Here is a 57671-nt window from a genome sequence, read left to right as displayed (position 1 = left end):
GTACCGGGCGGGACGGCGTGGTGAAGGTGGGCAGCCGCTGCTTCAGCCGCACCGGGCGGTGGAAGTCGAGGATCGGCCAGTCCCGGGCCAGGGCCTCCCGGCGCAGCGTCCGGTCCGGGTTGACGGCGTGCGGGTGCCCCACCGTCTCGAGCATGGGCAGGTCGGTGGCGGAGTCGCTGTACGCGTAGCAGCGGCCGAGGTCGTATCCCTCGGACTCCGCGAGCTCCCGGATCGCCTGGGCCTTGGTGGGGCCGTACGCGTAGTACTCGACCTCGCCGGTGAAGCGGCCGTCCTCGCCGACCACCATCCGGGTGGCCACCACCCGGTCCGCGCCCAGCATCTCCCCGATCGGCTCCACCATCACCGAGCCGGACGTGGAGACGATCACCACGTCACGCCCGGCCATGTGGTGCTCCTCGATCAGGGAGGCGGCCTCGTCGTAGATGATCGGGTCGATGAGGTCGTGCAGGGTCTCGGCGATGATGTCCCGGACCTGCTGGACGTCCCATCCACGGCACATGGCGGAGAGGTACCTCCGCATGCGTTCCATCTGCTCGTGGTCGGCGCCGCCGGCGAGGAAGACGAACTGGGTGTACGCCGTGCGCAGAGCGGCACGGCGGTTGATCAGTCCACCTTGGTAGAAGGACCTGCCGAAGGTGAGCGTGCTCGACTTCGCAATGACCGTCTTGTCCAGGTCGAAGAAGGCCGCTGTGCGGGGCAAGGAGTGGTTTTCCACAAGGGCGAGCATAGGGGGCAGCCATTCGGCGTAAGGTGTGGCGCGTGGGTTTGCCTGAGAAGCCTCTCGGGTACACCATGGAAGTCACGGATCGTTCGCGACCGTGCTAACCCGGTCCGGCTCCTCCCCCCCGAGTCGGATCGTGGATGACGACCCCCGCTCTCCCCCCCGGCGGGGGTCGTCGCATGTCCGGACGGGTTTTTCGCCCTCCGGACGAGGCGGCCGGGCTCCCCTTCGCGGGGTGCCCGGCCGCCTTTTGCCTGTCCGCTCGGCGTTACGGTGAGTAACCGAAGCAGTGCTCTGGGGATTCTCCCGCACGCGCTTGCGGGATGACGAGGGGGCAGCTCCCGACGCGTTCGCTCGTGGGGGTGATGGCGATATTCACAATCGCCGGGTTGTCCCCCGATTTAAGGCAAGATCCACTTCTTTTTCAGGACTGCCGCACGGTGATTCCGACGCGTCCGGATCACGGCCCGCTGCCCACGCATCGCCGCCCGGTGCCGGTCGCGTCGCTCACTTCCGACACCGCACGGCCCGGTGGGACACGACCTTCCGGGCGGGCAGGAGGCAGCAGTCATGACCGGTTCCACCCCCGGGGCACCGGCCCCCGGCGCCCGCCGCGGGGCGGGCGCACCGCTCATCCTCACCGAGGACCCCTTGCTCCTCGACGATCTCCTGCGGCTGTGCGCCGCGGCCGGGGCGACCCCGGAGGTGCATCCCGGGCCACCCGGCAGACGGTCCGTCTGGGAAGCGGCACCGCTCGTCCTGATCGGCGACGACGCGGCACGGCGGGTGCGCGGGGCACCCCGTAGACCCGGAGTGGTCCTGGTCGGACGGGACCAGGACGATCCTCAGGTGTGGCGGCGTGCCGTCGAGATCGGGGCGGACCACGTGCTGGTCCTGCCCGACGGCGAGCAGTGGCTCACCGACCGGATCGCCGACGTGGTGGAGGGCGTCGGCCGGCCCGCGCTGACGGTCGGCGTCATCGGCGGGCGAGGCGGTGCCGGGGCCTCCACACTGGCCTGCGCGCTCGCCGTCACCTCGGCCCGCGGCGGGGTACGCACCCTGCTGGTCGACGCCGATCCGCTGGGCGGCGGGCTGGACGTGCTGCTCGGCGGTGAGGCGGCCGAGGGCCTGCGCTGGCCCGCCTTCGCCTCCTCCCGGGGTCGGTTGGGCGGTGGGGCACTGGAGGAGTCCTTGCCCAGCCTGCACTCCCTGAGAGTGTTGAGCTGGGACCGCGGTGACTGCGTGACCGTCCCCCCGGACGCCGTCCGGGCGGTGCTGGCGGCGGCCCGCAGGGGCGGTGGGGCGGTCGTCGTGGACCTGCCGCGACGGGTCGACGAGGGAGTGGCCGAGATCCTCGCCCAGCTCGATCTGGGCGTCCTGGTGGTGCCCGCCGAGATCCGGGCGGTGGCCGCGGCCGGACGGGTGGCGTCGATGGCCGGCATGGTGCTGAGGGACCTCCGGGTCGCCGTCCGCGGCCCTCACGCTCCCGGCCTCGACGCGCCGGAGGTGGCCCGCCTGCTCGGACTGCCGCTGCTCGGGGAGGTGCCGGTCGATCCGGCGCTGCGACCACCCGCGGCGGGGGCGCTGCCTCCCGGCGCGGCCCCCCGCGCCCCGCTGTCCCGGTTCTGCCGGCAGTTCTGGGCCCGCGCGGCGGCATCGGCGGACGGCCGATGAGCGCCGGGCGGACGGACGCCGGGCCGGTGGGCACCGTCCAGGACGAGGCCGCCCCGCCCGCGGTGGAGCTCCTCGACGGGGTGCGCCGCTGGCTGGCCGAGAGCGGCGCCGAGCCCACCCCGGCGCGGGTGGCCCAAGCCCTGCGGGAGCGGGGCGGACGGGTTCTCGGAGACGCCGAGGTGCTGGGAGCGGCGGTACGGCTGCGGTCCGAACTGGTGGGCAGTGGCCCGCTGGAACCACTGCTCAAGGATCCTGAGGTGACGGACGTTCTGGTCTCCGCGCCGGACCGGGTGTGGGTCGACCGGGGATCGGGGCTGGAGCTGACCGGTGTGGTCTTCCCGGACGCCGCCGCGGTACGGCGCCTGGCCCAACGCCTGGCCTCCGTCACGGGACGCCGCCTCGACGACGCCCGCCCCTGGGTGGACGCGCGGCTGCCGGACGGCACACGACTGCACGCCGTCCTCCCGCCGGTCGCGGTCGGCTGCGCCTGCCTCTCGTTGCGGGTCGTCCGGCCCAGGGCCTTCACCCTCGACGAACTGACCCGGGCCGGCATGCTTCCGCCCAGCGGTGAGGGCGTGCTGCGGGCCCTGGTCGACGCCCGGCTGTCCTTCCTCGTCAGCGGAGGCACCGGTACGGGCAAGACCACGCTTCTCAGCGCCCTGCTGGGCCTGACCGGGCCGGCCGAACGCATCGTGCTGGCCGAGGACTCGGCGGAGCTCCGGCCGGACCACCCCCATGTCGTGCGGCTGGAGAGCAGACCGGCCAACCAGGAGGGTGCCGGCCTGGTCACGCTCGAGGACCTGGTGCGCCAGGCCCTGCGCATGCGCCCCGACCGGCTGGTGGTGGGGGAGGTGCGCGGGGCGGAGGTGGTGCACCTGCTGGCCGCGCTGAACACCGGCCACAGCGGCTGCGGCACGGTCCACGCCAACGCCGCCGCGGACGTTCCGGCCCGACTGGAGGCTTTGGGGACGGCGGCCGGGCTGGACCGGGCCGCGCTGCACAGCCAGTTGGCCGCCGCGCTGTCGGTGGTGATCCACCTTGTGCGCGAGCGCGGTGGGCGCCGGCGCGTCGCCGAGGTGCGGGTGCTCGAACGTGACGCCGACGGGCTGGTGCGGACGGTTCCCGCCCTGCGCTGGAGCGAGCAGGCCTTCGTCCCCGAACGCGGATGGGCGCGGCTCGTCGAGCTGCTGGACGGCGGCGAGCCTGGCGGTGCCGAGGCCGCCCGCCCGACGGCCCGGAGCACGGCGGGGGTGACGTGGTGAGCCCTGTTCCCGGCACGGCCCTCGCGGAGGGCGGGTGGGCCGTCGCCGCGGCCCTCTGTGCGGCGGGAGCCTGGTGGGTGTCGCGACCCCGGTCGGTGGCTCGGCGGGCCCGAGCGGTGGTCGGCAGGGGTGGCGGTGGCGCGGGGCACGGTTCTGCCGGTGGGGCGGCGTGGCTCAGGGAGGCGGTGCGCGGCGAGGGGGCTCGCAGGCTCCTGGCCGGGGAGAGGCGACCTGGAGCCGAGTGGTGGGTCCTGGCCGCCGGGGGAGCCGTGGCAGTGCTCGGAGTGTCACCTCTGCCCCTGGCAGCGGGCCTGGCCGCCGTGCCCCTGGTACGGCGGGCCCGGCGGGCCGCCGGCAGGCGGCGGGAACGGGACCTGCGGGCGGAGGCGGTGATCGCCCTGTGCGGCGCGCTGGCCGGCGAGGTACGGGCGGGACGGCAACCCGGTGAGGCGCTTCCCGTGGCGGTCCGCGCGGACGGGACCGGGGTGCTCGCCGGGGCGCTCGCCCCGGCGGTCGCGGCGGCGCGGTTCGGCGGAGACGTCGCGGGGGCGCTCGGCGGAGCCTCCCGCTCACCCGGGGCGGAAGGGCTGCGCGGACTGGCGGCCTGCTGGCAGGTGGCGGTGGACCGGGGCGCGGGCCTGGCCGACGGGCTGGAACGGCTCGACGCGGCGCTCCGCGCGGAACGGGACCGGCGCGCCGACCTGCGGTCCCAACTGGCCGGTGCCCGGGCCACCACCGTGATGCTCGCCGGGCTCCCGGCACTGGGGCTGCTTCTGGGGACGGCGCTGGGGGCCGACCCGCTGCGGGTCCTGCTGCACACGGGGCCCGGGCTGGCGTGCCTGGCGGTGGGTGGGCTGCTGGAGGCAGCGGGCGTCCGGTGGGCGCTGTGGATCGTGCGCGGCGCGGAGGAGGGGGCATGACCTGGCCGGGCGCCGTGACGGTGCTGGGAGCGACGGCGGGGCTGTGCTGGGCGGCGGGGCACGGACTGGAGTACCGCCGTGCCCGGAGGACGCGTCGACGGGCGTCGTCACTGCTGCAGCGACCCGCGTCCGCGCCGGGGGTGGTGCCGGGGCCGGTCCGGTCCTGGCCGGGGGCCGGGGAGACAGCGCGGCGCCGGGCCGCGGTCCTGGGCGCGGTCGCGGTGGGCTGGCTGCTCGTCGGAGGACTACCGGGCCTGGCGGTGGGCGTGGTGACCGGGCTCTGCCTGCGGCAGCGGCTCGGACGGTGGGCGGCCCGCGAGGCCGGCGCGGACCGGACGGCCCACCGGGCTGCGGCACAGCTTCCGCTCGCCGCCGACCTGCTGGCCGCCTGTGTGGAGGCCGGCGCCGACCCCGTGGTCGCCGCACGGGCGGTGGGCGAGGCCCTCGGAGGGCCGCTGGGCCGCCGCCTGGAGCAGGGCGCGGCGGAGGTCCGGCTCGGAGGCGAACCGGCGGCCGCCTGGCAGCGACTGGCCGCGGTACCGGGCGCGGCGCCGCTCGCCCGGCTCATCGAACGGGCGGGAGAGTCCGGTCTGCCGGCGGCCGCTCCTGCCGGGCGGCTGGCCGCCGAGGCCAGGGCGGCAGGTGACCGCGCCGCCACGGGGCGGGCCCGGAAGGCGGGGGTGCTGATCACCGGGCCGGTCGGCCTGTGCTTCCTGCCCGCCTTCATCACCGTCGGGGTGCTCCCGGTGGTGATCGGCCTGGCCGACGGCGCCCTCGGCGCAGGCCCGTGAACGACTCCGCCGCGACGGTGCGGCGGTCAGTGAGGAACCGACCAACAGAACGACACCTGGAGGACGAAATGCGGAACATGACACGACGGGCGCGCCGGCTGCGGAACCGGCTCCTGTACCTGGTCTGCCGGGTAGAGGCGGGCCGCGGGGACGCGGGCATGGTCACCTCGGAGTACGCGATGGGCATCGTCGCGGCGGTGGCCTTCGCAGCGGTGCTCTACAAGGTGGTGACCAGCGGCCAGGTCAACACGGAACTGCAGCAGCTGGTGAAGAAGGCGCTCGATGGAGGGCCCTGAGGCGGCGCGGCGGCCGGTGCGGGACCGGCAGAGCGGGATGGTGACCGCGGAGACCGCGGTGACCCTGCCGGTGCTGGTCCTCTTCGGGATGGCGCTGGTGTGGGCCCTGCTGGCGACCGCCGCGCAGATCCAGTGTGTGGACGCGGCCCGGGCGGGCGCCCGGGCCGCGGCCCGTCAGGACCCCGAGGAGGCGGTGTTGGCCGTGGTCCGGCGCGCGGCTCCGGACGGCGCGCGGGTGACGGTCGCCCGGAGCGGTGGCCTGGTGCGGGTGGGCGTGGTGGCCCGCCCGCCGGGCGCCGGGGCCCTGCCGTTCGAGGTGCGGCACGAGGCGGTCGCCCTCGCCGAGGAGACCGTCGGAGCGGGGCCATGATGTGCCGCGACGACCGGGGGTCGGCCACGGTCTGGGCGGGCGGGGCGATCTGCGCGCTCTGCGTGGTCTTCGCGGCGGTCCTCGCCATGAGCGAGGTGGTGCTGGTGCGGCACCGGGCCGCCGCGGGGGCCGACCTGGCGGCACTCGCCGCGGCGGGGCACTGGCCGGACGGGCCGGCGGCCGCGTGCCTCCAGGCCGACCGGGTGGCCGAGGCCCAGCGGGTTCGGCTGGTCCGGTGCGGGATCACCGGCGAGGTGGCCGACGTGGTCGTGGCCGCCGGTCACGGCCCCTTCGCAGCCACCTCCCGCGCCAGAGCGGGCCCACCGGCCCCGTCACCTCCTCCACCGCCCCGGGGGACGCCGCCCCGGCTTCCGCGGGTCCCTTGGGGCACGTCGGCCCCCTCGGGCACGTCGGCCCCCTCGCATCTGCCGGCCCCCGCGGGTCTGCGGCGCTCCTCGGATCCGCCAGTTCCTTCGGATCCGGCTGTCCCGGCCCTCCCGGCTCCGCAGGCCCCGCGATCGTGGGGCCTGCGGGCCCTGGGCTCGGCAAGCCGCCTGTCGGCTCCCGCGCTGCCGTGAGGGTGCCGTTAACGCAGGGCCACCCTGCGCCGCCCGACCGCCCGACCGCCCGACCGCCCGACCGCCCGACCGCCCGGCCGCCCGCCCGACTGCCCGACTGCCCGACCGCCCGCAGCAGTGGGCGGGTGCGCGGCTGGGCGACTGCGTGCGGGCTCACGCGGGGCGGGTGCCCGCCGACAGCCCTCGGTACGGATCCTCAGCCGGGCAAAGGGCGCGGGCCGGGGCGAGCACGGGCCCGGCCGCCGCCGCGGCGAGACAAGGCGAGGGGGCGCACGGCACAGCCCCGGCGCCGCTACCTCGCCTCGCCGCCGGGCGACCCTCCCGGCGCTTTCGCCGGAGCCCCCCGCAGCAGCTCGGTCAGCAGCCGTACCGCCCCCCGCTTGTGCAGCGGCTCGTTGCCGTTGCCGCACTTCGGGGACTGGATGCACGACGGACACCCCGCCTCGCACTCGCAGGACGCGATCGCCTCCCGGGTCGCCCGCAGCCACTCCCGCGCGGTGTGGAACGCCCGCTCCGCGAACCCCGCGCCACCCGGATGACCGTCGTACACGAAGACCGTGGGAAGCAGCGTGTCCGGATGCAGAGGAACGGAGACCCCGCCGATGTCCCAGCGGTCGCAGGTGGCGAAGAGCGGCAGCATGCCGATGGAGGCGTGCTCGGCGGCGTGCAGGGCGCCGCCCAGGATCTCCGGGGAGATGCGTGCGGCATCGAGCTGGTCCTCCGTGACGGTCCACCAGACGGCACGGGTGCGCAGCGTCCGCGGAGGCAGATCCAGCTTGGTCTCGCCCAGCACCTCTCCGGTGATCAGCCGTCGTCGCAGATAGGACACCACCTGGTTGGTCACCTCGACCGACCCGAAGCAGAGCCTCCCCTCGCCCCAGGGGATCTCCGTGTCGGTGGACAGGACGGCGATGGCGGTGGTGTCCCGGGCGACGGTCGTGTACGGCGGGTCGGCGCGCTCGACGAGGGCGACGGACGTCTCCAGGTCGAGTTCCCGGACCAGGTAGGTGAGCCCTTGGTGCAGGTGCACCGCGCCCTCGTGGACCGATGTGTGGGCCGCCCCGGCGTCGACGGTGCCGAGCAGCCGCCCCGTGCCGGCCTCGACGACCTGCACGGGCCGGCCGCCCTCACCGCGGATGTCCGCCAGGTCGGCCGCCCGCTCCCTGCGGGTCCAGTGCCAGGCCCGGGCGCGGCGGCGCAGCAGTCGCGCGGCCTCCAGTTGCGGCATGAGGTCCGCGGTCGCCGGGCCGAAGAGCTCGAGGTCCTCGTCGGTCAGCGGGAGCTCCGCGGCGGCGGCGCACAGGTGGGGTGCCAGCACGTACGGGTTGTCCGGGTCCAGCACGGTCGACTCCACCGGACGGTCGAACAGCGCCTCCGGGTGATGCACCAGGAAGGTGTCCAGGGGGTCGTCACGAGCCACCAGTACCGCGAGGGCGCCCTGCCCGGTGCGCCCGGCACGCCCCGCCTGCTGCCAGAGGGAGGCGCGGGTGCCGGGGTAGCCGCAGATCAGGACGGCGTCGAGGCCGGAGACGTCGACCCCGAGCTCCAGGGCGGTGGTCGCGGCGAGCCCCAGCAGCTCCCCGGAGTGGAGCGCGCGTTCCAGCGCGCGCCGTTCCTCGGGCAGATAGCCACCCCGGTACGCCGCGACACGCCCGGCCAGTGAACGATCTTTTTCGGCCAGTCGCTCCTGGGTGATGACCGAGATCAGCTCCGCCCCGCGCCTCGATCGGACGAACGCCACGGTCCGCACGCCCTGCTGGGTGAGCGAGGTGAGGAGATCGGCCGTCTCCGCGGTGGCCGTGCGGCGTACCGGCGCGCCCTTCTCGCCCTGGAGTTCGGTCAGCGGAGGCTCCCAGAGCGCGAACAGCAGCTCGCCGCGGGGGGAGGCGTCGTCGGCCACCTCGATCACCGGCAGGCCGGTGAGCCGCCGTGCGGCCTGGGCTGGCTCCGCGGCCGTGGCGGAGGCCAGCAGGAACACGGGGGAGGAGCCGTACCGGGCGCAGAGCCGGCGCAGGCGGCGCAGCACCTGGGCGACGTGCGACCCGAAGACGCCCCGGTAGGTGTGGCACTCGTCGATCACCACGTACCGCAGCGCCCGCAGGAAGGAGGACCAGCGGGGATGGGACGGCAGGATCCCGCGGTGCAGCATGTCCGGATTGGTCAGCACGTAGTTCGCGTACTGCCGGACCCACTCCCGCTCCTCGACCGGTGTGTCGCCGTCGTACACGGCCGGGCGCACCTTGGTCCCGAGCGGTTCGGCCAGTTCCCGCACGGCGCGGTGCTGGTCGGCGGCGAGTGCCTTGGTGGGCGCCAGGTAGAGGGCGGTCGCGCCGCGGCCGTTGGGCGCCTCGGCGCCGTCCAGCAGGGCGGAGAGGGCGGGCACCAGGTACGCCAGCGACTTGCCGGAAGCGGTACCGGTGGCGACCACGACCGACTCGCCGTCCAGGGCGTGCTCGGCGACCCGTGCCTGGTGGGCCCATGGGTGCTCGATGCCGTGTTCGCGGACCGCTGAAAGAACTTCTTCCCGGATCTCGTGCGGCCAGACGGCATGCCGACCCGCACGAGGGGGCAGGTGCTCCGTATGAGTGATGCGCGCAGCGCGATCCGGACCCCCGGCGAGCCGGTCCAGAATCGTGCCCGGCGAGGGGCGGGAAGCAGTGTCCGTCCGGGTTCGACCGGATCGGTGATTCTCAGCCATCGGCACCGAGTGTGTCACCGGCTGGAAGGACAATGGACCCAAGGCGTCGTGCGCGCCTGCCGGTAAGTGATTGAATGCCATCGCGGCTGGCGAACAGTCCCGGGGATTCCGCCAGGTGTCCCGAGGGGCGACCGCTCGATAGCAAGGTGCTGGAGGATCCGTGGACCTGTCCCTGTCGACCCGTACCGTCGGCGATCGCACGGTCGTCGAGGTCGGTGGTGAAATCGACGTATATACCGCGCCCAAGCTGCGCGAGCAGCTGGTCGAGCTGGTGAACGACGGGAGCTTCCACCTCGTCGTCGACATGGAGGGCGTGGACTTCCTCGACTCCACCGGGCTCGGCGTACTGGTCGGCGGCCTGAAGCGGGTGCGCGCCCATGAGGGCTCGCTCCGCCTGGTGTGCAACCAGGAGCGCATTCTGAAGATTTTCCGGATCACCGGCCTGACCAAGGTCTTCCCGATCCACACGTCGGTCGAGGAAGCGGTAGCGGCCACCGACTGACACGTGCCGCCCCGGGTCCAGGCCCGGGGCGGACGACCATCGGGAGGGCGGGTCGGTGTTCCGGCATGCCCTCCGGGAGCAGGACCGTAGTTCGGAGGGGGATGCATGGCCACCGTTGAACTCCTCATCAGCCCGCTGCCGGCGCATGTCCGGACGGCCCGGCTGGTGGCGGCCGCGGTGGCGCGCCGAGCCGGTGTGGACGAGGCGGTTCTCGACGAGGTCCGCCTGGCCGTCGGCGAGGCGTGCTCCCGTGCCGTGGGTCTGCACCGCGGCAGCGGGCTCGGCACGCCGGTGCGGATCGCGCTGACCGACGAGGAGAAGCTGTTCTCCATCGAGGTGGCCGACGACGCTCCCCGTACGACCTCCGTGGACGCCGTCTCCGGCCTGTCGCCGGCGGTGCTCGACGCGGCGGAGACCGAGGAGGACCAGATGGGCCTCGCCGTGATCTCCGGCCTGGTCGACGACCTCGAGGTCAGTGCCGGTTCCGAAGGCGGTCTGATCAGGATGACCTGGCCCACCGCTCGCGCCTGATCACTCTCTTCGCTTCCGCTTTTCCCCGGGCGGCCACTCCGGTCCCGTCCGATTCATCCCTGATGTGCGCCTCCGTCGCGTTCGTGTGACGCTGCTCTGAAGAGCGGAGGAGGACGCATGGCGGGGCTTTCCCTCGTTTCCGCGGCCGACGGGCACGTCGGCCAGGTCGAGCTCGCCGCGGTGCTGACCGACGGCAACCGGGTGATCGTCGCGGTGATCGCCGTGGTGGCCCTGCTGGCTCTGGCGGTGGCCGGGGTGCTGGTGCGCCAGGTGCTCGTGGCCGGTGAGGGAACCGAGAGCATGAGGCGGATCGCCGCGGCCGTGCAGGAGGGCGCCAAGGCGTATCTGACCCGGCAGTTGCGCACCCTCGCGGTCTTCGCCGTCGCCGTCTTCCTCCTGCTCCTCCTGCTGCCCGCGGACGACTGGGGGCAGCGCATCGGCCGGTCGGTGTTCTTCCTGATCGGCGCGGCCTTCTCGGCGGCCACCGGGTACATCGGCATGTGGCTGGCCGTGCGCACCAACGTGCGGGTGGCGGCCGCCGCCCGGGACGCCGTGGACGAGAAGAGCACGGCCGCGGCGACCCGCGCGGCCATGCGCATCGCCTTCCGCACGGGGGGTGTGGTGGGCATGTTCACCGTGGGGCTGGGGCTGCTGGGCGCCGCGTGCGTGGTGCTGGTGTACGCGGCAGACGCCCCGAAGGTGCTGGAGGGCTTCGGTCTCGGCGCCGCGCTGATCGCCATGTTCATGCGCGTCGGCGGCGGCATCTTCACCAAGGCCGCCGACGTCGGCGCCGACCTGGTCGGCAAGGTGGAGCAGGGCATCCCCGAGGACGATCCGCGGAACGCGGCGACCATCGCCGACAACGTCGGGGACAACGTGGGTGACTGCGCGGGCATGGCGGCCGACCTCTTCGAGTCGTACGCGGTGACCCTGGTGGCCGCGCTGATCCTCGGCAAGGCGGCGTTCGGCGACGCCGGACTCGCCTTTCCGCTGATGGTCCCGGCGATCGGGGTGCTGACCGCGATGATCGGCATCTTCACGGTGGCCCCGCGCCGCACCGACCGTAGTGGCATGAGCGCCATCAACCGGGGCTTCTTCGTCTCGGCGGTGGTCTCGCTGGTCCTCGTCGCGATCGCCGTCTTCGTCTACCTGCCCTCCTCCTACGCCGAACTGGACGGGGTGACCGACCAGGCCGTCAGCGGCAGGTCCGGCGATCCGCGGGTGCTGGCCCTGGTGGCCGTGGCCATCGGCATCGTGCTGGCCGCGCTGATCCAGCAGCTCACCGGCTACTTCACGGAGACCGGCCGCCGGCCCGTGCGCGACATCGGCCGTACCTCCCTGACCGGACCGGCCACCGTGATCCTGGCCGGGGTGGCGATCGGCCTGGAGTCCGCCGTCTACACCGCCCTGCTGATCGCGCTCGGCGTGTACGGGGCCTTCCTGCTGGGCGGCGCCTCGGTGATGCTCGCCCTGTTCGCGGTCGCCCTCGCCGGCACCGGCCTGCTCACCACGGTCGGCGTGATCGTCGCCATGGACACCTTCGGTCCGGTCTCCGACAACGCGCAGGGCATCGCGGAGATGTCCGGTGACGTGGAGGGCCCCGGTGCCCAGGTGCTGACCGATCTCGACGCGGTGGGCAACACCACCAAGGCGATCACCAAGGGCATCGCCATCGCCACCGCGGTGCTGGCCGCGGCGGCTCTCTTCGGGTCCTACCGCGACGCCGTGGTCACCGGCGCGCGCGAGGTGGGCGAGAAGCTCTCAGGACCCGACGCCCCCCTCACGCTGATCACGGACATCACCCAGCCCAACAACCTGGTCGGACTGATCGTGGGCGCCGCGGTCGTCTTCCTCTTCTCCGGCCTCGCGGTCAACGCGGTCTCCCGGTCGGCCGGGGCGGTGGTCCACGAGGTGCGGCGGCAGTTCCGGGAGCGGCCCGGGATCATGGACCGGACCGAGAAGCCGGAGTACGGACGGGTCGTCGACATCTGCACCCGGGACGCCCTGCGCGAACTCGCCACGCCAGGCCTGCTGGCCGTGACCGCCCCGGTCGCCGTCGGGTTCACTCTCGGGGTCGGTGCGCTCGCGGCGTTCCTGGCCGGGGCGATCGGCGCGGGCACCCTGATGGCGGTGTTCCTGGCCAATTCCGGCGGCGCCTGGGACAACGCCAAGAAGCTGGTGGAGGACGGCAACTTCGGAGGTAAGGGAAGCCAGGCCCACGAGGCCACCGTCATCGGCGACACGGTGGGGGACCCTTTCAAGGACACCGCCGGCCCGGCCATCAACCCGCTGCTCAAGGTGATGAACCTGGTGGCTCTGCTGATCGCGCCGGCGGTGATCCAGCTCGGTTACGGCTCCGGCGCCAACACCGGGCTGCGGGCGGCGATCGCCGTGTCGGCGCTGGCGGTGGTCGTGGCCGCGGTGTGGGTGTCCCGGCGGCGCGGCATCGCGATGGGCGACACGCAGGACGCCGTTGCGGGTCCCGTGCCCTGACGGCCTGTCGTTCTCCCTTCCAACGAGCACTTGTGCCCGTCCTGTGCAGGAGCTTGCCCGAATGTGGTCGTGAATCTTCTCTCGCTGATGCAAAAGGAGTCAATATGCCATAAATCGGATGGTCGCACTCCGTCTGGCCCGGGCTCGGCGTGTATGTTCCGGGGCCGAGAGCGACGGAAGGGACCGACCCGGTGAAGAAGAAGCTCGCGACCGTCCTGGTCGGCGGTGCGGCACTGATGCTGACGCTGTCCGGTTGCGGTGACGACAACAGCGAAGAACTCGACGCCTGGGCCAAGAAGGTCTGTGACGGTGTGCAGCCTCAGGCCAAGAAGATCCAGGCGGCCAACGCCTCCATCCAGGAGGAGAGTTCCGACAAGGCGCCGCCGAAGGACGTCAAGGAGACCGACTCCAAGGCCTTCCAGGACATGTCCGACGCCTACCGGCAGATCGGCCGCGTGATCGACCGGGCCGGGCCGCCCGCTGTGGAGAACGGTGAGAAGAAGCAGAAGGACGCGGTGAAGGAGCTCAACTCCATCGCCGACTCCTACGCCGGCCTGAAGAACCAGGTCGACAAGCTGAAGACGGACGACCAGGCGGAGTTCGCCGACGGACTCAAGGAGATCGGCACCGAACTCCAGAAGCTCAGCGGCAGCGGAAGCGACGCGCTGAAGCGCCTGGAGGAGGGCGAGGTCGGCGAGGCCATGCGCGGCCAGGCGAGCTGCAAGGCCGACGGAGGCACCGGGGCGAGCCCGGACGCCTGACGCTCGGCCCTGGGGAGCTCGCTCCCGGACGGCCCTGTGCCACGGGGAGTTCTGCGTCCGCCAGGTCAGGAGCGGGGGCGCGGAGCAGGAGTTCACCCAGGAGGCTGACGTCCCGTCGAGCGTGCGTGGGCTTGTCCACAGACCGGGCCCGGTGGCGGCCGCCGCCGTCCACAGGCGGCGTGCCGGTTCGGCACAAGCGGTGACAATGGGACGGTGAGCAACGTCAGCCAGTCACCCCAGCCCGACACGCATTCCTCGGACACCCGGCGACCGGGCACCGGGCCTTCGGACGCCAGGTCCTCGGACGCCAGGCCTTCGGCTCTGTCCGGCCTGCCGGCCGCCGACCGTCCGGACTCCGCGGCACGCCTGCGCGAAGCCCTGCTAGCGGCGGACTTCACCGCCGACGGACTGCTCGACCTGCTCGGCGCCCCGGCCTACGCGGCGCTGGCGCGGGCCGAGACCGTCCCGGCGCTGCGCGCCACGCGCGGCGAGACGGCACTGGAGATACTGGTCCGCCTGTTCCTCCTCCAGCAGCCGGTGACCCGTGAGCGGGTGGCCGGGGTGCTGCCGCTGGAGGACGCCCTGGACGCCGGATGGCTGCGAGCGACCGCTGGGGACGAGATCGCCGCCACCGTCGACATCCGGCCCTACGGAGGGTCGGACGGCGAGGACTGGTTCATCGTCTCGGACCTGGGGTGCGCGGTCGGCGGCGCCGGTGGCATCGGCAGCAAGGACGAGGGCGTGGTGCTCGGTGTCGGCGGCGCCTCGACCACCCTGGCCGGCATCACGGTCCGAACCCCGGTGGCCTCCGCCCTGGACCTCGGCACGGGCTCGGGAATCCAGGCACTGCACGCGACGGGGCACGCCACCCGGGTGACCGCCACCGACCTGAACCCCCGCGCCCTCCACGTGACCGCGCTGACCCTGGCGCTGTCCGGTGCCCCCGCGGCCGACCTGCGGGAAGGCTCGCTGTTCGAGCCGCTTCCGGAGAACGACACGTACGACCTGATCGTCTCGAACCCGCCCTTCGTGATCTCCCCGGGAGCCAGGCTCACCTACCGGGACGGCGGGATGCGCGGCGACGACCTGTGCCGCACGCTGGTCCAGCAGTCCGGGGCCCGGCTGAACGAGGGCGGCTTCGCCCAGTTCCTCGCCAACTGGGAGCACGTGGACGGCGAGGACTGGCAGGCCCGGCTGTCCTCCTGGGTGCCGTGGGGCTGCGACGCCTGGATCGTCCAGCGCGAGGTCCAGGACATCACCCAGTACGCCGAGCTCTGGCTGCGCGACGCCGGGGACCACCAGGGCGACCCGGCCGAGTACCAGTCCCGGTACGACGCCTGGCTGGACGAGTTCGAGGCGCGGGACGTCAGGTCGGTCGGATTCGGCTGGATCACGCTCCGTCGGAGCGCGGCGGCCGAGAGCGAGCCCTCGATCACCATCGAGGAATGGCCGCACCCCGTCGAGCAGCCGCTCGGCGACACGGTCCGCGCCCACTTCGAGCGGGTGGACTACCTCCGTGCCACCGACGACGCCGGCCTGCTCGGGGCCCACTTCAGGCTGGCCGGTGAGGTGGTCCAGGAACAGGTCGGCCTGCCCGGCGCCGAGGACCCGGAGCACGTCGTGCTGCGGCAGAACAGGGGCATGCGCCGGGCCACCAGGGTGGACACCGTCGGGGCCGGGTTCGCGGGAGTGTGTGACGGATCGCTCAGTGCGGGCCGGATCCTGGACGCCATCGCCCAGCTCATGGGTGAGGACCCGGTGATGCTGCGCGACCGCACCCCGGCGCAGATCAGGCTGCTGATCGAGCAGGGCTTCCTGGAACCGGCCTGAGGTGCCGAGCCGCCTGGACGGGTCGAGCCGGCCTGAGGCGCCGAGCCGCCTGAGCGGGCCCGATCCGTTCACAGGAGTCCGACCCGTCCGAGCGGGCCGAGCCCCTGAGCGGGCCTGGTCCGGCGACCTGCCGGGCCTGATCCGGAGTCCTGCCGGGCCTGGGCGGGGCGCGCCGATTGAAAGCGTGGCCGCACGGGGACGCCGGATGGCGACGTCGTCCCAGGCCGGAAGGCCGGACGGGCCCGCGCGCCCGGCGGTTCCCGGGTCGGCTCGGGAGTCCGGGCGGCAGGAATGGCGGTAGTCGGGTTACCGTTCGAGTGGCCGTTGCGGGCTTTTCCCGTTTGACACGGGGGCGGCATGTACCGTCACACTCCGCAGCGTCACCAGACCCGAACCCTGGGTGTCGGAGCACTCAGGGGAAGACCCCGCGTCGACCGGAGAGAAGAGCAGAAGTTGTCCCCGACCAGCGAGACCGCACAGGGCGGCCGCCGACTCGTCATCGTCGAGTCGCCTGCCAAGGCGAAGACGATCAAGGGCTACCTCGGCCCTGGCTACATCGTCGAGGCGAGCGTCGGGCACATCCGCGACCTTCCCAACGGCGCCGCGGAGGTGCCCGAGAAGTACACCGGTGAGGTACGGCGTCTCGGCGTGGACGTCGAACACGACTTCCAGCCCGTGTACGTCGTGAACGCCGACAAGAAGGCGCAGGTCAAGAAGCTGAAGGACCTCCTGCGGGAGTCCGACGAGCTCTTCCTCGCGACCGATGAGGACCGCGAGGGCGAGGCCATCGCCTGGCACCTGCAGGAGGTGCTCAAGCCCAAGGTTCCCGTCAAGCGGATGGTCTTCCACGAGATCACCAAGGACGCGATCCAGCAGGCCGTGCGCAACCCGCGCGAGCTGAACAAGAAGCTGGTCGACGCCCAGGAGACCCGGCGCATCCTGGACCGTCTCTACGGCTACGAGGTCTCCCCCGTGCTGTGGAAGAAGGTCATGCCGCGCCTGTCGGCCGGGCGTGTCCAGTCCGTGGCGACGCGTCTGGTGGTCGAGCGGGAGCGCGAGCGCATCGCGTTCCGTTCCGCCGAGTACTGGGACCTCACCGGCACCTTCACGTCCGCCACCGGCGCCGCCGGATCCGGCGACCCGTCCGACCCGTCCTCCCTGACGGCCCGTCTCGCCTCGGTCGACGGCGTCCGGGTCGCGCAGGGCCGTGACTTCGACTCCCTGGGCCAGGCCCGGACGGCCAACGTCCTCCACCTCGACGAGACCGGCGCCCGCGCCCTGGCCGCCGCGCTGGAGAGCACGCGGTTCGAGGTCCGCTCGGTCGAGTCCAAGCCCTACCGCCGCTCCCCGTACGCGCCCTTCCGGACGACGACGCTGCAGCAGGAGGCCAGCCGCAAGCTGGGCTTCGGCGCCAAGGCGACGATGCAGATCGCGCAGAAGCTGTACGAGAACGGCTTCATCACCTACATGCGTACGGACTCCACGACCCTGTCGGAGACCGCGGTCGCCGCGGCCCGGGCCCAGGTGACGCAGCTGTACGGCGCCCAGTACCTGCCGGACAAGCCCCGGACGTACGCCGGCAAGGTCAAGAACGCGCAGGAGGCGCACGAGGCGATCCGCCCCTCCGGCGACCGTTTCCGCACCCCCGCCGAGACTGGCCTCACGGGCGACCAGTTCCGGCTCTACGAGCTGATCTGGAAGCGCACGGTCGCCTCCCAGATGAAGGACGCGACCGGCAACTCGGTCACCGTCCGGATCGGCGGCACCGCTTCGGACGGCCGGGACGCCGAGTTCAGCGCCTCCGGCAAGACGATCACCTTCCACGGCTTCATGAAGGCCTACGTGGAGGGCGCCGACGACCCGAACGCCGAGCTCGACGACCGTGAGCGCCGGCTGCCGCAGGTCTCCGAGGGCGACCCGCTGACCGCCGAGGAGATCACCGCCGACGGCCACTCCACCAAGCCGCCCGCCCGCTACACCGAGGCGTCGCTGGTCAAGGAGCTGGAAGAGCGTGAGATCGGCCGTCCGTCGACCTACGCGTCGATCATCGGCACCATCCTCGACCGCGGCTACGTCTTCAAGAAGGGCACGGCCCTGGTGCCGTCCTTCCTCTCCTTCGCCGTGGTCAACCTGCTGGAGAAGCACTTCGGCCGCCTGGTCGACTACGACTTCACCGCCCGCATGGAGGACGACCTCGACCGCATCGCCCGCGGCGAGGCGGAGTCGGTGCCGTGGCTCCGGCGCTTCTACTTCGGCGAGGCCGGCGGCGGGACGGCCGGGAGCGGCGCCGCCGACGCCGGAAACGGCGACGGCGACCACCTCGGCGGTCTGAAGGAACTGGTCACCGATCTCGGCGCCATCGACGCCCGTGAGGTGTCCTCGTTCCCGGTCGGCAACGACATCGTGCTCCGGGTCGGCCGCTACGGGCCCTACGTGGAGCGCGGGGAGAAGGACGCCGAGAACCACCAGCGTGCCGACGTCCCCGAGGACCTGGCGCCGGACGAGCTGAGCGTCGAGCTCGCCGAGGAACTGCTCGCCCAGCCGAGCGGTGACCGCGAGCTGGGCCAGGACCCGGAGACCGGCCGCCCCATCGTCGCCAAGGCCGGCCGCTACGGCCCCTACGTCACCGAGGTGCTGCCCGAGGGCACGCCGAAGACCGGCAAGAACGCGGTCAAGCCGCGGACGGCCTCGCTGTTCAAGTCGATGTCCTTGGACACCGTCACGCTCGAGGACGCCCTCCGGCTGATGTCGCTGCCCCGCGTGGTCGGCACGGACGCCGAGGGTGTGGAGATCACCGCGCAGAACGGCCGCTACGGTCCGTACCTGAAGAAGGGCACGGACTCGCGGTCGCTCCAGTCGGAGGACCAGCTCTTCACCATCACCCTGGACGAGGCGCTGGCCGTCTACGCCCAGCCCAAGCAGCGCGGGCGGGCCGCGGCCAAGCCCCCGCTGAAGGAACTCGGCGAGGACCCGGTCAGCGGCAAGCCCGCAGTGATCAAGGACGGCCGCTTCGGTCCCTACGTCACCGACGGCGAGACCAACGCCACCCTGCGCTCCGGCGACAGCGTCGAGACGATCACCCCCGAGCGCGGCTTCGAGCTCCTCGCCGAGAAGCGGGCCAAGGGCCCCGCCAAGAAGACGGCGAAGAAGACCGCCAACAAGACCACGGCGAAGAAGACGGCCACCAAGACGGCCGCCAAGTCGACGACCGCGAAGAAGACGGCGGCCAAGAAGACCACCACTTCGGCGGCCAAGAAGACGGCGGCGAAGAAGACCACGGCCAGGAAGACCACCGCTTCCGCCGCGGCCAGGAAGACGGCGGCCGAACCGCCCGCCGAGGACTGACCGGCGCGGTACCGGGAATCGAGGGAACTGGGCGGAGGGCGCAGGACCGTTCGCCCGACACCGTGATCGAACCCGGAACCGACCGACCATGCCGGCCCGGGGCCCGGCCCGAACGTGTGCGCAGCTCCGCACGCGTGCGGAGGCCGGGCCCGAGGCGTCGGCGCGTCCCGATAGGCTGAACGCATGACGCGAGCCGAGCAGACAACGGCCCACTCCCCGGTCCCCGACGACGCCCTGGTCGCAGATTCCCGCGAGCGGGCCGTGCGGTCCCTCCTGGGCCGGCCGCAGCTGAAGCGGTTGTGGAGCGCCCACCTCGTCTCCGGGACCGGTGATCTGCTGGCCCTGCTGGTTCTGGTGATGCTGGCTCTCCAGGCCGCGGTCGCCGAGAGCGCCTTCGGCGGCGGCTCCCGCGGAGCCGCCCTCACCGTCGCCTGCGTGCTGGGCGCCCGGGTGCTCTCGACCCTGCTCTTCGGCGCCGTCCTGCTGGGGCCGCTCACCTCGCTCACCGCGGCCGAGGGCCCGCTGGACCGCCGCTGGACCATGGTCGGTGCCGACGGCTTCCGCCTGGTGCTGCTGATCCTGGCGCCGCTGTGGATCGTGTGGACCCCGGGCACCGCCGTCGCCATGCTGCTGGTCACGGCCTTCCTGGCCGGTGTGGCCGAGCGGCTGTGGACGATCTGCCGCGCCTCCGCCGCGCCCGCGCTGCTGCCGCCCCCGCCGCCGGAGGGCGCCAGCATCCGGCCGCTCCCGGACCACTCCGACGCCCTGCGCCGGCTCTCGCTGCGCACCGCCGTCGCGGCGGTCCCGCTGGCCGCCGCGGTCCTGGTCACCACCACCCTGATCAGCAACCTGCTCGGCGCCGGCATCGACTGGTTCACGGAGCACCAGGTCGGCCTCGCCGCGTTCGTCGCAGCCGGGCTGTTCGCCGCGTCGATCTCCGTGCTGGTGCAGCTCCAGCTGCCCACGACCCGTACCCCGCGTGCCCGCTCGCCGCTGGAGGGCCTGCGTCGCCCGCGCACCGGCTCCGGCCCCGACAAGGGCCGCACCGGCGCCATCCCGCTGCTGGTCGTCGCCTGCTCCTCGGTCGCCGCCGCGATCGCCGCCTCCGTCGCCGTCGCCGTGCTGCACGCGATAGACCTCGGCGGCGGCCCGGTCGCGTACGGGCTGCTGGTGCTCGCCCTGACGGGCGGCACGGTGGCCGGAGTGCGCCTCGCCCCCAAGGTGCTGCCCGCGCTCTCCCGCCGCCGTCTGCTGGCCCTCGCCCTCACCTTCACCGGCGTGGCCCTGCTCGCCACCGGCCTGGTGCCCGACATGGCGACCATGCTGCTGACCGCCGCGCTGGCGGGCGCCGGCGCGGGCGTCGCCGCCAACACCGGGCACACCCTCCTCGACCAGGAGGTCGAGGAGTACCGCCGTCCGCGGCTCACCGACCACCTGCACGCCGTGGTCCGCGCCGTGATCGGGCTGGCCGCGGTCGCCGCCCCGCTGCTGGCCGCGGCCATCGGCCCGCACCGCCTGGAGAGCGGCAAGTTCGTCTTCGCGCACGGCTGCGCCGCCTTCGTCCTGATGCTGGTCGGCGCGCTGCTGCTGCCGGTGGCCGCGCTGGTGCTGGCCAAGACCGACGACCGTTCCGGGGTGCCGCTGCGGCACGACCTCCGGGACGCCTTCCACGGTGACGAGCCCGCCGCTTCTCCCGCGTCGAACGGTTTCTTCATCGCGATCGAGGGCGGCGACGGCGCGGGCAAGTCCACGCAGGCCGAGGCGCTCGCCGAGTGGATCCGCGCCAAGGGCCACGAGGTGGTGCTGACCCGCGAGCCCGGCGCGACCCCGGTCGGCAAGCGGCTGCGGTCCATCCTGCTGGACGTCTCCAGCGCCGGCCTCTCGCACCGCGCCGAGGCCCTGCTGTACGCCGCCGACCGAGCCGAGCACGTCGACACGGTGGTCCGTCCCGCGCTGGAGCGCGGCGCCGTCGTGATCTCCGACCGGTACATCGACTCCTCCGTCGCCTACCAGGGCGCCGGCCGCGACCTGTCGCCCACCGAGGTCGCCCGCATCTCCCGCTGGGCCACCAACGGGCTGGTCCCGCACCTGACCGTGCTGCTGGACGTCTCCCCGGAGGCCGCCCGCGAGCGGTTCACCGAGGCCCCCGACCGCCTGGAGTCCGAGCCCGCCGAGTTCCACGCCCGGGTCCGGTCCGGCTTCCTCACGCTCGCCGCGAGCGACCCGGGCCGCTACCTGGTCGTCGACGCCGGCCAGGAGCCCGAGGGCGTCACCACGGTGATCCGTCACCGCCTCGACCAGGTGCTCCCGCTCTCCGAGGCCGAGATCCAGGCCCGTGAGGAGGCGCGTCGCAAGGCCGAGGAGGAGGCGCGCCGCAAGGCGGAGGAGGAAGCCGCACGCAAGGCCGAGGAGGAGCGGCTGGAGCGCGAGCGCCAGGAGGAGCTGGCCCGGCTGCGCGCCGAGGAGGAGGAGCGTCAGCGGCGCGAGCTCGAGGAGGCGCAGCGGCGCGAGGCCGAGCGGCAGGCCGAGGAGGCCCGCCGCCGCGAGGCCGAGGCGCGCCGCAAGGCCGAGGAGGAGCGGACCAGGCTGCTCGCCGAGGAGGAGGCCCGCAAGGCCGAGGAGGCCCGCCGCCGCGAGGAGGAGGTCGAGCGCCGCAACCGCGAGGCCGAGCAGGCCCGGGAGCGTGCCGAGGCCGAGGCGCGGAGGCTGGAGAAGCAGCGGCAGGCCGAGGAGGCGCTGCTGCGCGCCGAGGAGGCCCGCCGCCTGGCCGAGGCCGCCGCGACGGCGGCCGAGGCCGCGAAGACCTCGCAGACGGTGCGCCTCACCAAGTCCCCCGAGCCGGACCAGGACTCCCGTCCGCGACCGGACGCCGGGCCGGGCGCCCGGGCGCAGGACCGCGTGGACCTGTCCAAGCCGGCGGAGGACGAGGCGCTGACCGTGCCCACCCCGGTGGTCTCCCCGCAGGAGGAGACGGCGGTGATCCCGCGCGTCGCCGAGAACGACGCGACGATGGAGATTCCGCAGGTGTCCCAGCCCGCCGACGAGACGGCCGTGCTGCCGCGGATCGACGAGTCGGACGCCACCCGGGAGCTTCCGCAGGTGGGTGCCGAGGGCGATCCCCGCGAGCGGCAGCGGTCGGACTGGGCGGAGAAGACGCCGATGGACGACCTCCCCAGCCTGGCGGACGAACTGCTCGGCCCCTACGACGACGGTGACGACGGCAAGGGCCGCCGCGGCCGGCGCCGCTGACGGAACGCCGTTTCGGCTCGGCTCCAGGGGGCGGCAATCCGGGAGCCGAGCCGCGCCCGGGTTGCCGCCCCCTCCGTCCCACAGCGCCTCTCTGTTCCACAGCGCCTCTCTGTTCCACAGCGCTGCCCGGACGCCCGCCTCGGGCGCGTGACCCGCTCCGCGGAGACCGGAGTCCGGAGACGAAGTCCCGAGCGCGGAGTCCGGTGTCCGAGCCGACCCGCACAATGGAGGGCAGCGGTACGACATGACGAAAGGCGGTTCCCATGGCCGTGTGGGACGACCTGGTGGGCCAGGAGCGGGTGATCGCCGAGCTCGAGGCGGCGGCCCGTGACGCCGACGCCCTCGTCACCGCCGCCGAGGAGGGCGCCCCGCCGCCCGCCTCCTCCCGGATGACCCACGCCTGGCTGTTCACCGGACCTCCCGGCGCCGGGCGCGAGTACGCGGCCCGCGCCTTCGCCGCCGCCCTCCAGTGCGTCAGCCCGGACCGCGCCCTCGGAGGCGTCCCGGGCTGCGGGTTCTGCGACGGCTGTCATACGGCGCTGATCGGGACCCACGCCGACGTCTCCACGGTGATGGCGACGGGCGCCGAGATCCTGGTCCGCGACATGCGCGACACCGTCCGCAAGTCGTTCACCGCGCCGGCCGGCGGCCGCTGGCAGGTGATCATGGTCGAGGACGCCGAGCGGCTGAACGAGAAGTCGGCCAACGCCGTGCTCAAGGCGGTGGAGGAGCCCGCCCCGCGCACGGTCTGGCTGCTCTGCGCGCCCTCGGTCGAGGACGTGCTGCCCACCATCCGCTCCCGCTGCCGCCTGCTGACCCTGCGCACTCCGCCGGTCGAGGCCGTCGCCGACCTGCTGATCCGCAGGGACGGCATCGAGCCCGACGCGGCCCACGCGGCCGCCCGGGCGACCCAAGGGCACGTGGAGCGGGCGCGCAGGCTCGCCACCGACCCGGCGGCCCGCGAGCGCCGGGCCACCGTGCTCAAGCTGCCGCTGCGGGTCGGCGACGTGGGCGGGGCCCTGCGCGCGGCGCAGGAGCTGGTGGACGCGGCGGCGGCGGACGCCAAGGAGCTCTCCGAGGAGCTCGACGCCAAGGAGACCGAGGAGCTGAAGGCGGCGCTGGGCGCGGCCCAGGGCGGCCGGCTCCCGCGGGGCACGGCCGGCGTGATGAAGGACCTGGAGGACAATCAGAAGCGCCGCCGCACCCGCACCCAGCGGGACAGCCTCGACCTGGCGCTCACCGACCTCACCAACTTCTACCGCGACGTCCTCGCGCTCCAGCTCGGCACCCGGATCGCGCTCGCCAACGCGGACGCCGAGGACGCCCTGCAGCGGCTGGCCCGCGGCGGCACCCCCGAGTCGACCCTGCGCCGCATCGAGGCGATCGCCGCCTGCGGCGAGGCCCTGGACCGGAACGTGCCCCCGCTGCTCGCGGTCGAGGCCATGACGATGGCACTGCGCGAGGGTTAGCCCGTCCGGGGCACATCTGTGGCAGTGGGCGTGAGGGCCGCTGCGGACAGTTACGGTGGCCGGGTGGAGATCAGCCGCAGCCCCCGTTCCGCCTCCCGCCCGAGGCGGGCCGCTCGCCTCGTCGGTGCCGCCGTCTCGGCCTGTGCGCTCCTGCTGACGGCCTGTGCCGCAGGGCAGGGCGCGACGGGGGACCAGGGCTCCCGGCCGGCACTGGCCCCGCTGCCCGGCTCGGTGGACCCGGCGCTGGCGCGCTTTTACGAGCAGAAGCCGTCCTGGCGGGCGTGCGGCGCCCCCGGTTTCCAGTGCGCGACCGTCCGGGCGCCGCTGGACTACGCGCGGCCCGACGCGGGAGAGGTGCGCCTGGCGGTGGCCCGCGCCAAGGCCACCGGACCCGGCAGCCGTCTCGGATCGCTGCTCGTCAATCCGGGCGGCCCGGGCGGTTCCGCCGTCGACTACCTCCAGGGGTACGCGGCACTGGGCTATCCGGCCGAGGTGCGGGCCCGGTACGACATGGTTGCCGTCGACCCGCGCGGCGTGGCCCGCAGCGAGCCGGTGACCTGCCTGGACGGGCCGGGCATGGACCGCTACACCGGCACCGACTTCACGCCGGACGACACCGCGGAGACGGACTCCCTCGTGAGGGCGTTCAAGACCTTCGCGGAAGGCTGCGGCGGCCGGTCGGCGAAGCTGCTGCGGCACGTCTCCACGGTGGAGGCGGCCCGCGACATGGACGTGGTGCGGGCCGTGCTCGGCGACGAGAAGCTGCACTACGTCGGCGCCTCTTACGGAACGTTTCTGGGCGCGACCTACGCGGGGCTCTTCCCGTCCAAGGTGGGCCGGCTGGTGCTGGACGGCGCCATGGACCCGTCGCTGCCCGCCCGGCGGCTCAACCTCGACCAGACGGCCGGCTTCGAGACGGCGTTCACCGCCTTCGCGCGGGACTGCGTGCGCGGGTCCGACTGCCCGCTCGGCGGCCGGGGCGCCACCCCCGGCGAGGTGGGGCGCGCGCTCAAGGAGTTCTTCGACGAGCTGGACGCCGCCCCGCTGCCGGCCGACGACCCCGACGGACGCAAGCTCACCGAGTCGCTGGCCACCATGGGCGTGATCGCCGCCATGTACGACGAGGGCGCCTGGCCCCAGCTCGGCGAGGCCCTCACCTCCGCGCTGCGGAGGAAGGACGGCACCCAGCTGCTGGCGCTCTCCGACAGCTACTACGAGCGCGGCCCCGCGGGCCGGTACAGCAACCTGATGTTCGCCAACGCTGCGGTGAACTGCCTGGACCTGCCCACTGCCTTCTCCTCGCCCGACGAGGTCCGCGAGGCGCTCCCGGAGTTCGAGAAGGCGTCGCCGGTCTTCGGCGAGACGATGGCCTGGGCCGCGCTGAACTGTGCTTATTGGCCCGTCGCCCCGACGGGCGAGGCGCGCCGCATCGAGGCCGAGGGCGCCGCCCCGATCCTGGTCATCGGCACCACCCGCGACCCGGCCACGCCGTACGCCTGGGCCGAGGCCCTGGCCGGCCAGCTGTCCTCCGGGCGGCTCCTCACCTACGACGGCGACGGCCACACCGCCTACGGCCGCGGCAGCACCTGCGTGGACGGCGCGGTCGACGCCTACCTGCTGGAAGGGACCGTGCCGGAGAAGGGTAAGCGCTGCGTCTGACCGGCGGGAACGTCCCCTTGATCGCTGGTTCGGAGCACCACCGGAAACTGTGTAGACTTACCGTCGTCGCGGGTCGCACCATGGTGCGGTCAGCACACGCCGCTTTAGCTCAGATGGCCAGAGCAACGCACTCGTAATGCGTAGGTCTCGGGTTCGAATCCCGAAAGCGGCTCCGGTCAAGGCCAGGTCACGTACAACGTGACCTGGCCTTTCGCGTTGCTCGGACGTGTTCACTTGGCGTCCGCGTAGCACTCCACCACCGCCGTGGTGAACGGGAAGCGGACCGGGGTGTCGCCGAAGGTGAGGCGGGCGGCCTCGGCGGAGCTCTCGCGGATGGCGGGCGCCACGCGTTCCGTCTCCTCGGCCGGGCAGTGCACGATCACCTCGTCGTGCTGGAAGAAGACCAGCTCCGCCGACATGCCGGTGAGGCGGCGGCGCAGCGCGGCCAGCAGCAGGAAGGCCCAGTCGGCGGCGCTGCCCTGGACGACGAAGTTGCGGGCGAACCTGCCCCGCGCGCGGGCCGTCGCGGTGGAGCGGCCGGGACCGGGGTCGTCGTCCTCCGAGGAGAGCGGGATGCCTGCCTCCTCGGCCTCCTCCTGGCCGCCCACCGGCGGGCAGGTCCGTCCGAGCCAGGTACGGACCAGGCGTCCCTCCTCGCCGGCCCGGGCCGCCTCGTCCACATGGGCCACCGCCCGTGGGAAGCGGCGCCGCAGCGCCGCGAGGTTCTTCAGGCCGTCGCCGGAGGTCTGGCCGTAGATGGCGCCCAGGACCGCGATCTTGGCCAGGTCGCGGTCGCCGGCGAAGGCGCGCTCGGAGACCGCCTGGTAGAGGTCGCTGTCGCGGCCCGCGACCGTCATGAAGGCCGGATCCCGGGAGATCGCGGCCAGCACCCGCGGCTCCATCTGGTCCGCGTCGGCGACCACCAGCCGCCAGCCGGGGTCGGCGATCACCGCCCGCCGGATCACCTTGGGAATCTGCAGAGCTCCGCCGCCGTGGGTGACCCAGCGGCCGGTGACCGTGCCGGCGGGCAGGAACTCGGGACGGAACCTGCCGTCGCGCACCCAGTCCTGGAGCCATGACCAGCCGTGGGCCACCCAGATCCGGTAGAGCCGCTTGTACTCCAGCAACGCCGGGACGGCCGGATGGTCGATCCCGGCCAGCTCCCACCGGCGGGTGGAGCGCAACCGGATGCCCGCCCGGGCGAACGCCTTGACCACGTCGGCGGGCAGGTCGGGCCGTACCCGGTGACCGAAGGCGGCGGACACCTCGTCGGCCAGTTCGGCCAGGCGGCGCGGTTCGCCGGAGCCCGGATAGCGGTCGCCCAGCAGGTCCCGCAGCACCGCCCGGTGCACGTCCGCCCGCCAGGGCAGGCCCGTGCGGTTCATCTCGGCGGCGACCAGGGTGCCGGCGGACTCCGCGGCCAGCAGCAGCGCCATCCGCTCCGGATGTGTGGTGGCCGCCAGCCTGCGCTGCTGCTCGGCGTAGACGGCGATCAGGTCGGCGAGCGGTACGTCGACCGGGCCCGCCTCGAACAAGGGGGCCTGCGCCTGCGGGTCCGCGCTCCGCGCCGGCGGATCCGCCGGAACCTGGCCGCCCCGCAGCCGGGCCAGCGCTGCCGCGGCGCTGCGGGGTTCGCCGCTTCGGCCCTCATGGCCCAGCAGGAGCGTCTCGGCGTCCTCCACGTCGTAGCACCGGTCCACCCGCACGCCCGCGGCGAGCAGGCGGGGGTAGACCTCGGCGGTGGAACGCCACACCCAGCGCGTGACCTCCGGTCGCGACCGGACGGCCTCGACAGGGCCGGGCTCACGGACGGCCTCCCCGACGGGCAGGCCGTCGGACCCGAGGGGGACGACGTCGACGCCGCCGCCCTCGGCGGGTGCGAGAGCCCACCGGCCGGTCATGCGGTCGAGTCTGCCAGGCGGGTACGACAGCGCCCTTCCTTGTCCACAGCCTGTGGACAACTTTCCGGGGGGTCCGCTCCCCGTGTCAGGATCGGGGGGTGAGCACCACTGATCCCGGCACCGTCGAGCGTGCCTTCGCGGCCGCCCTGTACGCCGACACCGACACGGCCCTCGACACGGGCGCGTCCCTTCTCGCGGCCGACCCCGGCGCGGACGCCGAACTGCTGCGCCGGGGCCGGGAGCTGACGGCCGCCCTCTGGAGGCGCGGCTGGCAGCCCGCCGACGTGGTGCGGATCGTCCGGCGTGACCTCGAGGAGGCCCACGTCCACCTGGTCTCCGACCTGATTCTCGCCGAGGCGGGAGCCGGAGCTGATGCCGATGCCGAAGCCTCGGCCGAGGCGGGCGCCGCGACCGGCTCCCGGACCGGGCCGTGGACCAGGGGGCCGCGCTGGGCGGCCCAGCTGGCCGAGCTGGCACCCGCGCCACCCACTCGGACAGACCGTTTCACCCGGGCGACGGTTGTCCTGGAGCTCTACCGACTTCTGCTGCGGCTGCCCGCGCTGGAGCCGCTGGACGATCCGGGCCCCCGGCCGGCCGTCGGCGGATCCGCGCGGGCCGAACCCGCGTCGCGCATGCTCGGACGGATCCGGGCGCTGCTCGCCAAGGCGGAGGCGACCGGTTTCCCCGAGGAGGCCGAGGCCCTGACAGCCAAGGCGCAGGAACTGATGGCCCGGCACAGCATCGACGAGGCGCTGCTCGCCTCCGCGGGGGGTGCCGGCGGTGGGCGGGGTACCGCCGCGGGCGGGCCGGGGGCCTGCCGGATCGGGGTGGAGCCGCCGTACGAGCAGGCCAAGGCGGTGTTGCTGGACGCGGTGGCGCGGGCCAACAACTGCCAGGCGGTGTGGAACGAGCCCTTCTGCTTCAGCACGGTGGTCGGATACGAGCCGGACCTGGAGGCCGTCGAGCTCCTGTACACCTCGCTGCTGGTGCAGGCGAACGGGGCGATGGCCAAGGCCGAGGCCGCGATACGCAGAGGCGGAGGGAAGGGCGGAGGCCGGCGCCGCACCAAGTCCTTCCGGCAGTCCTTCCTGGCCGCCTATGCCCACCGGACGGGCGCACGGCTGGCGGAAGCGGCCGGTCAGCAGGTTGCGGAGGCGAAGGCGGAGGCCGGGCGGGAACTGCTGCCGGTCCTCGCTTCCCGCGAGGCCGCCGTGCGGGAGGAGACGGACCGCCTCTTCCCGCGGACCACCACCACCCGCCTGCGTGGCGTCAACGACGAGGAGGGATGGAACCAGGGCAGGGAGGCCGCCGACCGGGCGCGCCTGGGTCGTGCCCCCGGGCTGCCGGGCCGCCAGGACCCGGACCTGCCGGGCCGCTAGGACCCGGACCTGTCGGCGGAACCGCCGCCGGGTGCGGACAAGTCCTGTGTATGGAGGGAGAGTTGCCGGGCAGACGAGCAGAAAACGGGGAGAGACGGGAGGGTTCCGGCTCCGCCGCCCGGCGGGCTGTAACCAAGGGAACACCGCGCGTGCACGTGCATCTGCACGGTGCATTTGCCAGTGCATCCACACCTGCGTATGCACATGAACATGACTATGATCCAAAGCAGTTGACCACGCACCGCGACCCCATGGCCGGTGCATCACCGGGGAGCTACCTGTGGATCACGACGTGTACGACGGGTACGACCTTGACGAGTCCTCAGGCCCTTCGGCACGTCCGGCCGTGCCGGGCCCGACCCGGGTGCACAACGGCATGGCGGCCACCAGGCTGGAGGGCGTCGCGTGGCAGAAGAGCCGGCACAGCAACTCCCAGGGGTCCTGCGTGGAGTTCGCCCGGCTTCCGGGCGGTGAGGTGGCGGTCCGCAACTCTCGGTTCCCGGACGGTCCCGCGCTGGTCTACACGCGCGCCGAGATCGAGGCGATGCTGCTGGGCGTCAAGGACGGCGAGTTCGATCACCTGATCGTGGGCTGACCCGGTCGGTGGCCTCGGGCCCTCGAAGGCCTCGGCGCTCCGCGGCCTACGTGATCGGCGGCGTCGGTGATCGGCGGCCTCAACGCTCCGCGGGCAGCCGGAAGAGCGCCCAGACGACCTTGCCGTCCAGCGCTCCGGTGACGGGGTGCCAGCCCCACCCGTCGCTGAAGGACTCCACAAGGAAGAGCCCCCGCCCGGACTCCGCGTCGCAGTCGTCGGAGTCTTCGGGATCGCGGGGGGCGGGGGAGTGGCGGCTGGGGTCGCGTACCGCGCACACCAGTCTCTCGGACCAGCGCATCAGGTGCAGCCGTACCAGGGGATCCTGATCGGGACAGCGCGTCGGGTCGGCCGGCAGCGCGTGGCGCAGGGCGTTGGTGACGAGTTCCGACACCACCAGGCAGACGTCGTCGAAGCGGTCCCCTATGTCCCACTGGCCGAGGGTGCCGCGGGTGAACCGGCGGGCCTCGCGGACGGCGTCGTACCGGGCGGGGAGGGCACAGGTCGCGGCGTTGGAGACGGCCGAGGGGTCGATCGGGGGAAGGCCCTGCCGTAGCGGCTCGAGCATGGTCGATCCATTCGTCCCCATGCGAGGCACTCCCCGGATTCGCGGTCGCGGCGATATGGCGGTGGTGCGCAGCCCATGGTTTCGGATGCGACCAGCAGATGCAAGGGCAGATGCACGTGCACGCGTCTGAAATACGCTGCGCCGTACCGTTTCTTGGTCATTTTTTCTGCCATCCGCAGGTTGGCTTCCAGCCGCCGGAGGGCCCCCGGAGGGTTCTGTTTCGGCCGCCCACGAGGCAGTATCCGGCCCCGGAGGGGTGCTGACCGGCCATCGAGTTTCCCTTTCCGTAACCGAACGAGTACAGCTCGGAGTGATTTGGTGGCAGACTTTCGCAGGGGACCGGCCGGGGAGGGTGGCTGACATGAGCGCGGGAGAGTCGGGATCGGTGGTGCGGAGGATGCTGCTCGGCTCGCATCTGAGGCGGCTTCGGGAGGCGCGAGGGGTCACGCGGGAGGCGGCCGGCTACTCGATCCGGGCGTCCGAGTCGAAGATCAGCCGCATGGAGTTGGGGCGGGTGAGCTTCAAGGCGCGTGACGTGGAGGACCTGCTGACGCTCTACGGCGTCGAGGACGAGGCGGAACGCGGCGCGTTGCTCTCGCTGGTCAAGGAGGCCAACACGGCCGGATGGTGGCACAGCTACACCGACGTCCTGCCGCACTGGTTCCCCACCTACGTCGGTCTGGAGGGCGCCGCCTCCACGATCCGCGGCTACGAGGTGCAGTTCGTGCACGGCCTGCTCCAGACCGAGGACTACGCCCACGCCGTCGTGTCGCGGGGCCTCGCCCACTCCCCGGCCGAGGTGGACCGCCGGGTGGCGTTGCGGCTGGAGCGTCAGAAGTACCTGGTCTCCGAGCACGCCCCGGAGTTCCGGATAGTCCTCGACGAGGCTGCCCTGCGGCGCCCGTACGGCGGTCGGGAGGTGATGCGCGGACAGTTGCAGCACCTGATCGAGGTCTCCGAGTGGCCCAACGTGCGCCTCCAGGTGATGCCCTTCGGCTTCGGCGGCCACGCCGGCGAGAGCGGGGCCTTCACGATCCTCAGCTTCCCCGAGTCCGACCTCTCGGACGTCGTCTACCTGGAGCAGCTCACCAGCGCCCTCTACCTGGACAAGCGCGAGGACGTGGTCCAGTACGAGCGGGCCATCGACGAGCTGTTCCGGGACAGCCCGGGCCCGGAGGAGAGCCGGGACATCCTGCGGGGCCTGCTGCAACTGTCCTGAGTGCGGGGTGGCCCGGAACGGTCACCGCGGCGGGTGGGAGGGCAGGGCCGGGCGGAGGAGCCCGGACCTCCTGTGCCACGGTGGAACCCGGGGTCGAGGTACGGCGTTGGTAGCTTTGTGCGGTAGTCCGAATACCGCGCCGCCCTTCCCTCATCCCCCCTCACCACTCTGGAGCCAGGAACCGTGACGACTCTTGCCCTGGGAGTGAGTTGGCTCGACCCCGACTACTTGCTGAACTCGTTCGGCTTCGCGGGTCTGCTGCTCATCGTCTTCGCCGAATCAGGGCTCTTCTTCGGGTTCTTCCTCCCGGGTGACTCGCTCCTCTTCACCGCGGGCATGCTGATCAGCTCCGGCACGCTCAAGGTCCCGCTGTGGGGCGCCGTCGCGCTGATCTGCGTGGCGGCGATCGTCGGTGACCAGGTGGGCTACATGTTCGGCAAGAAGGTGGGCCCCGCGCTCTTCAGCCGGCCGGACTCCCGCTTCTTCAAGCAGGAGAACGTCACCAAGGCCCACGAGTTCTTCGAGAAGCACGGCCCGAAGTCCCTGGTGCTGGCCCGCTTCGTGCCGATCGTGCGCACGTTCACGCCGATCATCGCCGGCGTCAGCGGCATGCGGTACCGGTCCTTCCTGACCTACAACATCGTCGGCGGCATCCTGTGGGGCGCGGGTGTGACGCTGCTGGGCTCCTGGCTGGGCCGGATCGAGTTCGTCAAGGAGAACATCGAGGCGATCCTGATCCTGATCGTGCTGATCTCCGTGCTGCCGATCGTCTTCGAGCTCCTCAAGGCGCGCCGCAACAAGGGCAAGGCCGGCCAGGACGGCGAGGGCGAGGGCCCGGACGTCGGCGCCGCACCGCAGGAGGCCGCGTACCCGGTGATGGACGACGCGACGCGCCCGCTGCGGCTGCGTCCGGAGGCGGCCGGACACCCCCAGGCGCAGCACCAGCCGCAGCCGCAGCCGCAGCAGCCGCAGCACCAGCAGCCCCAGCAGCAGCCGTACGGGGGCGGGCAGTACGGGCAGCCGTACCAGCAGCCGCAGGCCCAGCAGCAGTACCCGCAGCAGGGGGGCTACGACGCCTACGGCCACCAGCAGCCGTACGGGGGCACGCCTCAGCAGCAGCCCTACGGAGGCGGGTACGGCGGCGGCCACTACGGCCAGCAGCCCCAGCAGCCCCAGCAGCAGCACCAGGCCCAGCAGCAGCACCAGGCCCAGCAGCAGCACCAGGCCCAGCAGCAGCCCCAGCAGCACCAGGCCCAGCCGCACCAGCCGCAGCCCCAGCAGCAGCCGTACGGCGGCCCGCAGCCGCCGCAGGGCCACGGCTACCCCCAGCACCCCCAGGGCTGACCGCACCGGTCCGACCGGCAACCACTCGCCGCCGGCCACCGACCGACCACACGGCAACTCCCGCCCCACCGTCAACCCCCGGCCCCGCCCGTGCCGCCGCAGCGGCCCGCGCGGGGCCGCGGCACGTGCCGCGCCGCGTGCCGCGCCCCGCGGCGGCTCAGAAGCCGCGGGTCCGCTTCGCGGCCTTGCGGCGCTCGGCGGCCTCGCCCGGGAGGCGGAGGAACAGCCGGGAGATCTCCGACCCCAGGTTCACCCCGATGGCGATCGCGATGGCCAGCGCCGCCGCCTGGCTCAGCGAGGCGGCGCCGCGGTCGATGTTGTTCTGCGCGAACCCCAGCAGACCGAAGTACGTCGACGAACCCGGCAGCAGCGGCCCGATCGCCGCCGTGGTGTACGGGAGCGCCGAGGCGAACCGGTAGCGGGAGAGCAGCTGCCCGAAGAGGCCCACCAGCCCCGCCGCCACCGCCGTCGAGGCGACCGGGGACAGCCCGCCCGCGTAGTGCATCGCGCCGTACACCACCCAGGCGACGCCGCCGTTGAGGGTCACCAGCAGCACCGTCGACCGCTCCTGCTGCAGCAGCACCGCGAAGGTCAGCGACAGCAGCATCGAGGCGAAGATCTGCGTCACCGGGCGTTCGGTGACCGCCAGCGACGCGTCCGGGTTGAGCTGGGCGCCCAGCTGAACACCGAAGTACAGGATGATCAGCACACCGGTCACGATGCCCACGAAGAAGTACATGACCTCCAGCAGGCGTGCCGAGGCGGTGATGTAGAAGCCCGTCAGCCCGTCCTGGACGCCCGCCACCAGGGCCCGCCCGGGCAGCAGGGCGAACAGTCCACCGGTGATCACCGCGGAGGCCCTGACGTCGGCGTGGGCGAGGGTCAGGGCGACGCCCATCGCGGCCGGCGGCATCGCGGCGACCACGAACTGGTAGAACTCCGGCAGCCCGCGCGCGGCGCACAGCCAGGCCAGCCGGTCGCCGAGCATGGCGCCGACGGCGGCCGCGAGGAACACCAGCGGGCCACCGCCGACCAGCACGGAGGCCGCGCCGGCCAGCAGCCCGGCGGAGACCGTGAGCACCCAGGTGGGGTACGGGTGCCGGTTGCGCCGGATCTCGCTGAGGCGGTGGTAGGCCTCCTCCAGCGTGACGGGGCTGTCCTCGTCGGCGTCGCTCAGGTCGTCGACCAGCGCGAAGACGGCGGCCAGCCGGGTGTAGTCGGTGCCGCGGCGGCGCACCGTGCGGGAGGCGCTGACCGGCGGCTCCACCAGCGAGGGCTGGTAGGAGATGGAGACCAGGGTGAAGGTGACGTTGGGTTCGACGCGGTCCAGGCCGTAGGCGCGGCAGACCGCGAACATGGCGCCCTCGACGTCCTCCGAGCCCTCGCCGCCCGCCAGCAGCAGTTCGCCGATGCGCAGCGCGAGGTCCATGACGCGCGGCACGGCCGGACGGGTCTCGTCCTCCTCGCGGTGCACGTTCTCCGGCGCCGGACGGTCCATGACCGGCATCCGCAGCATGGTGCGCATCCGGTCCTGCCAGGGCACGTCCCGGGTCAGCCGGACGGCGGGGATGCCGGTGGCCGGGGTGAAGGCGGCGGGCGGCAGCGGATGCTGTCCGGTGGTGCCGGACGGCGGCCGGAACGCGGACCCCTCGGTCCGTTCGGAGGGCGGCGGTTCCGGCGGGAGCAGACCCCGTGGGACGGCGAACTCCGACGTCGTCGACGACTCGTTGTCCACCGACGGCGGCATCGCGACGACTCCCGGCGGAGGTGCGAAAGCGCTCCTCGCCTCGTCGCCCTGGGGCTTGCGGTCCTCCGCGTCGGTCACCCTCGCTCCCGGCAGATCATGATCGGTGTGCCGCGTACCCAGCGTAGGCGGCCGTGAACACAGCAGGGCCGCGCCACCCCTGGGGGTTGACGCGGCCCCGTGGTCCGCCCGGGCGCCGGGCGGAACGGCGGTCAGTGACCGCCCTGCTCCTTGAAGCGCGTGTAGGAGCGCTCGATCTCGGCCTCGGCCTCGGCGCGGCCGACCCAGTCGGCGCCCTCGACGGACTTGCCGGGCTCGAGGTCCTTGTAGACCTCGAAGAAGTGCTGGATCTCCAGGCGGTCGAACTCCGACACGTTCTGGATGTCGCGCAGGTGCTCCACGCGCGGGTCGGACGCGGGGACGCACAGCAGCTTGTCGTCGCCGCCGGCCTCGTCCGTCATCCGGAACATGCCGATCGCGCGGCAGCGGATCAGGCAGCCGGGGAAGGTCGGCTCCTCCAGGATGACGAGGGCGTCCAGCGGGTCGCCGTCCTCGCCGAGGGTGTTCTCGACGAACCCGTAGTCGGCCGGGTACATCGTCGAGGTGAAGAGTCGCCGGTCCAGGCGAATACGACCGGTCTCGTGGTCCACCTCGTACTTGTTGCGCGAACCCTTCGGAATCTCGATCGTGACGTCGAACTCCACCGGTGGCTCCTCCATGATCAGCACATAGTTCTGGTGGTTAAGTGTCCCCTACGCAGGTGGGTGCTGGCGAAAGGGGTGGTCGTTGTGGCGGAGCCGGGGGAACAGCGGCGCGTGGGGCCGGTGTTCGCACGAGGTGCCCGAACGTTGGCGCGCTGGTCCGACCCGGTCGGGCGGTACACGGTGTGCGCCGCCGTCTCCGGGGCCCTGCTGGCCGCCGGGGTGGTGACGGCCGCCGGTCCCTGGGACTCCAGCGGTCAGCGTACGGCCGAACGGGTCCGCGCGGTGGCACTGGGGGGTGAACAGTCCACCGAGGGCGCCGCGGGCGCCGGCGCGAGGGGGGACGCGCGGGCGGCGGGCGATACCGGCCCGGCGGCCGGCGTGGCGACGGTGCTCGCCGGACTGGGCGAGGCACCGGACGGCAGGGCGGAGGGCGGGGCGGGCGCCGCGTCCGGCACGCTGCCCACCAGCGCCGCCCTGGAACGCGCCCTCGGCCCGCTGCTCGACGACCCCGCGCTGGGCTCCCGCCGGTCCGCGGCGGTGGTGGACGTGGCCACCGGGCGGACGCTCTTCGAACGCGGCGCGGGCACCGCGCTGCTCCCCGCCTCGACGACCAAGATCGCCACCGGTGTCGCCGCGCTCTCCGCCATGGGACCCGACCACCGGTTCACCACGCGTGCCGTGCTCCGCCCCGCCCCCGGTGGCGCCCCGGCCGGGAGCGACGACGGCGGGAAGGGCGCCGGGAAGAAGAACAAGGGCGCTCCGGAACTGGTGCTCGTCGGGGGAGGTGACCCGACCCTGACGGCCCGTGAGAAGCCCGGCGGCTGGGCGAGCATGCGGGAGCTGGCCTCGCTGACGGCCGCCGCGCTGGAGCGCCAGGGGGTCGACGAGGTCGCCCTCCGGTACGACGCCTCCCTCTTCAAGGGCAGCCGGATTCACCCCATCGGGGTCAACCCGAATATTTCTCCGGTCACCGCCCTGATGGTCGACGAGGGCCGCGCCGACGACTCCGACCACGGCCCGGCCCCCCGCGTCGCGGACCCCGCCGCGCACGCCGCCGGGATCTTCGCCGACCTGCTGGAGGAGAAGGGGATCCGCACCGGCGCCCCCGCCCCCGGGAAGGCCGCCAGGAAGGCCGACACCGTGGCCCAGGTCCGCTCCGCGCCGCTGGCCGCGCAGGTCGAGCGCATGATGACCAACAGCGACAACGACATCGCCGAGGCGCTGGCCCGTCACACCGCCCTGTCGTCCGGGCGGGAGAGCAGCTTCGCGGGCGGTGGGGAGGCCGTCCACGCCGAGCTGAAGCGGCTCGGCGTGCCGCTGGACGGTGCGCGGTTCGCCGACGGCAGCGGGCTGGGACGCGGGGACCGGCTCAGCGCCCGCGCCCTCACCCGGCTGCTCACGCTGGCGGCCGACCCCGAACGGCCGGGTCTGCGCCCGGTCGTGACCGGCCTGCCGGTCGCCGGTTTCACCGGCACCCTGACCGAGCGCGCCGCCGACGACCTGGCGGCCGGGCTGGTGCGGGCCAAGACGGGCACCCTCACCGGCGTCAACACGCTCGCCGGAACGGCCGTCGACGCCGAGGGCAGGCTGCTCGCCTTCGCCTTCCTGGCGGAAGGCACCCCGGCGAAGGAACCGGCCGAGTCCGCCCTCGACCGCCTGGCCGCCACGGTGGCCGCCTGCGGCTGCCGCGGCTGATCACCCGGCGGGAGGGTGCGGCGGCGTCACGGAACCGGCCGTCGGCACCCTACGCACGGGCGTGCGCTCCCGTACCGTTGACGGCATGACGAGCTTCCGTGGTACGGAGATGGTCGACTGGGATCTCGCGGTGGCGACCGCAGCGCGGCTGGCACGGCCGGGCCCGGAGGTCGGCCGCGAGGAGGCGAGGGCCGTCGTGGCCGAGCTGCGGCGGCACGCGAAGGCCTCGGAGGAACACGTCCGGGCCTTCACCCGGATGGGCGGGGACGAGCTGCACGACACCCCCGTGCTGGTCGTCGACCGGCCCGGCTGGGCCAAGGCCAACGTGGCGGGCTTCCGGGAGATCCTCCGTCCGCTGCTCGGGAAGATGGAGGAGCGCAGGGCCGGGAAGCCCGGAGCCGCCGTGATGGGCGCGCTGGGCGGCAAGGTCACCGGGGTGGAACTCGGCGTGCTGCTCTCCTTCCTGGCCTCCCGGGTGCTCGGCCAGTACGAGACCTTCGCCCCCGCCACCAGCGAGCTGCCCGGCGGGGACGACGGAGGCGGCCGGCTCCTCCTGGTCGCCCCGAACATCGTCCAGGTGGAGCGCGAACTGCAGGTCGACCCCTCGGACTTCCGGCTGTGGGTCTGCCTGCACGAGGAGACCCACCGCACCCAGTTCTCCGCCGTTCCGTGGCTGCGGGACCACCTGCGGGGCGAGATCCAGACCTTCCTCGCCGAGACCGACGTCGATCCCGGCCAGCTGCTGGAGCGGATCCGCGACGCGGCCCAGGCCCTGGTCGCCGGCCGCGGCGAGGCGGACCGGGAGGGCGGCGAGGAACGGTCGCTCGTCGAGCTGGTGCAGACCCCCGCGCAGCGCGAGATCCTCGGCCGGATCACCGCCGTCATGTCGCTGCTGGAGGGGCACGCGGACTACGTGATGGACGGCGTCGGGCCCGAGGTGGTCGGCTCCGTCGCGGAGATCCGCGAGAAGTTCCAGCAGCGCCGCGCCAAGGGGGCGTCGAGGCTGGACCTGATGCTGCGCAAGCTGCTCGGCCTGGACGCCAAGCTGCGCCAGTACCGCGACGGCGAGCGCTTCGTGCGGGCCGTCGTCGAGCAGGTCGGCATGGACGGGTTCAACCGCGCCTGGACCTCGCCCAACACCCTGCCGACCCCGGCCGAGATCCACGCTCCGGCCGACTGGGTGGCCCGGGTCCACGGCTCGCAGCGGGACGGGGGCTGACGGAGGCGCAGCTCGTGACCGAATATGGAACAACGGCGTCCGGTTGGCGGCAGGGCTACGCCCGATCAATCACCCTTCCGAGGGACCGTGTTCCCCAGGCAGGCGTGCGATGCTCGGATACCGACCTGTTTCTGTCACCATCAACACACTCTGTGTGACCGTCCTCCGGGTCGGCTTCCCCGAACAACTTCATGAAGGGAACCGGACAATGGGTCCCCATCCTGCGGTCGCGGCGATACGCCTGGCGGTCCGCCGCGTCCTCAACGACATCCTCTCCGAGCACGGTTCGACGTTCGCCCCCGCCCGTGCCGTCGGCGCCGCCGGGTCCCACGACGCCGCCCCCGCCCCCCGTACGGTCCCCGCGCCGGCCGCCGCCCCCGGGGCGGGCCCCGGCCCTCTGGTGCTGGTCGCGTGTTCCGGCGGCGCCGACTCCATGGCGCTCGCCTCCGCGCTCGCCTTCGAGGCGCCCAAGCTGGGGGTCCGGGCGGGCGGTGTGACCGTCGACCACGGCCTGCAGTCCGGTTCCGGCGAACGCGCCGCCGAGGTGGTGCAGCGCCTGCGTGAACTGGGCCTCGACCCCTGCGAGTCGATCGCGGTGACGGTCGGCCGCGAGGGCGGCCCCGAGGCCGCCGCCCGGGACGCCCGGTACGCCGCGCTGGACGCCGCCGCCGACCGGCTCGGCGCCGCCGCCGTCCTCCTCGGCCACACCCGCGACGACCAGGCCGAGACGGTCCTGCTCGGCCTCGCCCGCGGCTCCGGCATCCGCTCGCTCTCCGGGATGGCCGCGATCTCGGGGACCGGCGGCCGCTACCGGCGCCCCTTCCTCGCCCTCGACCGGCAGACCGCGCGCAAGGCCTGCATGGCCCAGTCCATCCCCGTCTGGGACGACCCGCACAACACCGACCCCTCGTACACCCGCTCCCGGCTGCGCCACGAGGGCCTGCCCGCGCTGGAGAAGGCGCTGGGCAAGGGCGTCGTGGAGGCGCTCGCCCGGACGGCCCAGCTCTCGCGTGACGACGCCGACGCCCTGGACGCCTGGGCCGGCCAGGCCGAGTCCGCCGTCCGCGACGACTCCGGCTACCTCGAGTGCGCCAAGCTGCACACCCTGCCGCCCGCGGTGCGCCGCCGCGTCCTGCGCCGCGCGGCCATCGAGGCGGGTGCCCCGGCGGGTTCCCTCTTCGCCCGGCACATCGAGGAGGTCGACCGGCTGATCACCGGTTGGAGGGGTCAGGGAGCCATCCACCTGCCCGGTCGCGTCGTCGCCCGACGGCAGGGTGGCAGACTGGTGATCCGGCAGGGCTGACCACCGGACCTCGCCCGGCGCCCCTCGGGGGCCGGGCCGGGCCGCTCGGCCTGTGCGCGAGCCGCGCCGCGCGGCTGGCGCGGCCATTCCAGCGGGACGACCGAAAGTGATGCGGGTGGACGCGAAAGACATGGGCGCCGATCTCCAGCAGGTGCTCATCACCAAGGAAGAGATCGACGCCAAGCTGGCCGAGCTGGCCGCGAAGATCGACGAGGAGTACGCGGGCAAGGACCTGCTGATCGTCGGTGTCCTCAAGGGCGCCGTGATGGTCATGGCGGACCTCGCCCGGGCGTTGTCCACCCCCGTCACCATGGACTGGATGGCGGTGTCGTCCTACGGCGCCGGCACCAAGTCCTCGGGCGTCGTGCGGATCCTCAAGGACCTCGACACGGACATCAAGGGCCGCCACGTCCTGATCGTCGAGGACATCATCGACTCCGGACTCACGCTCTCCTGGCTGATCTCGAACCTGGGCGGCCGCGAGCCCGCCTCCCTCAAGGTCTGCACGCTGCTGCGCAAGCCGGAGGCGGCCAAGGTCGCCATCGACGTCGAGTGGGTCGGCTTCGACATCCCCAACGAGTTCGTCGTCGGCTACGGCCTGGACTACGCGGAGAAGTACCGCAACCTGCCGTTCGTCGGAACGCTCGCGCCCCACGTCTACGGCGGCTGACCCCCGCCGGGCGCCGGGTCCGGCCGCGGCGGCCACCCGGAGCAACCGCCGGGCCCGGTCGTGGCGGCCGGGAACCACCGGCGCCCGCGGGCCGTTGGAGTATCCGTAGGCGGATCGTCGGCCGTCCCAGACCGCTTCGGTGGGCAAAGCTGGGGTACCGTCCGAAGAACAGCCTTTCAATCAAATCTCACGATGGCAGGAGGGACGGGGCGGCATCGCTCCGTATGGATGGACGTGAAGCGATACTTCCGTGGGCCGGTCATGTGGATCGTGCTGGCCGTCCTTGCCGTGGTCGTGTTGATGACGGTCGTCGGCCGCTCCGGCGGTTACGAGACGGTGGACACCGGCAAGGTCGTTCAGGCGATCAACGACGACCGGGTGCAGTCTGCCCAGCTCACCACCGGTGACGAGCAGACGATCAAGGTCGAGCTCAAGAAGGGTCAGGAGGTCGAGAAGGCCTCCAAGATCCAGGCCAGCTACATCGGCAACCAGGGCGTCGCCCTGGCCGAGACGCTGCAGACGAAGTTCGAAGAGAAGAAGATCCCCGACGGCTACACGGTGTCGCCGTCGAAGACCAACCCGTTCCTCGGCTTCCTGCTGTCCCTGCTGCCGTTCCTCCTGCTGGTCCTGGTCTTCCTCTTCCTGATGAACCAGATGCAGGGCGGCGGCTCCCGGGTCATGAACTTCGGGAAGTCCAAGGCCAAGCTCATCACCAAGGACACCCCCAAGACGACCTTCGCGGACGTCGCCGGCTCGGAGGAGGCGGTGGAGGAACTCCACGAGATCAAGGAGTTCCTGCAGGAGCCCGCGAAGTTCCAGGCGGTCGGCGCCAAGATCCCCAAGGGCGTCCTGCTCTACGGCCCGCCCGGTACCGGCAAGACCCTGCTGGCCCGTGCCGTCGCGGGCGAGGCGGGCGTGCCGTTCTACTCGATCTCGGGTTCCGACTTCGTCGAGATGTTCGTCGGTGTCGGTGCCTCCCGTGTCCGTGACCTCTTCGAGCAGGCCAAGGCGAACGCGCCGGCCATCGTCTTCGTCGACGAGATCGACGCGGTCGGCCGCCACCGCGGCGCCGGCCTCGGCGGCGGTCACGACGAGCGCGAGCAGACGCTGAACCAGCTGCTCGTCGAGATGGACGGCTTCGACGTCAAGGGCGGCGTCATCCTGATCGCCGCCACCAACCGCCCGGACATCCTCGACCCGGCGCTGCTGCGTCCGGGCCGCTTCGACCGGCAGATCGCCGTCGACCGCCCCGACATGCAGGGCCGTCTGGAGATCCTGAAGGTCCACCAGAAGGGCAAGCCGGTCGCGCCCGACGTCGACCTGACCGCTGTCGCCCGCCGCACGCCCGGCATGACCGGTGCCGACCTGGCGAACGTCCTGAACGAGGCCGCCCTGCTGACGGCCCGCAGCGACAAGAAGCTGATCGACAACCACATGCTGGACGAGGCGATCGACCGCGTGGTCGCGGGCCCGCAGAAGCGGACCCGGATCATGTCGGACAAGGAGAAGAAGATCACCGCGTACCACGAGGGCGGCCACGCCCTGGTCGCGGCGGCCTCGCCGAACTCCGACCCGGTGCACAAGATCACCATCCTGAGCCGCGGCCGGGCCCTGGGCTACACCATGGTCCTCCCCGACGAGGACAAGTACTCCACCACCCGCAACGAGATGCTCGACCAGCTCGCCTACATGCTGGGCGGCCGGGCGGCCGAGGAACTGGTCTTCCACGACCCGACCACGGGCGCCGCCAACGACATCGAGAAGGCCACCGGGCTGGCCCGCGCGATGGTCACCCAGTACGGCATGACCGAGCGCCTCGGCGCGATCAAGTTCGGCGGCGACAACACCGAGCCGTTCCTCGGCCGGGAGATGGCGCACCAGCGCGACTACTCCGAGGAGATCGCCGCGCTCGTCGACGAAGAGGTCAAGAAGCTCATCGAGAACGCGCACAACGAGGCCTGGGAGATCCTGGTCGAGAACCGCGACGTGCTCGACAACCTGGTCCTGGCGCTGCTGGAGAAGGAGACGCTGAACAAGGAGGAGATCGCCGAGGTCTTCGCCCCCATCGTGAAGCGTCCGCCGCGGCCGGCCTGGACGGGCTCCTCCCGTCGTACGCCGTCCACCCGGCCTCCGGTGCTCTCCCCGCGGGAGCTGGCGCTGACCAACGGCGCCAACGGCGGTTCCACCGGCAAGACCCTCACGGGTGGCGCCACGGCCGCCGAGCCGGCCCCGGAGCCGCGCCCCGAGGGCGGCCAGGACCGGCCTGAGAGCTGAGTCACGACGCCGCACCACCCGGAATGACGGTCGCGCCCCCCAGGTTCTAGCCTGGGGGGCGCGCCGTTGCGCGCAGGCGACGGCCGGCGGTCAGCAGTCAGCCGTCCGCCCCGTCAGCACTTTGCACAGTCAGGCCGAGGAACGAGGCACTTCACATGACCGACCCCGTGACGCTGGACGGCGAGAGCACGATCGGCGCCTTCGACGAGAAGCGGGCCGAGAACGCCGTCCGGGAACTGCTGATCGCGGTCGGCGAGGACCCTGACCGCGAGGGGCTTCGGGAGACGCCGGCGCGGGTGGCGCGGGCCTACAAGGAGATCTTCGCCGGTCTCCGGCAGGAGCCGGAGGACGTGCTGACCACCACGTTCGACCTGGGCCACGACGAGATGGTGCTGGTCAAGGACATCGAGGTCTACTCGACCTGCGAGCACCACCTGGTGCCGTTCCGCGGCGTGGCGCACGTGGGGTACATCCCGTCCACCTCCGGCAAGATCACCGGGCTCTCCAAGCTGGCGCGGCTGGTCGACGTCTACGCGCGCAGGCCGCAGGTGCAGGAGCGGATGACCACGCAGATCGCGGACTCGCTGATGGAGATCCTCGAGCCGCGCGGCGTCATCGTGGTCGTGGAGTGCGAGCACATGTGCATGTCCATGCGAGGGATCCGCAAGCCGGGGGCGAAGACGATAACGTCCGCGGTCCGCGGGCAGCTGCGGGACTCCGCCACCCGCGCGGAGGCGATGAGCCTCATCATGGCCCGCTGAGGCGGCGGGCCGCCCGTCACGCGGACACGGGGGCGGGGGACACGCGGGGGCGGGCGTTCCCCGCCCCCGTAGGCGTGACGGCCCGGCCGCCGGGCGGGCGGGGTCAGGCCTCGTCCTCGTCCTCGGGGAGCCGGCAGACGTGCTGGAGGTAGAGCCCCGCGGCGACCACCGCGATGCCCGCCAGCGCCGCGAAGCCCGCGGTGAGCGCCTGGTCCCGGCGCGCGGGGATCTCCAGGAACTCCAGCAGGAACGCGCCCACGCCCGCGTAGAGCCCGGCGACCGGCGCCGCCACCAGGGCCGCGGACTGGGCGAACACCACCGCGCGGGTGGCCAGCAGCGGGTCGACGCCCTTGGCGTCCGGACGCCGCTCGCGCTGGGCCTTGAGCCGCGCCCGCAGCACCAGCGCTCCGCCCAGCAGGACCACGGCGATCAGCGCGAGCACGTACGGAGCCGCGGCCGGCACACCCGGCAGCGACCCGAACGCCTGCCACAGGCGGGCGCCCGCCCAGGCGAGCACTCCGACGGCGACGAACGCCAGGGCGAGGGTCCTGATCCGCAGCTCTCTCACGGTGCCTCTCAACGTCATTCGGGCAGCCGGAGTTCCAGGTCCTCCCGGCGCACCACACCTTCTCGGGTGACAACGGTCAGCAGGTCGGCGACGGGTCCGTGCCCGGGGACCTCCGCGGAGTCGTCCACGTCCAGCCACGGCGCCAGCACGAAGGCGCGCTCGTGGGCACGCGGGTGCGGCAGCGTGAGCGCGGGGTCGTCGGACACCCGGCCCTCGTAGCTGACGATGTCCACGTCGAGCGTCCGGGCCGCCCAGCGGTCGCCGCGCGTGCGGTGGAACGCCTCCTCGACCGCCTGCGCACGCTCCAGCAGGGAGGACGGCGGCAGGGTGGTCCTGAGGACGACGACGGCGTTCAGGTAGTTCGGCTGGCTGCCGGGCTCGACGCCCCAGGGGGCCGTCTCGTAGACGGGCGACACCGCCTTGATGCGGATGCCCGGCGTGTCCTCGAGCGCGTCCACGGCGCCCTGCAGGTTCTCCATCCGGTTCCCGAGGTTGGATCCGACCGACAAGACCGCCCACCGGGGGTTGCTGAGCGTGGAGTCCGCGGCGTCCACCGTCTCGACGACGGACACCGGAACCGGCTGGACCGTGGGGTCGGGTGCCCCGGGGAAACGCGAGGGGGTCATACACGGCTCCGGTTGATGGTGACGGTCACGTCGTCGAACGGCACGGTCACGGGCGCGCCCGGCTTGTGGACGCACACCTCGACCTCCTGGACCAGGTCGTTGGCGAGGCAGGTGCCGGCGATGCGCTCGGCGAGCGTCTCGATCAGGTCGACCGGCTCGCCCTCGACGACGGCGACGACCTCCTCGGCGAGGATGCCGTAGTGGACCGTCTTCGTCAGGTCGTCGTCGGCGGCGGCGGGACGCGTGTCGAGCCCGAGGACGACGTCCACGACGAAGGTCTGGCCCGTCTCGCGCTCCTCGGGGAACACGCCGTGGTGGCCGAAGCCCTTGAGGCCGCGAAGCGCGACACGATCCACAACGATCACTCCTGCAGTCATGGGGGGAAGGGCTGGTTCCGCGCCGGGTGCGCGAGGGCGCCCACTTCACAGAATCTACCCGTGGGCGGCGACGTTCCTCCTCGTCGGGGGGCCAGGGACCAGCCGGAGACGGCCTCTACCCCGTGCTGCGCGACCTCAATCACCGGTGGTGGAGTCACACCGGAATGTCGGGTTCCTCCGGCTCGTCGTCGTCATCGGACTCGGTGAGGACCGGGGAGGCGTGGTGGGACCACAGCTTCCAGCCGGCGGGGGTGCGCCGGAACACGTTGGTCGCCACCACCAGCTGCCCGACCAGCGGGCCCGGGTCGTCGCCCGTCTCCGGGGGCGGGCCGCCGCTCAGGATGTTCTCGGTGCAGGTGACCACCGCCGTGTCGCCGGTGACCGACACGTGCACGTCGGTCAGGAAGAACTGGATGTAGTCCGTGTTCGCCATGATCAGGGCGTACGACCGCAGCACCTCGCCGCGGCCGTTGAGGGCCGGCCAGCCCGGGTGGACGCAGGAGATCACCCCGGTCTCCGCCGGGTCGTGGTACGTCTCGTCGACGCCGAGGTCGGCGGGGGAGAGCCAGAGGGCGGAGACCTCGTCGAAGTCGCCCCGCTCGATCGCCTCGTAGAAGGCGGTGTTGGCGAGCTCGACCTGCTCCACGTCCGTGTGCGCGGTGCTCACGCGATCACCCGGCCTTCTCGACGGCGGCGGCGACGCGCACCGCGTCGGCCGAGGCCCGGACCTCGTGGACGCGCACGGCCCAGGCCCCCCGCTGGGCGGCGAGCATCGAGACGGCGGCGGTCGCGGCGTCGCGCTCCCGGGCGGGCGGCGGGGTTCCGTCGGCGCCCGCCAGCACATGCCCGAGGAACCGCTTGCGGGACGCGGCGACCAGGACGGGCCGTCCCGGTCCGAAGAGCCGGTCCAGGTGGGCGAGCAGGGCGAGGTCGTCCTCGGCGCCCTTGGAGAAGCCGAGTCCGGGGTCGACCACGATCCGCTCGGGGGCGATGCCGCCCGCCACGGCGGCGTCCACCCGGGCGTCGATCTCGTCGGCCACCTCGCGGACCACGTCGGTGTAGCGGCCGGGGATGTTCGCGCCCTCCAGCAGGCCGCGCCAGTGCATCACCACGAAGGGCGCGCCCGCGGCGGCGACCGTGGGGATCATCGCCGGGTCGGCGAGGCCGGCGCTGACGTCGTTGACCAGGAGCGCGCCCGCGGCCAGCGCCTGCTCCGCGACCGAGGCGCGCATCGTGTCGACCGAGACGACGACCCCTTCGGAGGCCAGGCCCTGGACGACCGGGACCACCCGGCGCAGTTCCTCGTCCTCGTCGACCCGGGTGGCTCCGGGGCGGGTGGACTCGCCGCCGACGTCGACCAGGTCGGCGCCCTGCGAGGCCAGGTCCAGGCCGCGCTTGATCGCCGCGGTGGTGTCGAACCACCGGCCGCCGTCGGAGAAGGAGTCCGGGGTCACGTTGACCACGCCCATGACCGCGCAGCGGTCCCACGCCGGAAGGCCCGCCACGTGGCCGCGTACGCACTTCTCGCTCATGCGACCCAGCCTAGGCGTCCGGGCAGGACCCCGCCGACCCCGGGCAAGCGCCCCCGGGAGGCGCAAATGGGGACGGGCGGCGGGCTCTCCACCGAATTGATCAAGAAACGGGAATGTCCGGACGGAAAGCGGGTGCCGATTTTGCCTTCCCGAGCTTCTTCGACCGCCTACGCGCGGTAAGTTTCTGGCCATGCCACGAGGACGTCATCGCCATTCCCCGCCTCTGCACAGGCTCCTGCCTCCGTCGGCGTTCGCTGCCGTTTCCGTGGTCTGCGCCGTGGTCCCGTGGTTCGCCGCCGAACCGCTGCTGCTGCGGCTGACGACCGCGGTCGCCGCGGGGGTCGGCGTGGCCGCGGCGGTGACCCTCCGCCGCTGGGACTCGGCCGCCGGTCTGAACGTCGCCGAGCTGAAGCGTGCGAAGGCCAGTGCCGAGTGGCAGCACGAGGAGCGCGTGGCCGAGCTGGAGGCGGACCTGGAGGAGGGCCGCGAGCTCCGGATCAAGCTGGAGCAGCGGCTGCGGTCCAAGCGGGCCGAACTCGCGGCACTGCGCAACGAGCACGCGGCGCTGCTGCGGCGGTACGCCACGGCGGAGACGGAGCGGGCCAGCGCGCTCGAGGGACGGCGTCAGCTGGAGATCGGGGCGGCTGCCCCGGTCCGGGAGCTGCCCCCGGTGCGGGAGGCCCCGGCGCTCGGCCCCGCGCCGGTACCCGAGCCGGTACGGCCCTTCTCGTCGGAGGGCGGGACGCTGTTCCGCCAGGCGCAGCAGGCGCTGGAGGCGGTGGAACGCCGCGCGGCCGAGGAGGCCGCCCTGGCCGAGGACGCGGCCGTGCCTGAGGACGCGGCGCCGGCCGAGGACGTCGTGCCTGAGGACGCGGTTCTGCCCGAGGACGCCGTTCTGGAGGAGGCCGAGCGGGCCGAGGACCTGGAGTTCGTCGGGGGCGATGGCGCGGCGGGTGCGGCCGGTACGGCGGACGCGGCCGTTGGCGAGGGCGCGGAGGCCGCGGTCGCGGAGGGCGCCGTCTTCGGCCCGGGTGCCGTGGAGCTCGGCCCGGACGGGGCGGAGGGGTGCGACGGCGCCCGTGCGGCTGCCGACGGTGAGCCGTCGGGGTTCGCGGGGGCCGCGGGTCCCGGTGCCGGGGTCGTCGCGGGCGGTACGGACGGTGGCGGGGAGGGCGAGCAGGCCCTCGGGGCGAGGGTGGCCGCGGCCGAGACGCCCTCCGCCGACCCGTACGCCGGTGCGGATGCCGCCGCCGCGAACGCCCCTGAGGGCGGAAACCCCGGAAACCCCACGGACGCCGAGGGCGGTACGGGCGTCGGGGACCACGCCGGGCAGGCGCCGGGCGAGCCGGGTGGTGCCGATGCCGCCGGCGCGGCACCGGCCGGGTCGGCCCCTCCCGCGGGTGGGCACTTCACCGTGCCCACCGCCGTCGCCGTCGTCCCCGCGGCCCCCGCCCCGCGCCGTCCGGCGACCGAGGGGGGCTTCGACTTCTTCGGCACCCAGCGGACGGACCATGCGGAGGACCACCGCCCGCAGGGCCTCACCCCCGCCACCACCCCTGCCCCTGCCCATGTCCCTGCTCCCGCCCCGTCGCCGGCGCCCCTTCCCCGGTCCTCGGTCCCGCAGCCTCCGCTCGCGCGGCCGTACACGGAGCAGTCGGCGCCGCCCGCCCCCGCGCAGCCGTTGATCGCGTCCTCGCACCGGGCCGACGTCGGCCGGGTGATCGACGTCGACGCGCAGGACGACGACCTGCACGCGGCCTCCTGACCCGCCGGGCGCGGGGTGGTGGAGGGGACCGCACGGCGGCCGCACGCCTCGGGCCGCCCGCTGCCGGTCCCGGCCGCTCCGTTGCCGCCCTGCCCCGTCCCCGTGCCCTCGCGGTAGGCCAGACTGAAGCCATGACGTCCACGACGCAGACCACGGTCGGCATCGGCGCCGCCGCCGAGACCACCGACATGGTGCTCAACATCGGCCCCCAGCACCCCTCCACGCACGGGGTGCTGCGCCTGCGCCTGGTGCTGGACGGGGAGCGGATCACCGCCGCCGAACCGGTGATCGGGTACATGCACCGCGGCGCGGAGAAGCTCTTCGAGGCCCGTGACTACCGGCAGATCATCATGCTGGCGAACCGTCACGACTGGCTCTCGGCGTTCTCCAACGAACTGGGCGTGGTGATCGCGGTCGAGCGGATGCTCGGCATGGAGGTCCCGGACCGGGCGGTGTGGATCCGCACCCTGCTCGCCGAGCTCAACCGGGTGCTGAACCACCTGATGTTCCTGGGCTCCTATCCGCTGGAACTCGGCGGCATCACCCCGATGTTCTACGCCTTCCGCGAGCGCGAGGACCTCCAGCGCGTCATGGAGGAGGTCTCCGGCGGACGCATCCACTACATGTTCAACCGGGTCGGCGGCCTCAAGGAGGACCTGCCGCTCGGCTGGACGGACCGGGTCCGCTCCGTGATCGCGGCCGTGCGGTCCCGGATGGACGTCTTCGACGACCTGGTGCTCGGCAACGAGATCTTCCGCGGCCGGACCCGCGGGGTGGGGGTGCTGAGCGCGGAGGCGGTGCACGCCTACGGGGTGAGCGGGCCGATCGCCCGTGCCTCCGGGGTCGACTTCGACCTGCGCCGCGACGAGCCGTACCTGGCGTACGGCGAGCTCGGCGACGTGCTGCAGGTGGTCACCCGTCAGGAGGGCGACTGCCTGGCCCGGTTCGAGTGCCTGCTGGAGCAGACCCACAACTCGCTCGCCCTGGCCGACGCCTGCCTGGACCGGCTGGCCGAGCTGCCGCCGGGGCCGGTCAACCAGCGGCTGCCGAAGGTGCTGAAGGCGCCGGAGGGCCACACCTACGCGTGGACCGAGAACCCGCTCGGCCTCAACGGCTACTACCTGGTCTCGCGCGGGGAGAAGACGCCGTACCGGCTGAAGCTGCGGTCGGCGTCGTACAACAACATCCAGGCGCTCGCCGAGCTGCTGCCGGGCACGCTGGTGGCCGACATGGTGGCGATCCTCGGCTCGCTCTTCTTCGTGGTCGGGGACATCGACAAGTAGCGGCACCGGCCCATGCGCCGGGCTGCCGCGCCCGCGTCAGCCGGCCGGCGGGTCCAGAAGACCGGCCAGAGGGTCCGGGAGGCCCGCGCGGGGGTCCGGGAGACCGGCGCGGGGGTCAGGGCGGCCGGCCCGAAGGTCAGGGCGGCCGGCCCGAAGGCCAGGGAGACCGACCGGCTGGAGCAGCCAGGTGAAGTCCCCCAGCCCGCCCGGGGCGGTGAGTTCCGCCGCCTCGGACGCCGAGGCCAGGGCGCGGACGTAGCCGGCCGGGTCGGTGGACGCCGTCGCCAGCGGCGGCCGGGCCCCGGTGACGCCCAGGGCCCGCAGCGCCTCCCGCTGGGGGAGCAGGCGACCGCCGGGCAGCAGGCAGGCGTCCAGGGCCACGTGGGCGGTCAGGTCGCGGCTGCCGTCCGGGACGGGCGCGACCTCACGGCCCTCCAGGAATCCCGTGAGCGTCCCGAACGGGGGGCGGGCGCCGGCGGTGTGGGCGTAGTCCACGGCCACCGCGAGCCCCCGGTCCAGGGAGGCGACCGCGCCGGCCCAGGCCCGGTCCCGGGGCAGGCCGATCTCGGCCCGCAGCCCTTCCTCGGGCGGCAGGGGCCACCAGCGCTCCAGCCAGGCGGCCTCCTCGCCGGCGACCGGCTCCCCGAGGACCTCGGTGCCGTCCGGGCGCACCAGGACCCGGCACGGGACGCCGTTGCCGTCGTTCGCCGCGACGTCCACCGGCACGTTGTCCAGCCACTCGTTGGCGAACAGCAGCCCGCGCACGCCCCGCGGTGGGGCGTCCAGCCACTCGATCCCCTCCCGGAGACCCGCGGGGCGGTCAGCCACCTCCACCGCGTACACCCGGGTGCGGGCGGCCACGTCGGGCGGCAGCGCGGCCAGCACCCCGGAGGCCAGCTCGCCCCGGCCGGCGGCCATGTCCACGAAGGCCAGGCCCTCAGGGCGGCCCAGTGCCTCGTCCACCCGGCACAGCAGCCGGGCGACCGCGGCGGCGAAGAGCGGGGAGGCGTGCACCGAGGTGCGGAAGTGGCCCGCGGGGCCCTCGGGCCGCCGGTAGAAGCCGCCGGGACCGTACAGCGCCTCCTGGGCGGTCTCCCGCCATCCGCGCGCCTCGTCCGCCCGCCGTTCCGCCTCGTCCACGCCGCAAGGCTAGGGGACCCGGCCGTCCCGGGGCTCCGCGGCCGGCCGGGTCCCCCTGCGGGCGTACGTCCGGCCCGCGGGGATCGGCCGCCCGGCTGACTTCCGGAGGCGCCGGACATCCCTACCCTGTATGGGTGCAGCGCCTCTACGCATTCTTCCGCTCCCACCAGCCCTGGGTGGACGGCTTCTGGGCGGTCCTGCTCGTCCTGGTGTCGTTGACCATGGCGGCCGCCGGCCCGGCGGGCGCTCCCTGGGACCGGTCGGCGACGGTGCCGCTGACCCTGGCCATGGGTGTGGCGATGGCCCTGCGCCGCCGGATGCCGGAGCGGATGCTGATGCTCGCCACCGCGGCCGGGGTCGTCCAGTTGCTGGTCGGCGTGCCCGTGTTCCCGGCCGACTTCGCGCTGCTGCTGGTGATCTACTCCGTCGCCGTGTCCGGGACCGTCCGGGCCTCCAGGGCGGCCCTGGCCGTGGCCCTCCTGGCGGCGCCGATGGTGCAGCTGCGCTGGCCGGAGGAGCGGTCCACCCTGCTGGGCAACCTGGTGATCATGGTCTTCCAGACCGTGCCCCTGGCCTTCGCCTGGCTGCTCGGCGACGCCCGGCGCACCCGCAGCGCCTACTTCGCGCAGCTGGAGGAGAGGGCCGCCCGGCTGGAACGCGAGCGGGAGAGCCAGGCCAAGATCGCCGTCGCCGCCGAGCGCGCCCGGATAGCCCGCGAGCTGCACGACGTGGTGGCGCACAACGTGTCGGTGATGGTGGTCCAGGCCGACGGCGCCGCCTATGTGATGGACACCGCTCCCGACCAGGCCAGGAAGGCCCTGGAGACCATCTCGGTCACCGGCCGGCAGGCGCTGGCGGAGATGCGGCGGCTGCTGGGCGTGCTGCGCACCGGCGAGCAGCCGGAGAGCGGCGAGTACGTGCCGCAGCCTGACGTGGCGCAGATAGAGGAGCTGGTCGAGCAGTGCCGGGGCGCGGGCCTGACCGTCGACTTCAAGGTCGAGGGCAGCCCCCGCCCGCTGCCGAGCGGCGTGGAGCTCACCGCCTACCGGATCGTGCAGGAGGCGCTGACCAACGTCCGCAAGCACGCGGGCCCGGACGCGGGCGCCGGGGTGCGGTTGGTCTACTTCGACGACGGGCTCGGCCTGCTGGTCGAGGACGACGGCCGGGGGGCGCCGCCCGAACTGTGCGCCGCGGGTGGCGCGGACGGCCACGGTCAGGGGCTGATCGGCATGCGGGAGCGCGTCGGCATGGTCGGCGGAACCCTCGACGCCGGCCCGCTGCCCGGCGGCGGCTTCCGCATCAGCGCGCTGCTGCCCCTCAGACCCGCTCTCTGACCTCCGCCCGCCGCCGGCCGACCCGCCGCCCGACAGCACAGCGCCCGACGACCCACCGCCCGACGACCGGTCACCCGACGCTCCGCCGCCCGACGACCGGCCACCTGGCGATCCGCCTCCCGACGGCACAGCGCGCCCGCACCCGCCCCCGCTCCCCCTACCGAACCCGAGGAACCGATGACGATTCGCGTGATGCTCGTCGACGACCAGGCACTGCTGCGCACCGGTTTCCGGATGGTGCTGGACGCCCAGCCCGACATGGAGGTCGTCGCCGAGGCCGGTGACGGCGAGGAGGCGCTCCGCGTTCTGGCCGCGGCACGGCCGGACGTGGTGCTGATGGATGTGCGGATGCCGCGCATGGACGGCGTGGAGGCCACCCGGCGGGTCTGCGCGGAGGCCGACGCGCCCAAGGTCCTGATCCTGACGACCTTCGACCTCGACGAGTACGCGTTCTCCGCACTGCGCGCCGGCGCCAGCGGCTTCATGCTGAAGGACGTCCCGCCCGGCGACCTGCTGGCCGCCATCCGGGCCGTGCACAGCGGTGACGCGGTGGTCGCCCCGTCCACCACCCGGCGGCTGCTGGACCGGTTCGCGCCCATGCTGCCGGGCGCCCCGGACGAACGGTCGCGGGCCCGCGACGAGGAGCTGGCCCGGCTCACCGCACGGGAGCGGGAGGTGATGGTGCTGGTCGCCCAGGGGCTGTCCAACGGTGAGATCGCCGCCCGGCTGGTGCTGTCCGAGGCCACCGTGAAGACGCACGTGGGGCGCATCCTCACCAAGCTCGGGCTGCGCGACCGCGTCCAGGTGGTGGTCCTCGCCTACGAGACGGGCCTGGTCCGGGCCGGCGGACTCGGCTGACGCGGGACCGCGGACCACCCCGCCGTGGGGCTCCCTTCCGGACCCGGGCGCCCCGGATTGCCCCGACCGGGCCCGCGAGGGCCGTGCGGCCACTAGATTCTGCCCATGCTCCTGTGGATCAACGGCCCCTTCGGGGGCGGCAAGACACAGACCGCGCACGAGATACACCGACGGCTGCCCGGGAGCGTGATCTGCGACCCGGAGCACCTCGGCTTCGGCCTGCGCCGGATGATGCCGCCCGCCCTGCGCGGCGACTTCCAGGACCTGGCCTCGTGGCGGCAGGGCGTGGTGGAGGTGCTCGACCTCGCGCTGACCCGCCACGAGGGCGTGGTGATCGCCCCCATGACGGTGACGGATCCCGAGTACTTCGCCCAGACCGTCGGACGGCTCGGCGAACTGGGAAACGACGTACGGCACTTCACCCTCCTCGCACAACGGGAGACCGTGCTGCGGCGACTGCGCGAACGCGGCCTCGGACGACTGCTGGGGCACTTCGCGGGACGGCGGAAGCCGCGCCGCTCCGAGAGCTGGGCCGTCGAGCGGCTCGACGCGACGCTGGAACGGCTCAAGGAGCCCGAGTTCGCCGAGCACCTGTGGACGGACGACTTCACCGTCCCGAAGACCGCCGACCGGATCGCCGTACTGGCCGGTCTCACGCTCCGCCCCAACCGGGGCGGAGCGCTCGTCGACCGCTACCGCCAGGCCCGGGTGAGCCTGCGGCACATCCGGTTCGACTGACCGGTCGCCTCACCGGCCCGGCCTCGCCCGGCCTCCAGGTCCGGCGGCTCGCGGCCAGGCGGCCTCGCGGCCAGGCGGCCTCGCGGCCAGGCGGCCTCGCGGCCAGGCGGCCTCGCGGCCCTGGCCGGCGGGTCTCCTGGTCAGGCGCCCCGCGTGCGCAGCCGCTCCGCGAAGTCCCGGGCCGCTTCCCGTACCTCCTCGGCGGTCCACTCCAGCCCCGCGGAGTCGACCGTCGTCTCGTGGTAGCTGATGTCGGGCCCCTGGGCCGTCCAGTCGGCCACGAACAGCAGCCCGCCCGTCTCCCGGGCCTGGGCGAGCGCCGTCTCCTCCAGCGCTTCGGGGGAGTACGGCAGCCACACCCGGAACTGGTGGGTGTGCGGCGGCTCGGGACTCACCCGCGCCCACGGCAGCCCGCCCTCGGCCAGCCCTTCGGCCAGGGCCGCGGCCACCACCTTGGCGTGCGCCACGTACTCCGGCAGGCGCGGCAGCTCCCGCTCCAGCCCGAGCAGCGCCGACAGCGCCGCCGGGAACTGCTGGAAGACCTGCCCGCCGTACCGGTGCCGCCAGACCCGGGCCTCCTCGACCAGCGAGGCCGGACCGGCCAGCACGGCGCCCGAAAGGCCGTTGAGCGACTTGTAGAACGAGACGTACACCGAGTCCGCCAGCCCCGCGATCTCGTCCAGCGGCCGGCCGAAGTGCACCGTCGATTCCCACAGCCGGGCGCCGTCGATGTGCACGACCGCGTCCAGTTCGCGGGCCGCGCGGACGGTGGCCGTCAGTTCCTCCCAGGTGGGCAGCACGAAACCGGCGTCCCGCAGCGGCAGCTCCAGCATCAGCGCGCCGAACGGCTCACCGAGCTCGTGTATCTCCTCCGGCGTCGGCAGCCGGGGCTCGTCCGTCAGCCGCAGCGTCCGCAGGCCGCTGACCTCGGCGAACGCGTTCCGCTCGTGCAGCTCGGGGTGGGCCAGCGGATGCAGGGCCACCGCGCGGTTCCCCGTCCGCCCGGCCCAGCAGCGCAACGCGACCTGCTGCGCCATGGTCCCCGAGGGGAAGAAGGCCGCCGCGTCCTTGCCCAGCAGACCGGCCACCCGGTGCTCGAGGGCTTCCACCACGCCGCTGCCGTAGATGTCCGAGGGCTCGTCCAGGTCGTGGACCGAGCCCGCCTCCTTCGCCAGGTCCTCCAGCCGCTCGCGCAGCGTCGACCGGAAGCCGGGCCGGGTCAGCGTCCGCACCGGTGACCGGAGCAGCTCCAGCCTCCGGGCATGGCGCGTCGGATGGTCGTTCGCACTGTCGTTCATGGGAGGGATCATGCCTCCGATCAACCCTCCGTGCGGGAGCCTGTGGACAACCTCCGCGCGTCCGGCTGCCGAGCCCACCGCAGGGGTCACCGCCGGGCGGAAGCCGGACGCAGCCTGTGGACAACCGGTCGCGGCCGAAGGGATCGCGTTAACATGACGAGAAATCGTCCGGTACCCGTAGCGGACTGGAACGGGAAGGCCCTCGTCGCGTGACCCAGCATTCGCAGCACCCTCAGTACTCCTCTCCTCCCGACCCCAGGGACCGCCCCGCGCGGCTCGCCGTCGGCGTCGTGGGCGCCGGGCGTGTGGGCCCTGCGCTGGCGGCCTCGCTGCAGCTCGCCGGGCACCGCCCGGTGGCCGTCTCCGGCGTCTCCGACGCCTCCCGGCGCCGCGCCGCCGAGCTGCTGCCCGGCGTCCCGCTGGTCACGCCCGCCGAGGTGCTGGCCCGCTCCGAGCTGGTCCTGCTCACCGTCCCCGACGACGTCCTGCCCGGCCTCGTCCAGGGGCTCGCCGAGACCGGCGCCATCCGGCCCGGGCGGCTCGTGGCGCACACCTCGGGCCGTTACGGCGTCGGGGTCCTGGAACCCGCGCTGCGGTCCGGCGCCCTGCCGCTCGCCCTGCACCCGGCGATGACCTTCACCGGCACCGCGGTGGACGTGCAGCGCCTGGCCGGCTGCTCCTTCGGCGTCACCGCGCCCGAGGAGCTGCGGCTGGCCGCCGAGGCGCTGGTGGTGGAGATGGGAGGCGAGCCCGAGTGGATCGAGGAGCGCCACCGCCCGCTCTACCACGCGGCCCTGGCCCTGGGCTCCAACCACCTGGTCACCCTGGTCGCCCAGGCGATGGAACTCCTGGGCGCGGCCGGGGTGGGCGCCCCGGACCGGATGCTCGGCCCCCTGCTCGGCGCCGCCCTGGACAACGCGCTGCGCTCCGGCGACGCGGCCCTCACCGGCCCCGTCTCCCGCGGCGACGCGGGCACGGTCGCCGCGCACATCGAGGAGCTCCGCCGGCACGCCCCGCAGATACTGCCCGGCTACCTGGCGATGGCCCGGGCCACCGCCGACCGCGCCCTGGCCGGGGGACTGCTCAAGCCCGAACTCGCCGAGGACCTCCTCGGGGTACTCGGCCAGGACGGCACGGACCGCACCGACGGCCCGCGGGGAACCGACGGGACCACCGGCGACGACGGGGAGGACACCCGATGAACCAGGCTGGCAAGCCCGAGCTGCTGCACACCGCCGCCGAGCTGGCGGCCCGCCCCCGCACCGGCCGCCGTGCCGTGGTGATGACCATGGGCGCCCTCCACGAGGGCCACGCCACCCTGATCCGGACGGCCCGGCGCGCGGCCGGACCGCAGGGCGAGGTGGTGGTCACCGTCTTCGTCAACCCCCTGCAGTTCGGGGCGGGCGAGGACCTGGACCGCTACCCGCGCACCCTCGACTCCGACCTGCGGATCGCGGCGGCCTCCGGTGCCGACGTGGTCTTCGCCCCGTCGGCCGACGAGGTCTACCCCGGCGGCGAACCGCAGGTCAGGATCACCGCCGGGCCCATGGGCGCCCGCCTGGAGGGCGCCTCCCGCCCCGGTCACTTCGACGGCATGCTCACCGTCGTCGGCAAGCTGCTCCACCTCACCCGCCCCGACGTCGCGTTCTTCGGGCAGAAGGACGCCCAGCAGCTCGCCCTGATCCGCCGGATGGTGCGCGACCTGAACTTCGGCGTGGAGATCGTCGCCGTCCCCACCGTCCGGGAGGACGACGGGCTGGCCCTCTCCAGCCGCAACCGCTACCTCTCCGCCGACGAGAGGCGCACCGCGCTGGCCCTCTCCGGCGCCCTCTTCGCCGGCCGGGACCGTCTCGCCGCCCTGGAGGCCCTGCGGGCCCGCGCCCAGGAGGTTCCCTCCAGCGAGGCGCGCGCCGCCGCGCTGGAACGGCTCGGCGAGTCCCGTGAGGCCGCCGACGCGCACGCGCTGGCCGCCGCCGGCGCCGCCCGGGCGTCCGGTCCCGCCGCCGTACGGGAGGCCGCCCGTCTGGTGCTCGACGAGGCCGCCAAGGCGGAGCCCCCGCTGGTCCTGGACTACCTGGCGCTGGTCGACCCGGCGGACTTCACCGAGGTGCCCGACGCGTACACCGGCGAGGCCGTCCTGGCCGTGGCCGCCCGGGTCGGCTCCACCCGGCTGATCGACAACCTGCCGCTCGCCTTCGCCGCCGGCGAGGCCCCCGAGCCCGGCCCGGAAGACGGAGACGACCTGTGACCCGCACCGGCATACGCCTGCCCGCCCCCGCCCCGGGCTGGTCCATCGACGCCGACGTGGTCGTCGTCGGCTCCGGTGTGGCCGGACTGACCGCCGCCCTGCGCTGCGAGGCGGCCGGGCTGCGCACCGTCGTCGTCACCAAGGCGCGCTTGGACGCCGGGTCCACCCGCTGGGCCCAGGGCGGCATAGCCGCGGCCCTCGGCGAGGGCGACACCCCCGAACAGCACCTCGACGACACCCTCGTCGCGGGCGCGGGCCTCTGCGACGAGGAGGCCGTGCGCCTGCTGGTCACCGAGGGCCCCGCGGCGGTGCGCCGGCTGATCTCCACCGGAGCCCGCTTCGACACCGACAAGGCGGGTGAGATCGAGCTGACCCGCGAGGGCGGCCACCACCGCCGCCGGATCGCCCACGCGGGCGGCGACGCCACCGGGGCCGAGATATCCCGCGCGCTGGTCGAGGCGGTGCAGGCGCGCGGCCTGCGCACCATCGAGCACGCCCTGGTCCTCGACCTGCTCACCGACGCCCAGGGCCGCACCGCCGGGGTCACCCTGCACGTGATGGGCGAGGGGGCGCACGACGGTGTCGGCGCCGTCCACGCCCCGGCCGTGGTCCTCGCCACCGGCGGCATGGGCCAGGTGTTCTCCGCGACCACCAACCCGTCGGTCTCCACCGGCGACGGCGTGGCGCTCGCCCTGCGGGCCGGGGCCGAGGTCAGCGACCTGGAGTTCGTGCAGTTCCACCCGACGGTCCTCTTCCTCGGCCCGGACGCCGAGGGCCAGCAGCCGCTGGTCTCCGAGGCGGTCCGCGGGGAGGGCGCCCACCTGGTCGACGCGGACGGCGTGCGCTTCATGGTCGGGCAGCACGAACTCGCGGAGCTCGCGCCGCGGGACATCGTCGCCAAGGGCATCATGCGCCGGATGCGCGAGAAGGGCGCCCAGCACATGTACCTGGACGCCCGCCACTTCGGCGCGGAGATGTGGGAGCACCGGTTCCCCACCATCCTCGCCGCCTGCCGGGCGCACGGCATCGACCCGGTCACCGAGCCGATTCCGGTCGCCCCGGCCGCCCACTACGCCTCCGGGGGAGTACGCACCGACGCGTCCGGCCGCACCACCGTCCCCGGCCTGTACGCCTGCGGCGAGGTCGCCTGCACCGGCGTCCACGGCGCCAACCGGCTCGCGTCCAACTCGCTGCTGGAAGGGCTGGTCTACGCCGAACGCATCGCCGCCGACATCGCCGGCACCGCGAACACCGCCAACATCACCGGCACCGCGAACACCGCCAACATCACCGGCACCGCGAACACCGCCAACATCACCGGCACCGCGAACACCGCCAACATCACCGGCACCGCGAACACC

The 57671-nt window shown here is 73.6% G+C and carries 47 protein-coding genes and 1 tRNA gene (1 of these 48 running past the window's edge); 35 read left to right on the top strand and 13 right to left on the bottom strand.

Annotation, left to right across the window (positions count from 1 at the left end; all coding sequences use genetic code 11):
- Positions 1-748, bottom strand: the 5' portion of a protein-coding gene (locus tag ABZ836_RS15895; RefSeq protein ID WP_356137585.1) for an HAD family hydrolase. 83 nt of this gene lie to the left of the window's left edge; only the first 748 of its 831 coding nucleotides appear in the window; the start codon lies at positions 746-748; its stop codon lies beyond the left edge, outside the window.
- A 564-nt stretch (positions 749-1312) separates the two neighbouring features.
- On the opposite strand from ABZ836_RS15895, the gene ssd reads away from it, so the two are divergent.
- The 7 genes from ssd to ABZ836_RS15860 all read left to right on the top strand — a co-directional run bounded on the left by ssd (position 1313) and on the right by ABZ836_RS15860 (position 6633).
- A complete protein-coding gene (gene ssd, locus ABZ836_RS15890; RefSeq protein WP_356137583.1) occupies positions 1313-2416 on the top strand; it encodes a septum site-determining protein Ssd in 1104 nt (367 codons plus the stop codon).
- Positions 2413-3678: a TadA family conjugal transfer-associated ATPase gene (locus tag ABZ836_RS15885; protein ID WP_356137581.1), complete on the top strand. Its 1266-nt coding sequence runs from the start codon at positions 2413-2415 to the stop codon at positions 3676-3678. The genes ssd and ABZ836_RS15885 overlap by 4 nt, the downstream gene beginning before the upstream one ends.
- A 77-nt stretch (positions 3679-3755) precedes the next feature.
- On the top strand, positions 3756-4598 hold the full coding sequence (locus ABZ836_RS15880; RefSeq protein ID WP_356137579.1) for a type II secretion system F family protein: 843 nt from the start codon (positions 3756-3758) through the stop codon (positions 4596-4598).
- Positions 4595-5389, top strand: a complete 795-nt coding sequence (locus tag ABZ836_RS15875; protein WP_361142505.1) for a type II secretion system F family protein — start codon at positions 4595-4597, stop codon at positions 5387-5389. The genes ABZ836_RS15880 and ABZ836_RS15875 overlap by 4 nt, the downstream gene beginning before the upstream one ends.
- Before the next feature lie 77 nt (positions 5390-5466).
- A complete protein-coding gene (locus ABZ836_RS15870) occupies positions 5467-5685 on the top strand; it encodes a DUF4244 domain-containing protein (protein ID WP_356137575.1) in 219 nt (72 codons plus the stop codon).
- Positions 5672-6055, top strand: a complete 384-nt coding sequence (locus tag ABZ836_RS15865) for a TadE family type IV pilus minor pilin (protein ID WP_356137573.1) — start codon at positions 5672-5674, stop codon at positions 6053-6055. Before ABZ836_RS15870 ends, ABZ836_RS15865 begins: the two co-directional genes overlap by 14 nt.
- The gene (locus tag ABZ836_RS15860) at positions 6052-6633 is read left to right on the top strand and encodes an Rv3654c family TadE-like protein (protein WP_361142501.1); all 582 of its coding nucleotides are present in this window, start codon (positions 6052-6054) and stop codon (positions 6631-6633) included. Before ABZ836_RS15865 ends, ABZ836_RS15860 begins: the two co-directional genes overlap by 4 nt.
- Positions 6634-6925: 292 nt before the next feature.
- Here ABZ836_RS15860 and ABZ836_RS15855 read toward each other — a convergent pair whose 3' ends face one another.
- Positions 6926-9412, bottom strand: a complete 2487-nt coding sequence (locus ABZ836_RS15855; protein ID WP_361142498.1) for a DEAD/DEAH box helicase — start codon at positions 9410-9412, stop codon at positions 6926-6928.
- A 79-nt stretch (positions 9413-9491) separates the two neighbouring features.
- On the opposite strand from ABZ836_RS15855, the gene bldG reads away from it, so the two are divergent.
- From bldG to ABZ836_RS15805, 10 genes are all read left to right on the top strand, one after another.
- Positions 9492-9833 carry an anti-sigma factor antagonist BldG gene (gene bldG / locus ABZ836_RS15850; protein WP_003975386.1) on the top strand — a complete coding sequence of 114 codons (342 nt, stop codon included), beginning with the start codon at positions 9492-9494 and terminating at the stop codon, positions 9831-9833.
- A 105-nt stretch (positions 9834-9938) separates the two neighbouring features.
- Positions 9939-10364: an ATP-binding protein gene (locus ABZ836_RS15845; RefSeq protein WP_356137567.1), complete on the top strand. Its 426-nt coding sequence runs from the start codon at positions 9939-9941 to the stop codon at positions 10362-10364.
- 117 nt (positions 10365-10481) lie between these two features.
- Entirely contained in the window at positions 10482-12857 is a 2376-nt protein-coding gene (locus tag ABZ836_RS15840) for a sodium-translocating pyrophosphatase (RefSeq protein ID WP_361142494.1), read from the top strand.
- Positions 12858-13048: 191 nt separating this feature from the next.
- Positions 13049-13618: a small secreted protein gene (locus ABZ836_RS15835; RefSeq protein ID WP_361142491.1), complete on the top strand. Its 570-nt coding sequence runs from the start codon at positions 13049-13051 to the stop codon at positions 13616-13618.
- A gap of 321 nt (positions 13619-13939) precedes the next feature.
- Entirely contained in the window at positions 13940-15448 is a 1509-nt protein-coding gene (locus tag ABZ836_RS15830) for a class I SAM-dependent methyltransferase (RefSeq protein ID WP_361142664.1), read from the top strand.
- Positions 15449-15901: 453 nt separating this feature from the next.
- Positions 15902-18793: a type I DNA topoisomerase gene (topA, locus tag ABZ836_RS15825; protein ID WP_361142488.1), complete on the top strand. Its 2892-nt coding sequence runs from the start codon at positions 15902-15904 to the stop codon at positions 18791-18793.
- 183 nt (positions 18794-18976) lie between these two features.
- Positions 18977-22042 carry a dTMP kinase gene (tmk, locus tag ABZ836_RS15820; protein ID WP_361142485.1) on the top strand — a complete coding sequence of 1022 codons (3066 nt, stop codon included), beginning with the start codon at positions 18977-18979 and terminating at the stop codon, positions 22040-22042.
- A 263-nt stretch (positions 22043-22305) separates the two neighbouring features.
- On the top strand, positions 22306-23511 hold the full coding sequence (locus ABZ836_RS15815) for a DNA polymerase III subunit delta' (protein ID WP_356137557.1): 1206 nt from the start codon (positions 22306-22308) through the stop codon (positions 23509-23511).
- A gap of 63 nt (positions 23512-23574) precedes the next feature.
- The gene (locus tag ABZ836_RS15810; protein ID WP_361142482.1) at positions 23575-25170 is read left to right on the top strand and encodes an alpha/beta hydrolase; all 1596 of its coding nucleotides are present in this window, start codon (positions 23575-23577) and stop codon (positions 25168-25170) included.
- 98 nt (positions 25171-25268) lie between these two features.
- A tRNA-Thr gene (locus ABZ836_RS15805) sits at positions 25269-25342 on the top strand.
- A 58-nt stretch (positions 25343-25400) separates the two neighbouring features.
- Here the strand turns inward: ABZ836_RS15805 and ABZ836_RS15800 are convergent.
- The gene (locus ABZ836_RS15800; RefSeq protein ID WP_361142479.1) at positions 25401-27071 is read right to left on the bottom strand and encodes a bifunctional 3'-5' exonuclease/DNA polymerase; all 1671 of its coding nucleotides are present in this window, start codon (positions 27069-27071) and stop codon (positions 25401-25403) included.
- A gap of 98 nt (positions 27072-27169) precedes the next feature.
- Here ABZ836_RS15800 and ABZ836_RS15795 point away from each other — a divergent pair, with 98 nt between their 5' ends.
- Both ABZ836_RS15795 and ABZ836_RS15790 read left to right on the top strand, forming a co-directional pair.
- A complete protein-coding gene (locus ABZ836_RS15795; RefSeq protein WP_356137551.1) occupies positions 27170-28450 on the top strand; it encodes a DUF2786 domain-containing protein in 1281 nt (426 codons plus the stop codon).
- Positions 28451-28826: 376 nt separating this feature from the next.
- Positions 28827-29045 carry a DUF397 domain-containing protein gene (locus ABZ836_RS15790; RefSeq protein WP_206282969.1) on the top strand — a complete coding sequence of 73 codons (219 nt, stop codon included), beginning with the start codon at positions 28827-28829 and terminating at the stop codon, positions 29043-29045.
- Between the two features lie 79 nt (positions 29046-29124).
- On the opposite strand, the gene ABZ836_RS15785 is transcribed toward ABZ836_RS15790, so the two are convergent.
- Positions 29125-29610 carry an ATP-binding protein gene (locus tag ABZ836_RS15785; protein ID WP_361142476.1) on the bottom strand — a complete coding sequence of 162 codons (486 nt, stop codon included), beginning with the start codon at positions 29608-29610 and terminating at the stop codon, positions 29125-29127.
- A 361-nt stretch (positions 29611-29971) separates the two neighbouring features.
- On the opposite strand from ABZ836_RS15785, the gene ABZ836_RS15780 reads away from it, so the two are divergent.
- Positions 29972-30829, top strand: coding sequence for a helix-turn-helix transcriptional regulator (locus ABZ836_RS15780; RefSeq protein WP_356137547.1), 858 nt, complete (start codon positions 29972-29974; stop codon positions 30827-30829).
- A gap of 183 nt (positions 30830-31012) precedes the next feature.
- Positions 31013-32173: a VTT domain-containing protein gene (locus tag ABZ836_RS15775; RefSeq protein WP_361142472.1), complete on the top strand. Its 1161-nt coding sequence runs from the start codon at positions 31013-31015 to the stop codon at positions 32171-32173.
- Positions 32174-32330: 157 nt separating this feature from the next.
- Here ABZ836_RS15775 and ABZ836_RS15770 read toward each other — a convergent pair whose 3' ends face one another.
- Both ABZ836_RS15770 and ABZ836_RS15765 read right to left on the bottom strand, forming a co-directional pair.
- Positions 32331-33998, bottom strand: a complete 1668-nt coding sequence (locus ABZ836_RS15770) for a threonine/serine exporter family protein (protein ID WP_356137543.1) — start codon at positions 33996-33998, stop codon at positions 32331-32333.
- Between the two features lie 131 nt (positions 33999-34129).
- Complete coding sequence (locus ABZ836_RS15765; RefSeq protein ID WP_166025094.1) at positions 34130-34621, bottom strand: inorganic diphosphatase; 492 nt, start codon at positions 34619-34621, stop codon at positions 34130-34132.
- A gap of 144 nt (positions 34622-34765) precedes the next feature.
- Between ABZ836_RS15765 and dacB the strand changes: the two genes are divergently transcribed.
- From dacB to folE, 6 genes are all read left to right on the top strand, one after another.
- Complete coding sequence (dacB, locus tag ABZ836_RS15760) at positions 34766-36316, top strand: D-alanyl-D-alanine carboxypeptidase/D-alanyl-D-alanine-endopeptidase (RefSeq protein ID WP_361142470.1); 1551 nt, start codon at positions 34766-34768, stop codon at positions 36314-36316.
- Between the two features lie 85 nt (positions 36317-36401).
- A complete protein-coding gene (locus ABZ836_RS15755) occupies positions 36402-37535 on the top strand; it encodes a zinc-dependent metalloprotease (protein WP_361142467.1) in 1134 nt (377 codons plus the stop codon).
- Positions 37536-37743: 208 nt separating this feature from the next.
- On the top strand, positions 37744-38838 hold the full coding sequence (gene tilS, locus ABZ836_RS15750; protein ID WP_361142464.1) for a tRNA lysidine(34) synthetase TilS: 1095 nt from the start codon (positions 37744-37746) through the stop codon (positions 38836-38838).
- 109 nt (positions 38839-38947) lie between these two features.
- Positions 38948-39508, top strand: coding sequence for a hypoxanthine phosphoribosyltransferase (hpt, locus tag ABZ836_RS15745; protein ID WP_166022099.1), 561 nt, complete (start codon positions 38948-38950; stop codon positions 39506-39508).
- Between the two features lie 228 nt (positions 39509-39736).
- Positions 39737-41782 carry an ATP-dependent zinc metalloprotease FtsH gene (ftsH, locus tag ABZ836_RS15740; protein ID WP_356137535.1) on the top strand — a complete coding sequence of 682 codons (2046 nt, stop codon included), beginning with the start codon at positions 39737-39739 and terminating at the stop codon, positions 41780-41782.
- Positions 41783-41937: 155 nt separating this feature from the next.
- Positions 41938-42543 carry a GTP cyclohydrolase I FolE gene (folE, locus tag ABZ836_RS15735; protein ID WP_361142461.1) on the top strand — a complete coding sequence of 202 codons (606 nt, stop codon included), beginning with the start codon at positions 41938-41940 and terminating at the stop codon, positions 42541-42543.
- A 103-nt stretch (positions 42544-42646) separates the two neighbouring features.
- Here the strand turns inward: folE and ABZ836_RS15730 are convergent, their stop codons facing one another.
- The 5 genes from ABZ836_RS15730 to folP form a co-directional block, all read right to left on the bottom strand.
- A complete protein-coding gene (locus tag ABZ836_RS15730; protein WP_356137531.1) occupies positions 42647-43111 on the bottom strand; it encodes a DUF3180 domain-containing protein in 465 nt (154 codons plus the stop codon).
- Between the two features lie 14 nt (positions 43112-43125).
- Positions 43126-43737, bottom strand: a complete 612-nt coding sequence (gene folK / locus ABZ836_RS15725; protein ID WP_356137529.1) for a 2-amino-4-hydroxy-6-hydroxymethyldihydropteridine diphosphokinase — start codon at positions 43735-43737, stop codon at positions 43126-43128.
- A complete protein-coding gene (folB, locus tag ABZ836_RS15720) occupies positions 43734-44093 on the bottom strand; it encodes a dihydroneopterin aldolase (RefSeq protein WP_356137527.1) in 360 nt (119 codons plus the stop codon). Before folB ends, folK begins: the two co-directional genes overlap by 4 nt.
- Positions 44094-44268: 175 nt before the next feature.
- Positions 44269-44781 carry a nuclear transport factor 2 family protein gene (locus ABZ836_RS15715; RefSeq protein WP_356137525.1) on the bottom strand — a complete coding sequence of 171 codons (513 nt, stop codon included), beginning with the start codon at positions 44779-44781 and terminating at the stop codon, positions 44269-44271.
- A gap of 4 nt (positions 44782-44785) precedes the next feature.
- Positions 44786-45646, bottom strand: coding sequence for a dihydropteroate synthase (folP, locus tag ABZ836_RS15710; RefSeq protein WP_356137523.1), 861 nt, complete (start codon positions 45644-45646; stop codon positions 44786-44788).
- 277 nt (positions 45647-45923) lie between these two features.
- Between folP and ABZ836_RS15705 the strand changes: the two genes are divergently transcribed.
- Together ABZ836_RS15705 and ABZ836_RS15700 are read left to right on the top strand one after the other, a co-directional pair.
- Positions 45924-47411 carry a hypothetical protein gene (locus ABZ836_RS15705; protein WP_361142454.1) on the top strand — a complete coding sequence of 496 codons (1488 nt, stop codon included), beginning with the start codon at positions 45924-45926 and terminating at the stop codon, positions 47409-47411.
- A 131-nt stretch (positions 47412-47542) separates the two neighbouring features.
- Positions 47543-48694: an NADH-quinone oxidoreductase subunit D gene (locus tag ABZ836_RS15700; protein ID WP_356137519.1), complete on the top strand. Its 1152-nt coding sequence runs from the start codon at positions 47543-47545 to the stop codon at positions 48692-48694.
- 36 nt (positions 48695-48730) lie between these two features.
- Here ABZ836_RS15700 and ABZ836_RS15695 read toward each other — a convergent pair whose 3' ends face one another.
- Positions 48731-49834 (bottom strand): SAM-dependent methyltransferase, encoded by a 1104-nt coding sequence (locus tag ABZ836_RS15695; protein WP_361142451.1) that lies wholly within the window; start codon positions 49832-49834, stop codon positions 48731-48733.
- Positions 49835-49968: 134 nt separating this feature from the next.
- On the opposite strand from ABZ836_RS15695, the gene ABZ836_RS15690 reads away from it, so the two are divergent.
- From ABZ836_RS15690 to ABZ836_RS15680, 3 genes are all read left to right on the top strand, one after another.
- Complete coding sequence (locus ABZ836_RS15690; protein ID WP_361142448.1) at positions 49969-51168, top strand: sensor histidine kinase; 1200 nt, start codon at positions 49969-49971, stop codon at positions 51166-51168.
- Between the two features lie 177 nt (positions 51169-51345).
- Complete coding sequence (locus ABZ836_RS15685; RefSeq protein WP_356137513.1) at positions 51346-52026, top strand: response regulator transcription factor; 681 nt, start codon at positions 51346-51348, stop codon at positions 52024-52026.
- Positions 52027-52131: 105 nt separating this feature from the next.
- Positions 52132-52764 carry an AAA family ATPase gene (locus ABZ836_RS15680; protein WP_361142445.1) on the top strand — a complete coding sequence of 211 codons (633 nt, stop codon included), beginning with the start codon at positions 52132-52134 and terminating at the stop codon, positions 52762-52764.
- A gap of 140 nt (positions 52765-52904) precedes the next feature.
- On the opposite strand, the gene ABZ836_RS15675 is transcribed toward ABZ836_RS15680, so the two are convergent.
- Positions 52905-54062: a beta-eliminating lyase-related protein gene (locus tag ABZ836_RS15675; protein ID WP_361142442.1), complete on the bottom strand. Its 1158-nt coding sequence runs from the start codon at positions 54060-54062 to the stop codon at positions 52905-52907.
- A 209-nt stretch (positions 54063-54271) separates the two neighbouring features.
- Between ABZ836_RS15675 and ABZ836_RS15670 the strand changes: the two genes are divergently transcribed.
- The 3 genes from ABZ836_RS15670 to ABZ836_RS15660 form a co-directional block, all read left to right on the top strand.
- A complete protein-coding gene (locus tag ABZ836_RS15670) occupies positions 54272-55264 on the top strand; it encodes a DUF2520 domain-containing protein (RefSeq protein WP_361142439.1) in 993 nt (330 codons plus the stop codon).
- Complete coding sequence (gene panC, locus ABZ836_RS15665) at positions 55261-56310, top strand: pantoate--beta-alanine ligase (RefSeq protein WP_361142436.1); 1050 nt, start codon at positions 55261-55263, stop codon at positions 56308-56310. Before ABZ836_RS15670 ends, panC begins: the two co-directional genes overlap by 4 nt.
- Positions 56307-57671 (top strand): L-aspartate oxidase (locus ABZ836_RS15660; protein WP_361142433.1); only part of this gene is annotated, 1365 nt, incomplete at its 3' end. The genes panC and ABZ836_RS15660, both read left to right, overlap by 4 nt.

The sequence above is a fragment of the Streptomyces sp. NPDC047130 genome (genome assembly GCF_040643475.1).
Taxonomy (GTDB): Bacteria; Actinomycetota; Actinomycetes; order Streptomycetales; family Streptomycetaceae; genus Streptomyces.
This window is presented reverse-complemented; position numbering and strand designations above follow the sequence as displayed.

Coding starts and splice junctions, on each gene's coding strand:
- ssd (WP_356137583.1), top strand. CDS start 1,313: ATGACCGGTTCCACCCCCGGGGCACCGGCCCCCGGCGCCCGCCGCGGG.
- ABZ836_RS15885 (WP_356137581.1), top strand. CDS start 2,413: ATGAGCGCCGGGCGGACGGACGCCGGGCCGGTGGGCACCGTCCAGGAC.
- ABZ836_RS15875 (WP_361142505.1), top strand. CDS start 4,595: ATGACCTGGCCGGGCGCCGTGACGGTGCTGGGAGCGACGGCGGGGCTG.
- ABZ836_RS15870 (WP_356137575.1), top strand. CDS start 5,467: ATGACACGACGGGCGCGCCGGCTGCGGAACCGGCTCCTGTACCTGGTC.
- ABZ836_RS15865 (WP_356137573.1), top strand. CDS start 5,672: ATGGAGGGCCCTGAGGCGGCGCGGCGGCCGGTGCGGGACCGGCAGAGC.
- ABZ836_RS15860 (WP_361142501.1), top strand. CDS start 6,052: ATGATGTGCCGCGACGACCGGGGGTCGGCCACGGTCTGGGCGGGCGGG.
- ABZ836_RS15855 (WP_361142498.1), bottom strand. CDS start 9,412: ATGGCATTCAATCACTTACCGGCAGGCGCGCACGACGCCTTGGGTCCA.
- ABZ836_RS15845 (WP_356137567.1), top strand. CDS start 9,939: ATGGCCACCGTTGAACTCCTCATCAGCCCGCTGCCGGCGCATGTCCGG.
- ABZ836_RS15840 (WP_361142494.1), top strand. CDS start 10,482: ATGGCGGGGCTTTCCCTCGTTTCCGCGGCCGACGGGCACGTCGGCCAG.
- tmk (WP_361142485.1), top strand. CDS start 18,977: ATGACGCGAGCCGAGCAGACAACGGCCCACTCCCCGGTCCCCGACGAC.
- ABZ836_RS15815 (WP_356137557.1), top strand. CDS start 22,306: ATGGCCGTGTGGGACGACCTGGTGGGCCAGGAGCGGGTGATCGCCGAG.
- ABZ836_RS15800 (WP_361142479.1), bottom strand. CDS start 27,071: ATGACCGGCCGGTGGGCTCTCGCACCCGCCGAGGGCGGCGGCGTCGAC.
- ABZ836_RS15790 (WP_206282969.1), top strand. CDS start 28,827: ATGGCGGCCACCAGGCTGGAGGGCGTCGCGTGGCAGAAGAGCCGGCAC.
- ABZ836_RS15785 (WP_361142476.1), bottom strand. CDS start 29,610: ATGCTCGAGCCGCTACGGCAGGGCCTTCCCCCGATCGACCCCTCGGCC.
- ABZ836_RS15780 (WP_356137547.1), top strand. CDS start 29,972: ATGAGCGCGGGAGAGTCGGGATCGGTGGTGCGGAGGATGCTGCTCGGC.
- ABZ836_RS15755 (WP_361142467.1), top strand. CDS start 36,402: ATGACGAGCTTCCGTGGTACGGAGATGGTCGACTGGGATCTCGCGGTG.
- tilS (WP_361142464.1), top strand. CDS start 37,744: ATGGGTCCCCATCCTGCGGTCGCGGCGATACGCCTGGCGGTCCGCCGC.
- hpt (WP_166022099.1), top strand. CDS start 38,948: ATGCGGGTGGACGCGAAAGACATGGGCGCCGATCTCCAGCAGGTGCTC.
- ftsH (WP_356137535.1), top strand. CDS start 39,737: ATGGACGTGAAGCGATACTTCCGTGGGCCGGTCATGTGGATCGTGCTG.
- folE (WP_361142461.1), top strand. CDS start 41,938: ATGACCGACCCCGTGACGCTGGACGGCGAGAGCACGATCGGCGCCTTC.
- folK (WP_356137529.1), bottom strand. CDS start 43,737: ATGACCCCCTCGCGTTTCCCCGGGGCACCCGACCCCACGGTCCAGCCG.
- folP (WP_356137523.1), bottom strand. CDS start 45,646: ATGAGCGAGAAGTGCGTACGCGGCCACGTGGCGGGCCTTCCGGCGTGG.
- ABZ836_RS15700 (WP_356137519.1), top strand. CDS start 47,543: ATGACGTCCACGACGCAGACCACGGTCGGCATCGGCGCCGCCGCCGAG.
- ABZ836_RS15685 (WP_356137513.1), top strand. CDS start 51,346: ATGACGATTCGCGTGATGCTCGTCGACGACCAGGCACTGCTGCGCACC.
- ABZ836_RS15680 (WP_361142445.1), top strand. CDS start 52,132: ATGCTCCTGTGGATCAACGGCCCCTTCGGGGGCGGCAAGACACAGACC.
- ABZ836_RS15675 (WP_361142442.1), bottom strand. CDS start 54,062: ATGAACGACAGTGCGAACGACCATCCGACGCGCCATGCCCGGAGGCTG.
- panC (WP_361142436.1), top strand. CDS start 55,261: ATGAACCAGGCTGGCAAGCCCGAGCTGCTGCACACCGCCGCCGAGCTG.